The 55,949-nt window shown below is 58.8% G+C and carries 52 protein-coding genes and 11 pseudogenes (2 of these 63 cut by a window edge); 29 read left to right on the top strand and 34 right to left on the bottom strand.

From position 1 onward, the window contains the following. Window positions 1-526 carry the 3' portion of a zinc-dependent alcohol dehydrogenase gene (locus tag AC3D25_RS02490; protein ID WP_488886900.1) on the top strand. The gene continues 647 nt to the left of window position 1, outside the view, so the window shows 526 of its 1,173 coding nt (coding positions 648-1,173); the start codon falls outside the window, past its left edge; its stop codon occupies window positions 524-526. Window positions 527-566: 40 nt separating this feature from the next. Continuing rightward, entirely contained in the window at window positions 567-1,697 is a 1,131-nt protein-coding gene (locus AC3D25_RS02485) for an SMP-30/gluconolactonase/LRE family protein (RefSeq protein ID WP_488886899.1), read from the top strand. A gap of 533 nt (window positions 1,698-2,230) precedes the next feature. Here AC3D25_RS02485 and AC3D25_RS02480 read toward each other — a convergent pair. Then, on the bottom strand, window positions 2,231-3,079 hold the full coding sequence (locus AC3D25_RS02480; RefSeq protein ID WP_488886898.1) for an NAD(P)-dependent oxidoreductase: 849 nt from the start codon (window positions 3,077-3,079) through the stop codon (window positions 2,231-2,233). Between the two features lie 447 nt (window positions 3,080-3,526). Further along, the gene (locus AC3D25_RS02475; RefSeq protein WP_488886897.1) at window positions 3,527-3,664 is read right to left on the bottom strand and encodes an EthD domain-containing protein; all 138 of its coding nucleotides are present in this window, start codon (window positions 3,662-3,664) and stop codon (window positions 3,527-3,529) included. Window positions 3,665-4,012: 348 nt separating this feature from the next. Between AC3D25_RS02475 and AC3D25_RS02470 the strand changes: the two are divergent. Continuing rightward, window positions 4,013-4,872, top strand: a pseudogene (locus tag AC3D25_RS02470) (LysR family transcriptional regulator). 290 nt (window positions 4,873-5,162) lie between these two features. Here AC3D25_RS02470 and AC3D25_RS02465 read toward each other — a convergent pair. After that, window positions 5,163-5,993 carry an SDR family NAD(P)-dependent oxidoreductase gene (locus tag AC3D25_RS02465; RefSeq protein ID WP_488886896.1) on the bottom strand — a complete coding sequence of 277 codons (831 nt, stop codon included), beginning with the start codon at window positions 5,991-5,993 and terminating at the stop codon, window positions 5,163-5,165. Between the two features lie 62 nt (window positions 5,994-6,055). Continuing rightward, a complete protein-coding gene (locus tag AC3D25_RS02460; RefSeq protein ID WP_488886895.1) occupies window positions 6,056-6,805 on the bottom strand; it encodes an SDR family oxidoreductase in 750 nt (249 codons plus the stop codon). A gap of 103 nt (window positions 6,806-6,908) precedes the next feature. Here AC3D25_RS02460 and AC3D25_RS02455 point away from each other — a divergent pair, with 103 nt between their 5' ends. From AC3D25_RS02455 to AC3D25_RS02440, 4 genes and pseudogenes are all read left to right on the top strand, one after another. After that, the gene (locus AC3D25_RS02455; RefSeq protein ID WP_488886894.1) at window positions 6,909-7,826 is read left to right on the top strand and encodes an AraC family transcriptional regulator; all 918 of its coding nucleotides are present in this window, start codon (window positions 6,909-6,911) and stop codon (window positions 7,824-7,826) included. A 313-nt stretch (window positions 7,827-8,139) separates the two neighbouring features. Next, a pseudogene (locus AC3D25_RS02450) lies at window positions 8,140-9,093 on the top strand (IS30 family transposase); the annotation flags it as partial. Window positions 9,094-9,161: 68 nt separating this feature from the next. Next, a protein-coding gene (locus tag AC3D25_RS02445) for an IS3 family transposase (RefSeq protein WP_488886893.1) occupies window positions 9,162-10,339 on the top strand; the annotation gives its coding sequence in 2 pieces (ribosomal slippage) (window positions 9,162-9,429 and window positions 9,429-10,339; 1,179 coding nt in all). Between the two features lie 9 nt (window positions 10,340-10,348). Beyond that, window positions 10,349-10,558, top strand: a pseudogene (locus AC3D25_RS02440) (transposase); the annotation flags it as partial. Window positions 10,559-10,871: 313 nt separating this feature from the next. On the opposite strand, the gene AC3D25_RS02435 reads toward AC3D25_RS02440, so the two are convergent. Further along, entirely contained in the window at window positions 10,872-11,870 is a 999-nt protein-coding gene (locus tag AC3D25_RS02435; RefSeq protein WP_488886892.1) for an NAD-dependent epimerase/dehydratase family protein, read from the bottom strand. 93 nt (window positions 11,871-11,963) lie between these two features. On the opposite strand from AC3D25_RS02435, the gene AC3D25_RS02430 reads away from it, so the two are divergent. Beyond that, entirely contained in the window at window positions 11,964-12,860 is an 897-nt protein-coding gene (locus tag AC3D25_RS02430) for a LysR family transcriptional regulator (RefSeq protein ID WP_488886891.1), read from the top strand. Between the two features lie 529 nt (window positions 12,861-13,389). Here the strand turns inward: AC3D25_RS02430 and AC3D25_RS02425 are convergent. Next, window positions 13,390-14,163, bottom strand: a complete 774-nt coding sequence (locus AC3D25_RS02425; protein ID WP_488886890.1) for a tyrosine-type recombinase/integrase — start codon at window positions 14,161-14,163, stop codon at window positions 13,390-13,392. Between the two features lie 128 nt (window positions 14,164-14,291). Further along, window positions 14,292-14,612, bottom strand: a complete 321-nt coding sequence (locus AC3D25_RS02420; RefSeq protein ID WP_488886889.1) for a hypothetical protein — start codon at window positions 14,610-14,612, stop codon at window positions 14,292-14,294. Window positions 14,613-15,572: 960 nt separating this feature from the next. On the opposite strand from AC3D25_RS02420, the gene AC3D25_RS02415 reads away from it, so the two are divergent. The 5 genes from AC3D25_RS02415 (at window position 15,573) to AC3D25_RS02395 (ending at window position 22,754) form a co-directional block, all read left to right on the top strand. Then, window positions 15,573-17,444, top strand: coding sequence for a TonB-dependent receptor plug domain-containing protein (locus AC3D25_RS02415; RefSeq protein ID WP_488886888.1), 1,872 nt, complete (start codon window positions 15,573-15,575; stop codon window positions 17,442-17,444). Window positions 17,445-17,467: 23 nt separating this feature from the next. Then, window positions 17,468-17,965, top strand: coding sequence for a YfiR family protein (locus AC3D25_RS02410; protein WP_488886887.1), 498 nt, complete (start codon window positions 17,468-17,470; stop codon window positions 17,963-17,965). Then, complete coding sequence (locus AC3D25_RS02405; RefSeq protein ID WP_488886993.1) at window positions 17,965-19,950, top strand: putative bifunctional diguanylate cyclase/phosphodiesterase; 1,986 nt, start codon at window positions 17,965-17,967, stop codon at window positions 19,948-19,950. Before AC3D25_RS02410 ends, AC3D25_RS02405 begins: the two co-directional genes overlap by 1 nt. 653 nt (window positions 19,951-20,603) lie before the next feature. Next, entirely contained in the window at window positions 20,604-22,331 is a 1,728-nt protein-coding gene (locus AC3D25_RS02400) for a methyl-accepting chemotaxis protein (RefSeq protein ID WP_488886886.1), read from the top strand. Window positions 22,332-22,442: 111 nt separating this feature from the next. Beyond that, window positions 22,443-22,754 (top strand): hypothetical protein, encoded by a 312-nt coding sequence (locus tag AC3D25_RS02395; protein ID WP_488886885.1) that lies wholly within the window; start codon window positions 22,443-22,445, stop codon window positions 22,752-22,754. Window positions 22,755-23,255: 501 nt separating this feature from the next. On the opposite strand, the gene AC3D25_RS02390 is transcribed toward AC3D25_RS02395, so the two are convergent. From AC3D25_RS02390 to AC3D25_RS02340, 11 genes and pseudogenes are all read right to left on the bottom strand, one after another. Continuing rightward, window positions 23,256-24,035: a hybrid sensor histidine kinase/response regulator gene (locus AC3D25_RS02390; RefSeq protein ID WP_488886884.1), complete on the bottom strand. Its 780-nt coding sequence runs from the start codon at window positions 24,033-24,035 to the stop codon at window positions 23,256-23,258. A gap of 47 nt (window positions 24,036-24,082) precedes the next feature. After that, window positions 24,083-24,460: a histidine kinase dimerization/phospho-acceptor domain-containing protein gene (locus AC3D25_RS02385; RefSeq protein ID WP_488886883.1), complete on the bottom strand. Its 378-nt coding sequence runs from the start codon at window positions 24,458-24,460 to the stop codon at window positions 24,083-24,085. Between the two features lie 684 nt (window positions 24,461-25,144). After that, a complete protein-coding gene (locus AC3D25_RS02380; protein WP_488886882.1) occupies window positions 25,145-25,444 on the bottom strand; it encodes a type II toxin-antitoxin system RelE/ParE family toxin in 300 nt (99 codons plus the stop codon). Further along, window positions 25,441-25,696: pseudogene (locus AC3D25_RS02375) on the bottom strand (type II toxin-antitoxin system ParD family antitoxin). The gene AC3D25_RS02380 and the pseudogene AC3D25_RS02375 overlap by 4 nt, the downstream one beginning before the upstream one ends. Before the next feature lie 362 nt (window positions 25,697-26,058). Then, window positions 26,059-26,370: a hypothetical protein gene (locus AC3D25_RS02370; protein ID WP_488886881.1), complete on the bottom strand. Its 312-nt coding sequence runs from the start codon at window positions 26,368-26,370 to the stop codon at window positions 26,059-26,061. Continuing rightward, window positions 26,367-26,741: a phage holin family protein gene (locus AC3D25_RS02365; RefSeq protein ID WP_488886880.1), complete on the bottom strand. Its 375-nt coding sequence runs from the start codon at window positions 26,739-26,741 to the stop codon at window positions 26,367-26,369. Before AC3D25_RS02365 ends, AC3D25_RS02370 begins: the two co-directional genes overlap by 4 nt. A 50-nt stretch (window positions 26,742-26,791) precedes the next feature. Then, on the bottom strand, window positions 26,792-27,097 hold the full coding sequence (locus AC3D25_RS02360; RefSeq protein WP_488886879.1) for a CsbD family protein: 306 nt from the start codon (window positions 27,095-27,097) through the stop codon (window positions 26,792-26,794). 1,010 nt (window positions 27,098-28,107) lie between these two features. Then, window positions 28,108-28,602, bottom strand: coding sequence for a DUF421 domain-containing protein (locus AC3D25_RS02355; protein ID WP_488886878.1), 495 nt, complete (start codon window positions 28,600-28,602; stop codon window positions 28,108-28,110). A 114-nt stretch (window positions 28,603-28,716) separates the two neighbouring features. Then, window positions 28,717-29,307, bottom strand: a complete 591-nt coding sequence (locus AC3D25_RS02350) for a ParB-like protein (protein ID WP_488886877.1) — start codon at window positions 29,305-29,307, stop codon at window positions 28,717-28,719. A gap of 426 nt (window positions 29,308-29,733) precedes the next feature. Continuing rightward, window positions 29,734-30,537 (bottom strand): OBAP family protein, encoded by an 804-nt coding sequence (locus tag AC3D25_RS02345; RefSeq protein WP_488886876.1) that lies wholly within the window; start codon window positions 30,535-30,537, stop codon window positions 29,734-29,736. An 88-nt stretch (window positions 30,538-30,625) separates the two neighbouring features. Further along, on the bottom strand, window positions 30,626-31,744 hold the full coding sequence (locus AC3D25_RS02340; protein ID WP_488886875.1) for a YihY/virulence factor BrkB family protein: 1,119 nt from the start codon (window positions 31,742-31,744) through the stop codon (window positions 30,626-30,628). A 139-nt stretch (window positions 31,745-31,883) separates the two neighbouring features. On the opposite strand from AC3D25_RS02340, the gene AC3D25_RS02335 reads away from it, so the two are divergent. The 4 genes from AC3D25_RS02335 (at window position 31,884) to AC3D25_RS02320 (ending at window position 34,456) form a co-directional block, all read left to right on the top strand. After that, window positions 31,884-32,609 carry a YrzE family protein gene (locus AC3D25_RS02335; protein WP_488886874.1) on the top strand — a complete coding sequence of 242 codons (726 nt, stop codon included), beginning with the start codon at window positions 31,884-31,886 and terminating at the stop codon, window positions 32,607-32,609. 32 nt (window positions 32,610-32,641) lie between these two features. Continuing rightward, window positions 32,642-33,106 (top strand): YsnF/AvaK domain-containing protein, encoded by a 465-nt coding sequence (locus AC3D25_RS02330; protein ID WP_488886873.1) that lies wholly within the window; start codon window positions 32,642-32,644, stop codon window positions 33,104-33,106. A 116-nt stretch (window positions 33,107-33,222) separates the two neighbouring features. Then, window positions 33,223-34,083, top strand: a complete 861-nt coding sequence (locus tag AC3D25_RS02325) for a YsnF/AvaK domain-containing protein (RefSeq protein ID WP_488886872.1) — start codon at window positions 33,223-33,225, stop codon at window positions 34,081-34,083. A 55-nt stretch (window positions 34,084-34,138) separates the two neighbouring features. Further along, window positions 34,139-34,456 (top strand): hypothetical protein, encoded by a 318-nt coding sequence (locus AC3D25_RS02320; RefSeq protein WP_488886871.1) that lies wholly within the window; start codon window positions 34,139-34,141, stop codon window positions 34,454-34,456. 82 nt (window positions 34,457-34,538) lie between these two features. Here AC3D25_RS02320 and AC3D25_RS02315 read toward each other — a convergent pair whose 3' ends face one another. Beyond that, the gene (locus AC3D25_RS02315) at window positions 34,539-34,709 is read right to left on the bottom strand and encodes a hypothetical protein (RefSeq protein WP_488886992.1); all 171 of its coding nucleotides are present in this window, start codon (window positions 34,707-34,709) and stop codon (window positions 34,539-34,541) included. Window positions 34,710-35,119: 410 nt separating this feature from the next. On the opposite strand from AC3D25_RS02315, the gene AC3D25_RS02310 reads away from it, so the two are divergent. Next, window positions 35,120-35,344, top strand: coding sequence for a hypothetical protein (locus AC3D25_RS02310; protein ID WP_488886870.1), 225 nt, complete (start codon window positions 35,120-35,122; stop codon window positions 35,342-35,344). A gap of 86 nt (window positions 35,345-35,430) precedes the next feature. Here the strand turns inward: AC3D25_RS02310 and AC3D25_RS02305 are convergent, their stop codons facing one another. Beyond that, complete coding sequence (locus AC3D25_RS02305) at window positions 35,431-37,185, bottom strand: hybrid sensor histidine kinase/response regulator (RefSeq protein ID WP_488886869.1); 1,755 nt, start codon at window positions 37,183-37,185, stop codon at window positions 35,431-35,433. Continuing rightward, a complete protein-coding gene (locus tag AC3D25_RS02300) occupies window positions 37,182-37,352 on the bottom strand; it encodes a hypothetical protein (protein WP_488886868.1) in 171 nt (56 codons plus the stop codon). Before AC3D25_RS02300 ends, AC3D25_RS02305 begins: the two co-directional genes overlap by 4 nt. Before the next feature lie 754 nt (window positions 37,353-38,106). Between AC3D25_RS02300 and AC3D25_RS02295 the strand changes: the two genes are divergently transcribed. Next, window positions 38,107-38,460 carry a response regulator gene (locus AC3D25_RS02295; RefSeq protein ID WP_488886867.1) on the top strand — a complete coding sequence of 118 codons (354 nt, stop codon included), beginning with the start codon at window positions 38,107-38,109 and terminating at the stop codon, window positions 38,458-38,460. A 43-nt stretch (window positions 38,461-38,503) separates the two neighbouring features. Here AC3D25_RS02295 and AC3D25_RS02290 read toward each other — a convergent pair whose 3' ends face one another. Next, entirely contained in the window at window positions 38,504-38,809 is a 306-nt protein-coding gene (locus tag AC3D25_RS02290; RefSeq protein WP_488886866.1) for a hypothetical protein, read from the bottom strand. A gap of 309 nt (window positions 38,810-39,118) precedes the next feature. Here AC3D25_RS02290 and AC3D25_RS02285 point away from each other — a divergent pair. The 3 genes and pseudogenes from AC3D25_RS02285 (at window position 39,119) to AC3D25_RS02275 (ending at window position 41,163) form a co-directional block, all read left to right on the top strand. Then, a pseudogene (locus AC3D25_RS02285) lies at window positions 39,119-39,949 on the top strand (manganese catalase family protein). A gap of 374 nt (window positions 39,950-40,323) precedes the next feature. Next, window positions 40,324-40,623 carry an alpha/beta fold hydrolase gene (locus AC3D25_RS02280; RefSeq protein ID WP_488886865.1) on the top strand — a complete coding sequence of 100 codons (300 nt, stop codon included), beginning with the start codon at window positions 40,324-40,326 and terminating at the stop codon, window positions 40,621-40,623. A gap of 30 nt (window positions 40,624-40,653) precedes the next feature. After that, entirely contained in the window at window positions 40,654-41,163 is a 510-nt protein-coding gene (locus AC3D25_RS02275) for an alpha/beta fold hydrolase (RefSeq protein ID WP_488886864.1), read from the top strand. Between the two features lie 211 nt (window positions 41,164-41,374). Here AC3D25_RS02275 and AC3D25_RS02270 read toward each other — a convergent pair whose 3' ends face one another. The 3 genes and pseudogenes from AC3D25_RS02270 to AC3D25_RS02260 all read right to left on the bottom strand — a co-directional run bounded on the left by AC3D25_RS02270 (window position 41,375) and on the right by AC3D25_RS02260 (window position 42,890). Beyond that, a complete protein-coding gene (locus tag AC3D25_RS02270) occupies window positions 41,375-41,674 on the bottom strand; it encodes a DUF6723 family protein (protein WP_488886863.1) in 300 nt (99 codons plus the stop codon). A 129-nt stretch (window positions 41,675-41,803) separates the two neighbouring features. Further along, a pseudogene (locus AC3D25_RS02265) lies at window positions 41,804-42,421 on the bottom strand (divalent metal cation transporter). After that, the gene (locus tag AC3D25_RS02260; RefSeq protein WP_488886862.1) at window positions 42,342-42,890 is read right to left on the bottom strand and encodes an Nramp family divalent metal transporter; all 549 of its coding nucleotides are present in this window, start codon (window positions 42,888-42,890) and stop codon (window positions 42,342-42,344) included. The pseudogene AC3D25_RS02265 and the gene AC3D25_RS02260 overlap by 80 nt, the downstream one beginning before the upstream one ends. Before the next feature lie 427 nt (window positions 42,891-43,317). On the opposite strand from AC3D25_RS02260, the gene AC3D25_RS02255 reads away from it, so the two are divergent. The 4 genes and pseudogenes from AC3D25_RS02255 (at window position 43,318) to nadE (ending at window position 45,952) form a co-directional block, all read left to right on the top strand. After that, entirely contained in the window at window positions 43,318-43,857 is a 540-nt protein-coding gene (locus AC3D25_RS02255; RefSeq protein WP_488886861.1) for a DUF4142 domain-containing protein, read from the top strand. Between the two features lie 55 nt (window positions 43,858-43,912). Beyond that, window positions 43,913-44,404: pseudogene (locus AC3D25_RS02250) on the top strand (YciE/YciF ferroxidase family protein). A gap of 173 nt (window positions 44,405-44,577) precedes the next feature. Next, on the top strand, window positions 44,578-45,117 hold the full coding sequence (locus tag AC3D25_RS02245) for a CinA family protein (RefSeq protein ID WP_488886860.1): 540 nt from the start codon (window positions 44,578-44,580) through the stop codon (window positions 45,115-45,117). After that, window positions 45,104-45,952 (top strand): NAD(+) synthase, encoded by an 849-nt coding sequence (gene nadE, locus AC3D25_RS02240; RefSeq protein WP_488886859.1) that lies wholly within the window; start codon window positions 45,104-45,106, stop codon window positions 45,950-45,952. The genes AC3D25_RS02245 and nadE overlap by 14 nt, the downstream gene beginning before the upstream one ends. Window positions 45,953-46,002: 50 nt before the next feature. Here nadE and AC3D25_RS02235 read toward each other — a convergent pair. The 4 genes and pseudogenes from AC3D25_RS02235 to AC3D25_RS02220 form a co-directional block, all read right to left on the bottom strand. Beyond that, window positions 46,003-46,399: pseudogene (locus tag AC3D25_RS02235) on the bottom strand (manganese catalase family protein); the annotation flags it as partial. 15 nt (window positions 46,400-46,414) lie between these two features. After that, a complete protein-coding gene (locus tag AC3D25_RS02230; RefSeq protein WP_488886858.1) occupies window positions 46,415-46,765 on the bottom strand; it encodes a transposase in 351 nt (116 codons plus the stop codon). A 480-nt stretch (window positions 46,766-47,245) separates the two neighbouring features. Beyond that, on the bottom strand, window positions 47,246-48,184 hold the full coding sequence (locus AC3D25_RS02225) for a glycosyltransferase family 2 protein (protein ID WP_488886857.1): 939 nt from the start codon (window positions 48,182-48,184) through the stop codon (window positions 47,246-47,248). Window positions 48,185-49,100: 916 nt separating this feature from the next. Next, window positions 49,101-49,649, bottom strand: coding sequence for a hemerythrin domain-containing protein (locus AC3D25_RS02220; RefSeq protein WP_488886991.1), 549 nt, complete (start codon window positions 49,647-49,649; stop codon window positions 49,101-49,103). A gap of 674 nt (window positions 49,650-50,323) precedes the next feature. Between AC3D25_RS02220 and AC3D25_RS02215 the strand changes: the two genes are divergently transcribed. Further along, entirely contained in the window at window positions 50,324-50,653 is a 330-nt protein-coding gene (locus AC3D25_RS02215; RefSeq protein ID WP_488886856.1) for an FmdB family zinc ribbon protein, read from the top strand. Window positions 50,654-51,050: 397 nt separating this feature from the next. Here the strand turns inward: AC3D25_RS02215 and AC3D25_RS02210 are convergent, their stop codons facing one another. Beyond that, the gene (locus AC3D25_RS02210; protein ID WP_488886855.1) at window positions 51,051-51,251 is read right to left on the bottom strand and encodes a nucleoside 2-deoxyribosyltransferase; all 201 of its coding nucleotides are present in this window, start codon (window positions 51,249-51,251) and stop codon (window positions 51,051-51,053) included. Between the two features lie 262 nt (window positions 51,252-51,513). Here AC3D25_RS02210 and AC3D25_RS02205 point away from each other — a divergent pair. After that, window positions 51,514-52,749: pseudogene (locus tag AC3D25_RS02205) on the top strand (IS3 family transposase). A 47-nt stretch (window positions 52,750-52,796) separates the two neighbouring features. On the opposite strand, the pseudogene AC3D25_RS02200 reads toward AC3D25_RS02205, so the two are convergent. The 3 genes and pseudogenes from AC3D25_RS02200 to AC3D25_RS02190 all read right to left on the bottom strand — a co-directional run bounded on the left by AC3D25_RS02200 (window position 52,797) and on the right by AC3D25_RS02190 (window position 54,248). Further along, window positions 52,797-53,254, bottom strand: a pseudogene (locus AC3D25_RS02200) (RES family NAD+ phosphorylase). Then, a pseudogene (locus AC3D25_RS02195) lies at window positions 53,251-53,538 on the bottom strand (antitoxin Xre/MbcA/ParS toxin-binding domain-containing protein); the annotation flags it as partial. The pseudogenes AC3D25_RS02200 and AC3D25_RS02195, both read right to left, overlap by 4 nt. A 326-nt stretch (window positions 53,539-53,864) precedes the next feature. Then, entirely contained in the window at window positions 53,865-54,248 is a 384-nt protein-coding gene (locus AC3D25_RS02190; protein ID WP_488886854.1) for a hypothetical protein, read from the bottom strand. 90 nt (window positions 54,249-54,338) lie between these two features. On the opposite strand from AC3D25_RS02190, the gene AC3D25_RS02185 reads away from it, so the two are divergent. Further along, window positions 54,339-54,695 carry a hypothetical protein gene (locus tag AC3D25_RS02185; RefSeq protein ID WP_488886853.1) on the top strand — a complete coding sequence of 119 codons (357 nt, stop codon included), beginning with the start codon at window positions 54,339-54,341 and terminating at the stop codon, window positions 54,693-54,695. Between the two features lie 190 nt (window positions 54,696-54,885). On the opposite strand, the gene AC3D25_RS02180 is transcribed toward AC3D25_RS02185, so the two are convergent. Next, window positions 54,886-55,949: the end of a CheR family methyltransferase gene (locus AC3D25_RS02180; protein WP_488886852.1), read on the bottom strand. It continues 3,070 nt past the right edge of the window; only the last 1,064 of its 4,134 coding nucleotides appear in the window; its start codon lies beyond the right edge, outside the window — the gene reads right to left on this strand; the stop codon is at window positions 54,886-54,888.

Here is a 55,949-nt window from a genome sequence, read left to right as displayed (position 1 = left end):
CATTGACCGCTTCCCCGAGCGGTTACGAATGGCGCGTGAGCACGCCGGCTCGGAAACGATCGACTACACCGAGGTCGACAGCGTTCCGGATACGCTCAGGGAGATGACGGGTGGACGCGGCCCTGACTCGTGCATCGATGCCGTTGGGATGGAGGCGCACGGCACCGGGCCGCAGTATGCGTATGACCGCGTCAAGCAGGCCCTGCGCCTCGAGACAGACCGGGGCCAGGCGCTGCGTGAGGCCGTGATGGCGTGCCGCAAAGGCGGCACGCTGTCAGTGCTCGGCGTCTATGGGCTGATCGACAAGTTTCCGATGGGCGCCATCATGAACAAAGGCATGACCGTGCGCAGTGCGCAGCAGCATGGGCAAGCTTATATGGACCGTCTGCTCGCGCACGCACAAAAAGGCGAGCTGAACCCGGCCTACCTCGCCACTCACCGCTTTTCACTGGAAGAGGCGCCACGCGGCTACGACATGTTCAAGCACAAGACCGATGGCTGCGTGCGTGCCGTGTTCGCGCCGTGAGTTTGCCGTAGATCGCAAATGCCGCACCAGGAGATAAATCATGCCCCGATTGACAGCCGCGTCCGCTGTCGTAGCGATGACACTTCTAGCGCATGCATCGTTCGCGCAGGAGCAACCCAGTCCTTCGCCTGACCCGGCGCGACTGCAACAGGTCGCCAGCTTCGAGCACCAGGTCACCGGAGTAACCGTCTCGGCGGATGGGCGAATCTTCGTCAATTTCCCGCGTTGGACAGAAGATGCGCCGATCTCGGTTGCCGAAGTGACCCGCGACGGCCAGATCAAACCTTATCCGGACGAAGAGTGGAATGCCTGGCGCAACGAAAAGAAAAACCAGCTGTCCGCCACAGATCATTTTGTGTGCGTCCAGAGCGTCGTGGCCGATGCGCACGGCGGCCTTTGGGTGGTTGATCCAGCCGCGCCCGCCACAGCATCGATTGTGGCGGGCGGCCCCAAGCTGGTGAAAATCGACCTCAAGACGAACAAGGTTGCGCGGGTCATTCATTTCGACGAGACAGCGGCCCCGCAGGGAAGCTATCTGAATGATGTGCGGTTCTCGCCAGACGGTCAATATGCCTATCTGACCGATGCTGGGGTCAAGGGCGCGCTACTTGTTGTGAACCTGCAGACGGGCAAGGCCCGACGCGTGCTCAGCGGCCATCCGAGCACGCAGCCGGAAAAGGACGTGGTGGTCAAGACCGACGGACAGGCGTTGCGCCGACCCGATGGTCGTGGGGTCGAATTCGCCGCAGACAGCCTCGCGCTTTCCGCCGATGGTCGGACGCTCTATTGGAAAGCGCTGACCGGCCGCACGCTCTATCGAATCGCGACGAGCGCATTACAGGACCTGCGTCTGTCGGAGAAGGGCCTCGAGGGTCGTGTAGAGCGTGTCGCCCAGACCGAGCCAACGGACGGTCTTTGGATCGACAAGCGTGGGCGGCTCTATCTGAGTGCTATCGAGCAGGACGCAGTTAAGGTCCGGGACGGAAATCGCATCACTACTCTCATAGAGGACAAGGGGCTGCGCTGGCCAGATACGTTTTCGGAGGGACCCGATGGGACCATCTATGTCACCAACTCCCGCATCCAGGACATGAGCTGGTTCAAGCCCGAGAATGGCCCACGCCTTGAGACACATCTGTGGCGCATTGAAACGGCGCGCGCGCCACAGTGACTCGCAGGACGAGACTTGAGCGCCGCCTCCTTGAATCCAATGTACCTTGAAGTGGCAGTAAGCGATAGGCGCCGCCTGCACGGCGGTCTTTTCGGCAAGGGCCAGGGGATCCCGACTACTCGCTCCGGCCATCGTGTGGTCAACAAAGGTAGCTTCTGGCCAGACCCAGCCCGATCGCGAACGGCGAGAGTCAATCTTGAACGATGCCGTCATCGTCCAAAAGCAAAACCGGAAGTACAACCCGGACGGCTCGCTCACGCTGCATTTCCAAAGGCCCAAATGTCTTTGTGGAGGTCGTGACGAAAGTCTCTTATTGGCCGGTTTCCGAAGCTCGCGGTTCGAGCGCCGACCAAAGCGCTGCGACCGCGAGGCGAATTCGCTACCGGACCCAAAGCTGCCGTTGGGTCTTCTCCAAAGCGGCCGATCAACACGCGTCACCCAGCATCAGGGTGACGGATTTACACCGAATTCCTCGAACCAACTTGCGCTTGAGCGGTTTTTTGCGGCCACTCTTGATTGCACGTAGTAGCCTGTTAGCCGTGCTCTATTGTGAACTTCGCAATTGCGGACCAGTCACGATCACTGAAACCCGCGTCTACGGCGTCACGCATGCGGCCGTGAACGACATCAAGCATCGGCAGTTCGCGAGCCGCATCGGCGGCGGCCTCCTTGGCCAGACGAAGATCCTTGAGGCCAAGCGTTGCCTTGAAGCCGGGTTGATATTCATTCCGGATGATATTGCCGGAATAGGTCTGATAGGGGCGACTGCCGAACAGCGTACCCAGGATCAATTCGAAGAAGCGCGCTCGCGAAAGTCCGTTCGCCTCCGTTAGAACTACGGCTTCCGCCATTGCCTCAATCGCCATCGTGATCATCATGTTGCAGGCGATCTTGGCAGCTTGGGCCATGGGCGGCTCATCGCCCATGTTCCAAACCTGTTTGCTAATGACTTCCAGCGCCGGCTTCACTTTTTCCAGGGCAGCCGGCGCACCGGCAGCGAGGATGTTGAGTTCGCCCTTAGCGGCGACGTCCGGCCGCCCCAGCACTGGAGCCGCCACATAGGCGATACCTGCCTCGCGATGGATCGCCACTAGTTCCTGTGCGAACGCCACGGAGATTGTCGATGCCACGACATGCACCAGGCCCGACCGCACCTGAGACAGCAACTTCGCGTCAACCAGGATCTCGCGAATCGCCGAGTCGTCGGACAGCATCGTCAAGGCCATGTCGGCCTGCAACGCTTGCACAGGCGTATCCACCATGCGCACACCATCGACATGGCCGCCTGAACGATTCCAGGCTGTGACGGTATGACCGCCAGCAACCAGGTTGCGGGCGATTTCCCGGCCCATCGCCCCTAAACCAATGATTCCAATTTGCATAAGAGTGCCCTGCCAATAGGCATGGCGCCGTCCAACCGGTGCCTGCCGGGTTTCAATCAAAGTCGGTGCCGATGAAGGCCTGACACCATGCGTTAACGTCCTCGCGGAACGCGACCAGTTTGCAAACGGCGATGCCGCAGGCAAATGGTCCCAAGCACAGGTGGAAGGGCGGTTCTTCGGCCTGTTTGCCATCATTGCTATCGCGATCGACGCGTCGCTGGCCAGCTGCCTGTTCGTAGTCGCTGATCTAGTGCTTCGCCTTAGCCCAGCGCTCGCAGGGCCTCCGGGTTGCGAGCCCCCGCCACTGGGCAGTCGCCTCGCGCAGCGACCGCCTGGGCGAGGTGTTGAGACGCTCGGTGCGGGGGGCAGCATTTTTCCAGAAGGCCAAGATCTTTCTCCATTTTTGCGAGTGAGAGGCGCGAAGCGCCGATATGGAATTGACGCCGCTCAGAGCGGCGTGAGGCGCCAGCGTGCGGGCGCAAGGTCCGTGAAACCCGGAACGTCGGCCATGACCTCCTGGGCTTCCGGAGATCGGAAGGCCGTTTCGATCGCCGCGATGGTCCGAAAACGGCATTCACAAATCACAAGGGTGCCGGCATGCTCAACGGCGGGAAGAAAGCCGCGTTGCTCTCAAGGCCGTAGCGCTGCCATGCCTGCATCACCAGCGGCAAGTGACGCTCGATGTAGTAGCTCCGATTGAAACGGTCGCCTGGCGCACCCTCGTAGGTGACGTACACAGTCGGCAATGCAGGTGTGACATGAGAATTCCCCTTTGCAAATGTCTCCCGAGCTGTCCCGGCCCGGCAGCTGGATCCCCGATCAGGCTAGCCGCGAGGTCGTTTCGACATGGACGGAGCGAAGTTTCGCGCATTCACTATTGTTCGGCAATTCAATATAATGAACACTGTCCGTTCATTTTTGTGGGTGGTGAATATGGAGTGGAGCGATGTGCGGATCTTCCTTGCAATAGCGCGCACTGGAACATTGGGCGCGGCTGCGCGACTGCTGCATCTTAGCCATCCGACTATTGGACGACGGCTCCGCGCGCTGGAAGATGCCACCGGGCAAGTGCTGTTTCAGCGAACAGCCGAGGGTTTTGTGCTGACGGAGGAAGGCACCGCCATCCTGCCTCTCGCCGAGCAGATGGAAGACAGCGCGCTAACCATGGAGCGGCGGCTGGCCGGTGAACAACAACAGCTGGAAGGAAAGCTCCGGGTGTCATCGGCCGACTGGTTTGGCACCTATGTCCTGCCACCAATGATCGTGGAATACTCGCGCGAGTATCCGCATGTTGAGATCGAGGTCCTTACGGGAACGCGCCTGTTCAACCTCGCTCAGCGCGAAGAGTACGTTGCTTTTCGTATAGTTCCATTCGACGGGCCCGACATCGTGCAGAGACGGTTGACCCAGATGCGATATGGCGTCTACGTGGATCGCGCGAGCGCCGATCCGACGGAAGGTGACGGCACGGGGAACCGCTTAATCGCGATGGATACGTCCACGGGTAGCTTTCCTGATATCGAATGGCTAAAAAATCGTTTCCAAACGCTGGTGTCGTATTGCAGTCGAACAACCGTAATGTGCAAGCCCAGATGTGTGGCATCGGTTTGGGAATTGCTGTACTGCCGCGACCTGTCGGAGATCAGGTCGGGACCATTCGCAGGCTCGAACTGAATGAAGATCCACCGCATCGCGAGATGTGGATGGGCTATCACCGCGATCTCCGGCGGCTACGTCGTCTGCGCGCGTTCGTGGATCTCGTCGCAAACACCTGGCCAGTTAGTCGCACTTAGGTTCTCAGACGCTTCAGCATCGCCATGAGTCGCGGTGTTGGCCGCGTGTTTTTGCAAACGGCTCGGACAGCGACAGCTCCGTGCCGATCACGGTCCGATGCCGATCGCAAGCGGCTCTCGCCAGCGTTCGACTCGCGTCGGACCGTAGGCGACCCTGAGCCGCCGTCCAATTCGCGCGACTTGAGCGGCTCCTTCGGAAGTGCACCTGCCGTCCGCTCGTCGGATATGCCGAGCGAACGCTCTGCCGCGGTCAGTTCAACAACAGCGGAATTTAACGCTGAGACCGAGTCTCATGCAAACAGCCCGGTTTCATGGCGCTCCGACCCAATCCATCGCTCCTTCCGAACGCGCGTCAGACTTAATTTCCATGGGATCGTTTCCCCTCCAGCGAGTGAACGTCCCTGTGAGGCCGTCCGGACCCAGCAGTGCAACGCGCGCCGCCTCGCAAGCGCCTTCCTCCACCGTTTCGGTGCCCGCATATCCGTTGAAGTTCGTCCTGGTAAAGCCGGGGAGACGGCATTGACCTTGATACCTTCCGGCTCAAGTTCGACGACCATGGCGACCGTCAAAGCGTTGAGAGCCGTCTTGGACGCCGGGTAGATGGGGCGAAGATCGCGCGGTAGGGGAAGGCCGAGTTCGAGTTCGAGTTCGTCGTAAGCGACCCAACGCCCACTCCACACGTTAGCGATGCGGAGCCCGGCGTCTTGCGCAAGAGTGGCGGCATCGCCTGTACACAGCCAGCACGCCAAACACATTGATGTTCCACACCGCGCGCTTTCATCGAGGTCCACGTTGCTGGGGCGCGTCGTCTTCGCATATCCCTCAGCGGACTGACCGGCCTGCTTCGTCGTATTCGAAATGGCCGCGTTCTGGAAAAGCACGTCAAGGCGGCCGATTCCGTTTCGAATGCGCTCTGCCGCAGATGTGACCGAAGTTTGATCCGTCACTGCGAGTTGGAGCGCGACGGCACCCAGCCCGACTTCCGTGGCCGCAGCCTCGCCGCGTCCGAAGCTGCGACACCCGACGAGCACAGTCAAGCCGCGTGCCGCGAGACCCTTCGCAACCTGAAGACCGATTCCTTGATTCGCCCCGGTTACGACAGCAACGGGTTTGTCGTGCATAGCAATCTTCTAATGTAGTGCGCTCGCGCGCGTACAAGGCATCTTCAATCCGTGCCGCCTGGTCAGCGAACCTCGGCCGCCAACGCTTCGGCATCTGCGCCGGCCGGCACGCGCATGGGCGATGACGGGTCTGTCGCTGCGCGCCACACGGCCTCGGCGACATCCTGCGCGCGGGTGATCGGCAAGGAGGTATCCTGCAGTCCTGCGATAACTTTGCTGGCGAGATCAGCGTAGGCCTCATGGTCGAGACCATGCATCCGGGCGCGGGCGTTCTCGCCGAACCGGGTATCGGGCGCGCGGCCCGGCAACACCAGGCGCACCTGCACGCCAAACTGCTCCAGTTCCACCGCCATTGAGGCGGTAAATGCGTTCACCGCTGCCTTGCTCGCGCTGTACGCGGCAATTAGAGGTAGCGCCTTCAGCGTGACGCTCGACGTGACATTCACGACGACGCCGGCTTTGCGCTGCCGGAACTGGGGCAGCACGGCCTGCGTTACCGCGATCGTGCCAAAGGTGTTGGTCTCGAAGATGTCGCGTACCGTCTCCAGTGCGACTAGTTCCGCCGGCGAAGCCGCGCCGAAGCCAGCGTTGTTGACGAGCACGTCGATCGGGCCGGCCGCCTGAACCGCTTTGCTGATACTTTCTGAATCTGTGACGTCGAGCGCCAGCACGCGTAAGCGCTCTGAATGCGGCAGCAAATCGGTGCGGGGCGTGCGCATCGTCGCGACGACCTGCCAGTCGTGGGCCAAAAAATAGCGGGCGATCTCGAGGCCGAATCCGGACGAGCAGCCGGTGATCAATACGCTTTTCATGAAAACTCCTGTGTGAGGTGGTTTGCGTCTGCACGTACGATAGACCGCCACGGCCGTACTCACTACAATCGAAAATCCGAATTTCATTTGCAGGAGTCCGGCGATGACTGATCCGTTGGCTGAAGTCGTGACGCTGCTGCAGCCGGGCGCGCGGTTTTCCAAACTGGTTCTGGGCGCGGGCCCATGGCGCATTCGCCGCTCCGATAGCGGTCAGCCGCTCTACTGCGTAATCCTCGATGGCACGTGCCGCATGGCGATCGACGGACGCGAGCCCATCGAGCTCGTCTCGGGAGATTTTGTGCTGATTCCGGCGGCCTACGGCGTGGCGATGTCCAGCCTCGTGCCGCCACCGTCGGGTGTCGAAACGCTCGCGCCAATCGCGCTTGGCAACAATGAATTCCGAATCGGGGAGCCGGATGGCCCCGCCGATTTGCGAATGATGGTCGGCCATTGCAGCTTCGGTTCACCCGATGCTTCGCTGCTGGTCTCTTTGCTACCGCAAATCGTGCACGTCCGCGGCGTAGAACGGCTGGCCACTCTCGTGCAACTCGTACGAGACGAATCACGCGCGCTGCGGCCTGCGCGCGAAGTCGTGCTTTCACGACTGCTGGAAGTGCTGCTCATTGAGGCGCTGCGGTCCACGGCGGAAACGACTGCGTCGCCGGGACTGGTTCGCGGGTTGTCCGATGCCCGCCTCTCGGCCGCGATTCGCGTGATGCACGAACACCCTACGCGCGCGTGGACGGTTGCCGAACTCGCGAAGGAGGCGGCACTGTCGCGCTCAACCTTCTTTGAACGCTTCAACCGCGCGGTCGGGGTGGCGCCCATGGCGTACTTGCTCACCTGGCGCATGGCGCTCGCGAAGGACCTGCTACGCCGTAATGAAGGCGGCGTCACCGAGGTTGCACAGCGTGTTGGCTACAGCTCCGCCAGCACCTTCAGCGTCGCCTTCACGCGGCACGTTGGGCGGCCACCTTCTCAATACGCGCGCGAGGAGCAGGTGACCACCGAAGACACGTAAGCCATCGGAAGCTCGCTGTTTCCGGTGGCCGTAAGGCCAAGGAGCTCGGTGGTTCAAAGCCGATTCACCAGTGACGGCTGTTAGAGCAAAGCCATCCGAACGTCCGAGCGAGGGGATAAACGAGTGACGCTTCCTGGCCGGTTGCCGAAGTTCGCAGTTCGAATGCGGGGCATGCGCCGCGACCGCGGGGCGAGTTCGGTACGCGACCCACATCGGACAGCGAAAGTGAACGGAATAAGTGGCCGCTTCCAATGGCGGATTCAACCGGTCGATGCAACACCTAGAATCAGCGTGAGCAGCCGAGGTGTTGCAAATGAAGCAGCGACCGAGAATCTATTACTCTGAGACCCAGAAAGCGCTGATGTGGGATCGATGGCGCAAGGGCGATACGATTCATCAGATTGCCAAACTGTTCGATCGAGGCCATTCTTCGATTCAGGGAATACTATCGGAGACTGGCGGCATCCAGCCGCTGCCAAGACGCCGCGCGCCACGGGCATTGACGCTTGCGGAGCGCGAGGAGATCTCCCGCTCCGTGGTGTCCGGTTTATCGATTCGGTCGATCGCAGCCAGGCTGGGACGCGCTGCTTCCACGATAAGTCGCGAGTTGCAGCGCAACGGAGGCAGTCAAGGCTATCGAGCGAGCCAAGCCGATGCGATCGCCTGGGAGCGGGCACGTCGGCCGAAGGTATGCAAGCTGGTGCGAAACCAGACGCTGGCGCGAGTCGTGGCTGCAAAGCTTAAGCTGCAGTGGTCCCCTGAGCAGATTGCTGGTTGGCTAAAACATGCTTATGCGGTCAACAAGGAATATCTGGTGTCGCACGAGACAATCTATCGGAGCCTCTATATACAAGCCAGTGGTGCGTTGAAAAAGGAATTGCTCGAGCACCTGCGACACTCTCGAATCATGCGCCGGTCCCGTCACCACACAATGAAAACTGAGGGGCGCACGAACATTCGCGACGCCGTGTCGATCAGTGAACGTCCTGCTACGGCGGAAGATCGCGCCATACCCGGGCACTGGGAAGGTGACTTGATGTATGGCAACGCTACGAGTCAGATCGCAATTCTCGTCGAACGTCAAAGTCGATTCGTGATGCTGGTCAAAGTCGCCAGCAAGGATTCTGAGGCTGTGGTTGACGCGCTGATACGACACGCCAGCAAGTTACCTCGGGAACTATATAAGTCGCTGACGTGGGACAGGGGTTCGGAAATGGCCGATCACAACCGCTTTACTGTTGCTACCGACATCGAGGTCTATTTCTGTGTAGTGGTCTAATTTCCTCGGACAGGTCGATAGGAGGACAATCCTGAATCGACGAGGAAAAACAATAGATGACAAGAGGGCGCCGACAATTTGACGCCAGCTTCAAGCTGGAAGTGGTACGGATGGTACGAGACCAGGGGTTATCGGTCAGCGAGGTTTGCCGGTCGATGGACCTTGTTGAGACAGCCGTGCGGCGCTGGGTGGCCCAGTACGATGCGGAACGTGCTGGTGGCCCCGGCGAGGGCAAGCCGCTGACAGCGGAACAGCAGCGCATCCGGCAACTTGAAGCTGAGAACCGGCAATTGCGAGAGGGCAGCGCGCTGCTAAAAAAAGCGTCGGCCTTCTTTGCCCGGGAACTGAAGTGATTTACCGCGTGGTAACTCATTTGCAACAGGAGGCCGTATCGGTCAGTGACGCGTGCCGCGTTTTGCAGGTGAGCCGCTCTGGCTACTACGCACACCGGGGCGCAAAGCCGAGCACAAAGAGTCTGCAGGAACAGACCCACGTCAAGGCAGCGTTGGCGGCCAGCGGCGCGAGCTATGGCAGCCGGCGTGTGATGCATGCGCTACGGGAGCAAGGGCTACATATTGGTCGTTATCGGGTACGTACGCTGATGCGCGAAGCGGGCCTGCGCACGAGCTGGAAGCGCAAGTTCGTCTCGACGACCGACAGCAGGCATACGCTACCTGTGGCCGCGAACGTGCTCGACCGTCAGTTTGACGTGGCCGAGCCCAATCGCGCGTGGGTTTCAGACATCACGTATATCCGCACGGCACAGGGCTGGTTGTATCTCGCAGTCGTGTTGGAGCTGAACTCCCGCAAGGTGGTCGGCTGGTCGATGGCGCCGACCATGCCGGCCGGGCTGGTCATGTCGGCACTGACCATGGCGCTGCAGCAGCGTCGGCCAGCGCCGGGACTGGTTCTGCATTCGGACCGGGGCAGCCAGTATGCGAGTGACGAGTATCAGGCCTTGTTGAAGCAGCATCACGTGGTTTGCAGCATGAGCCGCAAAGGTAATTGTTGGGACAATTCAGTGATGGAGAGGTTCTTCCTGAACCTGAAAATGGAGCGCGTGTGGCAGCGTCAATACGCCAACCACGATGAGGCTCGGCGCGACATCACCCAGTACATCGTCGGTTTCTACAATGCAGTACGCTTGCATTCGACTTTGGGCTATCTGTCGCCCGCTGCCTACGAGGCGAAAACGACAGTGAAAAAACCTATTTGCCTGTCCGAAATAACTTGACCACCACACTGCGACCCACAGCATCCCTGGCAACGCGGTTCGAACGAAAACACGAATGGGCTTCTAGGGCAGTACTTCCCTAGGGGTACCGATCTATCTGCCTACTCACAAACCAAGCTCGACGCTGTAGCCAGGCGGCTCAACGAACGTCCTAGAAAAACACTTAACCTCGATACCCCAGCCGAGCGATTTAACCAAATCGTTGCATCGACCGGTTGAATCCGCCATGTACAACGGTCGTTCGATCTATTACTAATGGGCACCTTGGTCTGCTGCCGACATTTTCAACATCCGAGCGACCGGAGGTACGAGTGACGCTTCTTAGCCGGCAAACTCCGCTCGCCGCCCGTGGGTCAGTCAGACTTCAGTTTGCTCAGCCATCTCAAGCGCGTCGTCCACCTACCTCTGGGCACTCGGGAGGCGGCGAAGAGCTTAAACCCATGGAAGGCAAATTCCATTTCCCGCCGACGCTGCCAATGTTAAGGGCTTTGGTGCAGGGAGTGACTGGCTCGGAACCGAACGGCCACACGCTCTACGAAGTGCAGCTCGATTTCGAAGCGTGAAGGTCAGTCGTGAGACATCCGAGGCCGATGAGCGTCTTTTCGATGGCCACGTCCAGCGGCGTATGCGGCTCGTGCCCGAGCGTCTGCACAAGCCGCGCGTTATTTAGATGCACCGGCGTCGCCCATAGATAGCGCATTTCCTGAAGCTCCCTGAACGTTACATTGAACGGCGCGGCGAGCGCGAGCAGCCACCACGGAAAGCCGCCAACGGATGGCTCGTGCCCGGTGCGGTGCGCCACCACGCGACGAATCGCATCGACGAAGCGCGTGCCGTCTTCGTCCCAATGGCCGCCCATGTGGAAGCGTGCGAAAGCATCGAACGAATGGCGGTGCGCAAGCAGTTCGACCATAGTGCGCGCCACATCGGGCAGATACGCCCACTGATGCCCGATGCCGCGCGCCCCCGGATTGCTGGTCTTCGTGACCGGCTTTCCGGGCTTCACGAGTCCTTGCGCGAGCCAGTTATTGCCCGCTTTTGGCCCGAAAAAATCGCCCGCGCGCACAATCAGCACGCGCGTGCCTTCCATGCTCGCGTGTTGCAGGCGCGCTTCCATTTCCACGCGAATCGCGCCTTTTCTCGTGACGGGATGCTGCGGTGCGTCTTCGTCGATGAACGGAAACGCGTCCGGCCCGAAGTTGTAGACCGTACCCGGCAACACGATGGTCGCGCCCTGCGCCTTCGCCGCCGCGATGGTGTTGTCGATCATCGGCAGCACGAGTTCCGCCCAGCGCTTGTAGCCAGGCGGATTTACCGCGTGCACGGCCACGGACGCACCCCGCGCCGCGCGCATCACGTCGGCCGCGTTCATGGCATCGCCCTGAATCCATTCGATGCCGTCGCCTTTCGATGCCCCCGCGCCACGCCGCAGCCCGCGCACGCCCCAGCCGGCATCGCGCAGTTGCCGCGCGACTTCCCCGCCGATGCCGCCCGTCGCCCCGAGTACCAGAACCGTTTCGCCTTGCGCCATGTCACGCCCCGTAAGTTGTCGATGGAGCCATTCTCCGCGCTTCTCGAGCACATTAAAATTGGCGAACATCGCTGATCGGGGATACAAAAACGTATGGAAAACGACATTGGCTGGGAGCTTTACCGGACATTTCTCGCGGTGCTGCGCGAAGGGTCGCTGTCGGGTGCGGCGCGCGCGCTTGGCATCACGCAGCCGACGGTGGGGCGTCACGTCGAAGCGCTCGAACGGGCGCTTGCGGTGGGTCTCTTCACGCGCTCGCAGAACGGGCTTCAGCCAACCGACGTCGCGCTTGCGTTGCAGTCGCACGCCGAAGCAATGCAGAGCACGGCGGCATCGCTCAAGCGCGCCGCGAGCGGCCACGCGGGCGGCGATGGCGCGGGCGTGCAGGGTGTCGTGCGCGTATCCGCGAGCGAAGTGGTCGGCGTCGAGGTGCTCCCGCCGGTCATAGCGGCGCTGCGCGAGCGGCATCCACGATTAATTGTCGAACTCGTACTGTCGAACCGCGTGCAGGACCTGCTGAGGCGCGAAGTGGATATCGCCGTGCGCATGGTGCGTCCGCGCCAGACGCAACTCGTCGCGCGGCGCGTCGGCGTGATCGACGTCGGGCTTCATGCACGGCCCGACTATCTCGATCGTCACGGCACGCCGCGGAGCATGGCGGCGCTCGCCGAACACGCGGTCATCGGCTACGACCAGCCCAACGCGTTCATTCGCGATGTGAGCCGCACGTTGCCGGGTTTTCGTCACGCGACGTTTTCAATGCGCGCCGATAGCGATCTCGCGCAACTGGCGCTGGTCCGCGCGGGCGCGGGCATCGGCGGATGTCACGTCGCCATTGCGCGCCGCGATGGCCTTGTACGCGTGCTGTCGAAGGCGTTCGCGCTCCAACTCGAAACCTGGGTGACGATGCACGAAGATCTGCGCGCGAGCCCGCGCTGCCGCGTTACCTTCGATGCCCTCGCTGATGCGCTCGAGCAGTACGCGCGATAACGCCGCGACTGCCAAGTAGCGGATCCGGTTAGCGGGCGCGGCGTGCTTGAAGCGGTTTCGAAGCTGGACCGCTTTGGACTGGCTCTGCCTAAAGCACGGCGCCATTATCTTGCCTCGCGTCTCGCAGACGAGGTCAGGGGCGACGTGCGCCCGGCGCGACCGCCGGTGTCGAACGTCAAATCGACGTGCTCATTAGTCGGGACGAGTTGGCGCATGCCTGCCGACTGCCGTCACGCCCCGATACGGCGTGCAGAGGTCGACCCGCACAATCGCCGTTCTGCGTCGGCATGACGTCCAAGGTCGCTTTCCGGTTGGAGCAGACAGCTGAATGTCCGTCACGCCGGGCGGTTGGATGGTCTAAGTTGGCGCAGAGCGTGTCAAAACCCACGCCGTTTCGGCTCAGCGCAAAATCCGGCTTGTCAGAACGCTCTATATCGGTCTCCGGCTGCTCGGGAGGGCTAAAGCGACCCCTGAAATCTAGCGATTTTGAGTTTTGACGCGGCCTCGGCCGAACGCGGACGTGATCGTCTCATGTTGAACTGACGTCGATCGTCTGCCGCAAGCGAGTGGCTGTACGGTGACTCGACAAGCCAAGCAGGTTGCTAACTTGTTCGTTGGTCTTTCCCGTATTGAGGTGCCGGCGAGCATAGGTGTTACGCAGCAATCGTGGACTTTCGTCGGCGGCCGAGATATCGGCGCTGTGAAGCGCCGCTCGGACGCAGATTCCCAGCGTGTCAGGCTTCATCGGTTTCCCGCCAGCGGTCGCTACAAAAAGCCAGCTGGTCGGACATTGCATTTCTTGCCGGGCGCTGTGAAACGCGCGCAGTGTTGCTCCTGCGAAGTCGTCGATCGGAACCCTGCGCGCAATGCGTGGCCCATGCTTTTGCACGTGTATGGTCGGGCGGTCGTCGCCGACATCGAGGTCATCGACCTGCGCGGTCCGGAGTTCGGCCGCCGTAATGCCTGACGCCAGAAAGAGGGCGACGATCGCGGCGTTTCGCAACGCCTTGAACGACTCGTACTTGGTCGCGCGCAACGAGTCCTGCAGACGCAAGTCGTCGGCCTCGGACAGATACACCGGTATCGGTTCATCCTCCGGCCAGCTTTCTCGCACCAGCATCTGCTCGGCGGGATTGTCCTTCCGCAGATTTAGCGCGATCAAATGTCGCGTGAGTCGATCGATCAACTTGAGGTAGCGCAGACGGGTCGTCGTTCCAGTCGCCCAGTCTCGTCCCGACGTTGCGAAGAAACCCTCGACGTGGTCTGCACCAAAGGTGGCCACGGTCAACCGGTGGGCGATCAAGTAATCGTTGAAACGGGAAAACATAGCGCAGTGCTGGGAAAAGCGTGTGTCAAGGCTGGCGGCCGTCTACTCATCGTCGCCCGCGCGCGAGGTGTTAGAGCGGCAGCTCACCTTGCGAGAGCGCGAGGTTAAGCGCTTCGTTTTGCTCCGAGGTGGTCTCCAGCTCGCGCGATGAAGTTCGCGCTTGCTTCCTCGAGTGCCTTTTCATAATCCCTTTCTTCGTTGAAGGCGGCGTCTACCTCATTGGCCTGCGGACGGGGCGGCTGGCCTTGCCACCCAGCTATTTGGCAGCCGAGTTCAAACGCCTCCTGAAGTTCGGCGACGTGGCCTGGTACGCGACTGAATAGCTGCGTCAACTCGAGTTTGATTTGATCCCGCGCTTTCCAGACGGTCAAAAAGCCGTCGAAGTCGGTGGATGACGTGACTGTTTCGGTTGTATCTTGTTCCATATCCGGGCGGCGAATTCGAACGATCCCCCTTGTCGCGAGTGGTAAGCCAATGCCACGTGGACGTCCGCAGAGTTAAGGCGGTTCGGCGTAATAACGGCATTTAATTGGAATACTTGATTAAAAGACGGGCGCTGTAACTCCGCCATGAAAGTGGCAGACCGATTTCTTCCGACTAACCGAGTCGTGATTCGCCACGGCCGGTGCAAAATAGTATCCGACGGACGGAACCGGTCAACGGGGATTGACATAGACAATAGCTTGACATTGCGGTTTCGTAATCTATATTGAGGTTGCGTGTTCTTGGGGAATACGCACTGCAAAAGCGAATTTCCCCGCCGGGTATCGGCCCGGTCGGGGATTTTTTTGCGCATGCACATTTTCGGATCGGAGCGGCCGGACCTATAGGTCAAATGCATGCTCGGATGGCGCGCAAACACCTCCAACCCGGTAAGGGTGGTTTTCAGGGCCCGTCCTACACGCGGCCCTCTTTAGCTTGCAAGTTACCGCCTTTCGGCAGCGGAACACTATTCGGCCCGACGGTTTGGCGCTGGAGCGTAGCGACACTCCCTGCTCTCGGCGATTGGACGGCCGGACACTTCGCAAGATCGGGGAGCGGTACGAAGCTTCGAGCCGACGCAAGCGCAGAACAGGCCTGGGGCTTTCCGTTGCCGATTCCCGGTCGCTGAGCAGCGGGGCGGCTTCGGCTCAAGTGTGTCGGTACTTTGCCGATAAATAGGCATCGCATGAATGCCTACATAAGCCGTTGTGATGTTTACTTTTGGGGACAGGTCCAGCAGACGCTTTGCGTTTTGGCCTTTACAAGTCGCAGCGCTCGCATTGAGCGCTCTGGGCGCGCACGCGTTGCCGGCTTTTGCCGCTGACGCCCCGGGATCGAGCTCATTCGTGTCTGTGGTTGAATCCGGATCCAAGGATCTGGCTTCCCTCCCGCTCGAGACTCTCATGGACATGACAGTAAGCGGCGTCACGCGGATTCCGCAGTCGTTGTCAAGCGCGCCCGCTGCCGTCATGGTCCTGACTGCGGAGGACATTCGCGACTACGGCTGGCGAACGCTTGCCGATGCTCTAGCCACGGTGCCAGGGTTGTATAAAACTTCCGATCGGATGTATTCCTATTTGGGCGCCCGCGGTTTCGAGCGTCCTGGCGACTACAACGGTCGCTTCCTCCTGCTGATTGACGGTATGCGTGTGAACGACGCGGTCTATGACCAGGCACCAGTGGGCGTCGATTTTCCCCTCGACTTAGATCTTGTTCAGCGCATCGAATACGTATCCGGGCCCGGTTCCGCTGTGTATGGATCAAACGCGCTCTTTGGCGTCGTCAACGTCGTTACCAAGAAAGGCAGCGATTTCGACGGGGCGCAGATCGCCGGCACGATCGGCAGCTTTGGAGAAAAGCAGGCACGCGCTACATACGGATGGCATGGCGCGCGCGGGGCTGACCTGGTGCTCTCGGCGTCCGCGTACGAGCGCAATGGCCAAGATCTGTACTTTTCCGAGTTTGACACGCCGGAGCAGAACAACGGCGTTGCGCAACAACTCGATGGTGAGCGTGCGGAAAAGTTTTTTGCAAAGCTCTCCTTTGACGACTTGCGCATCAGTGCGGGCTATGGAAACCGTACCAAAGGCGTGCCCGGCGCGCCGTACGACGCGGTGTTCAACACACCGTATAGGTTGACCGATACGCATTCATTCGTTGATGCGACCTACACGCAAGCGTTGCGCGACGCTATCACACTCGACTACGAGCTGTACTGGGGCCGCTATGATTACGCGAGCCGCGAGATCGTAGCGCCAGCGCCGGGTATCGCAAACGTCGACGGCGACCACGCTGCATGGTACGGAGGCGACATGCACGCCACCGTGCGTACACTGCCGCGCAATCGCATTGTGATCGGCGTTGACTTCAAACGCGACGTAGCCCGCGATCAGTGGAATTACAACGTTGCGCCGTATGATTTACTTCTCAATGATCATCGCACTGGTAGCCACCTAGGTTTCTACGTCGACGATGAGATCAAACTCATCGAATCGCTCACTCTGGATCTCGGTGGCCGCTATGACACGGAATCAACCATTGGCGGGAGTTTCAGTCCGCGAATCGGGTTAATCTGGCGTCCTAGCGTGACCGACACGCTCAAAGTGCTCTATGGCACCGCGTACCGCGCACCAAACGCTTATGAAATGTATTATGCGGTTCCCGGTGAAGGCGGCCAACTCGGAAATCCGTCCCTGACTTCCGAGCATATCGACACGCAGGAGATCGTCTACGAACGTGCAATTGGAGGAAGCGGCCGGGTGACGACGTCGCTGTTTCGTTACGCGCTACGCGACCTAATTTCCGAGGCCGTTGACCCGGCAACGGGTCTCTATGTGTTTCGCAACATCGATCGCGCACAGGCGCGCGGTGCGGAGCTTGCGTGGGAGCAGCAGTTCGCGGGAGGATTACGCCTGCGCGCGAGTTATTCATTCCAAATCTCGAGGGATTCGAGCTCCGGCGATCGCTTGCTAAATTCGCCACGTCACATGGGCAAGCTTAACGTGAGTGCGCCGCTTCTCGCGGCGAACGCCCGGGCGGGTGGCGAATTCCAATGTCTTTCATCGCGCTTGGCACAAGGCGGCACTGCGAGCGGATACTGCGTTGTCAACTTGACGATGCATACCGCAAAGCTTTTGGCGCACACGGACGTGTCGTTCTCTGTTTACAACGTAACCGATCGTCGATACTCGGATCCGACCGGACCCGGATTCTTGCAGAGTGTGATCGCGCAACAAAGCCGTACCTTTGTTGCAAAAGCGGTGTACGGGTTCTGACGATGATAAGGCAATGTTTCGTCTTGGCTCTCTGCGCGGCATTTTCGGTTACGGCTTGGCGCACATATGCGCAAGAAAATGTGGTCGCGCTTGAGACTGCGTACATCTTCAATTTTACGCAATTTACTCAGTGGCCGGCCGAGCGTATGCGCAAGGGAGATCTACGCGTTTGTGCGAGCGCACGGAGTCCGCTTCGCCAAGCGCTCGCCGCGTTAAAGGGGAGAGCTGTCGGCGCCCGGATTTGGAATTTTGTGAGCTTTAGCGACAGCCGCCCCGCAGATTGCGACGTAATCTTCTTCGGAAAGGGCGATGAGGCGAGTGGCGACCTGCGTACAGCGTTCGCATCGGACGAGGCCGTGCTTATCATCTCCGAAGACGGCCCCAACTTGCCCGGCGAAGCGGTAATCAAGCTGATCCAGGATGACGATCATTTGCGCTTCGACATCAATAATGGCGAAGCCGTGCGTCGCAAACTCGTGCTGAGCTCCAAACTGCTACGCCTCGCGAGGAGAACACGGTGATGGTCCCGAAAAAACCACTTAATCGAAGCCCGACGCGCTTAACCGTACGTGCAAACCTGGTGAGCGTTGCCATCGCCTTGTTTGTCGCAAGCGTTGTGTTATTGCTGTACCAGGCCGTAGCATTTCGACGTACGCTTTCTGATGACGCTTTACTTCAGGCCTCTATGGTTGCGGAGAATGTGAGCGCGTCGCTCATGTTCGACGACGAGCCAGCGGCAAGAGACGTCCTGCGTTCGCTTCGACGCGTGCCATATGTCGAAAGCCTGAGTGTCTATCGCAACGATGGAGAACTGTTCTCGCGTTACGCCCTCAACGGTATCAGTCGCGAAGAAGAGGAAGAGGGTACGCTTTCCGCATCGGCCCGCCGCGCAACGCTCTCGCTCGCCGACGTCTTCGTGCGAGTGCCGATCGAACATGATGGCCGGAAGCTCGGCGACATCGTGCTTGTCGCCACGACCGACTTCGTCAGCCGCCAGTTGCTGCAATATGCATGCTTTCTTGGCGCGGCATGTTTTGGAGCGTTGTGGATCTCCGCGCTTGTCATGAACCGCATGGGACGCCGTGTAAGCGAAGCCGAAAGAGAGCTGGAATATTTCGCCCGCACGGATCCGCTTACGGGCTTACCCAATCGGAGATCATTTTATGAGTCGCTTGAGGGGCGGCTGAGGCTTGCAAGCGAACCGCGCCGGTATCTCGGGCTATTGCTCATCGATCTCGATGATTTCAAGACGGTAAACGACACCCTTGGACATGGAGCAGGAGACGAGTTGCTAAAACATGTCGCGCGGGTCTTAAGCGCTGTAGCCGGGGAATCCGCGCTAGTGAGCCGGATGGGTGGAGACGAATTTGCAGTCACCCTGGCTGGTAGCCCGCGGCGGGGGGAGGCTGGAGAAATGGCGAGCGCGATCATTGGATCCCTTTGCGGGGCCGCGACGATAGGCGGTCGTGAAGTCAATGTGACGGCGAGTGTGGGATATGCACTGTTTCCCGAAGCGGGCGACGATGTAGCGACACTTGTGACCAGCGCGGACATTGCGCTTTACGAAGCGAAGGGCCGCGGTAAAAACATAGTTGTCGGTTTCTCGTCCGAGATGATGAAGGCGGCGCATCGCCGCGCTTATATAGAAGCAGAACTTCGCAAGGCTATTCACAGCAACAGGCTGGATCTCGCCTTTCAGCCCCAATTCAAATGCTGTACCGGAGCACTGATTGGTGCGGAAACGCTCGTGCGCTGGAACCACGAGGAAGAGGGCACTGTGACTCCGGGCGAGTTTATTCCGATTGCGGAACAGAGCGATCTCATCGTCCTTCTCGGTCGTTGGGTTTTGCGGCGAGCTTGCATCGTCGCCGCAGCCTGGAGCGCCGCGCGTCCGGATCTCGCAATTCGAATCGCCGTCAATGTCTCCGCTCGCCAGCTACGCCATCCCGAATTTATCGACGACGTAATGGCGGCGCTGCAACTAAGCGGCCTGTCGCCATCACTCCTTGAACTCGAGGTGACGGAAAGCGACGTGATCGCCAATCGCGAAATCGGCGTGGAAGTAATGAACCGCTTGCGGCAAGCGGGTGTCGCGCTATCACTCGACGATTTCGGCACGGGCTATTCGTCCCTGTCGTATCTCCACGCATTTCCAGTCAACTCGCTTAAGATCGATCGGGCCTTTGTTGAACGCCTGCCGGAGGACGGACAGCCAATCGTTACTGCGATCATTGCGATGGCGCGCACCTTCGGTCTGGAGATTGTGGCCGAGGGCGTCGAACATCCTGCTCAACTCGCCTGGCTCGTGGACGCCGGATGCGATGTTGTGCAGGGTTACCTCACGGGGCGGCCAATGTCGCTCGCCCAGTTCCTAACCGTAGTGGGGGACGAGCGCGGTTCAGGAAGGAAGGGGGCTGAGTTGGAAGCGCGTACGGCACGACCGGCCCGCTCGGTTCGCGAGGCAACGAAGCGCGGACGGAAAAGCATGCGGCACTCGCGCTCTTAAAAGGTGGTGAGCGTTACGTCCTACTTGTCCATGGCGACAAGGGCGCAGAGCTTGCGGCAGTGCATGGCGTGACGCCCAACGATCGCGTCAGCGGAATAAATGGGGCATTGCTTTACCATTTCCCCGAAACCGAAACGATGGTGTTGCATTGCCGGTTGGCTTTTGAAGCGATCCGCAACCGGCGCGGGCGCCGCGCAGATGCGATATGCATGGCGCAAAATGGTCTTTATCACTCTGTCCCTGACTCAGAGAGGGCACGGTCTTCTGGCTCTTTCATATGTACGAAAAGTCGAGGCGGACCTTTCGCTGAGATGGAACGGGGTGAAAAAGACAGCTACAACTTTCCGGCGGAGCTTTGTCAGCCGCTGCTCGATGTAATCAACGAACACAACCGGCAACTGAAGGGGCACGCTTCGGAGCAGTGCTTGAGGCCAGCAAGGAGCTGAACGGGGTGGTCCAAGGGTTGCAAAAGAGACAGTAAAGGCAACAGGGCGGCGCTCCCCGCCATCGTCTCTTCGTTCAAGAATATGCGGATATGGCCGATAAACATGGCGCACCGCGACAGATTTCGATCTGTCGTGCTTTAAGACGCGTCCTATTTTGCCTGCCCGTCAGGCTACGTCCCCTCATTACAGAAAATGCTAATACGCCGTATGTCATCTCTAGCGCTTTGCCTTCTGGCCGCGCTGTTTCTCTTTGGAACACTTACCAGCACGTACGTCCTGCGCCAAAGCAATCGTTCCCTCGACGACGTGAATCGCGAAATCCGCGTGGTGCTATCGATCGTCGATTCGATCAATCACAGTCGCACCGTCCGAGTCAGACTCGCTGAATATATGGCACAGCGCGACGAGAATCGCGCCGCACCGGCCGATGCGGCGATGCAGGCGGCTGACAGGGTTCTCGGGCTTTCGAACAGTGCTTTCACCGCGTATATGAGCTTGCCGAAGGCCGGCAATGAAGTTGCACTCGCTCAGGCGTTCGCCGAAAAATACAAAGCGTACATGCGCGATGCGCTTCAACCTTTGGTGAGTGCGGCGCGGGCGGGCGACAAGGCTCGCTTCCAGCAGCTCGTGACAACGACTGTGCCGGCGTTGGATCGCCAGTTCGAGATTTCACTCGACGATTTGCTGTCGTTCCGCGAACAATATGCTCGGAACCTCAACGAACAGGCACAAGGCCGCTTTACCGCCAGCCTTTGGGCGTTGGCGATACTTGCCGCGCTGTTCCTCGCGACCATCGGCGCGATCCTGGTTTGGGTGCGTGGACAACTCCTGGCGTCGCTCGATCAAGCGGCGATGCACTGCACCGCGATCGCGCGCGGCGATCTGATCACACCGGTCCAAAGCAACTCACGCAACGAGATCGGCACGATGATGACGGCCGTGGAGTCGATGCGTGAATCGCTCGCGTCGACCATCACGCAGGTGCGTCTATCGAGCGACACGGTCGCGCACGGATCGCGTGAGATCGCGGCCGGCAACATCGACCTTTCTTCGCGCACGGAAGAACAAGCGGCGTCGTTGCAGCAAACGGCGGCGAGCATGGAAGAGCTGACCTCGACGGTCAAACAGAACTCGGAGAACGCCGAGCAGGCGAGCGGTCTAGCCGAAACCGCGAGCGCGGTGGCGACAGAAGGCACCCTCATCGTCGGTCAGGTGATCGAGACAATGGCGGGGATAGAACAAAGCTCGGGAAAGATCGGCGAGATCATCGGCATTATTGAAAGCATCGCTTTCCAGACGAACATTCTCGCGTTGAATGCGGCGGTTGAAGCTGCCCGTGCAGGCGAACAGGGCCGTGGTTTCGCGGTTGTTGCGACCGAAGTGCGCAGCCTCGCGCAACGCTCGTCGGGCGCGGCAAAAGAGATCAAAGAGCTGATCGAAACGTCAGGCGACCGCGTGCAGGCCGGAGCAGCATTAGTGGGCCACGCCGGCGAGACGATGCAAAAGGTGAGCACAGCAATCAAGCGTGTAACCGACATCATGGGCGAGATCGCTGCGGCCTCCCACGAGCAGAGCCGTGGTATCGAACAGGTCAATCGGGCGATCACGCAAATGGACGAGGTCACGCAGCAAAACGCAGCACTTGTTGAGGAGGCAGCGGCGGCGGCCGGATCGCTGGAAGAACAAGCCGAAAAGTTGCGTGGGGCCGTAGCCGTGTTTCGGACTGCACAGGCGGATGTGACTGCGATTGGTCGCCCGCGCAATAAGCGGGAACAGGCGCCCCCGCCCTTCCCCAGTACGCCGCCTGCCAGCCGACCCGCGACACCTGCGGCGTATGGGTTCCGCAGAGCACCGCCTGCGGCCGTTGGGGGGGCACGTGTAGCTGCACGTGTCGAAACCACGTCGGTCGCTAGCGGCGAATGGGAAACGTTTTGAGCGAAAGCTTCGCTTCAGGTGCTCGTCCCTACCCGTCATGCACGCGCGGATTTGTTTCGTGCGTTGCCGATCGGGCAGCACCCTCCAATGTAACTAATCAAAAGCACGACCATGACTAAGCAGATTCCTTTCCCTCGCGCGCTTGGCGGGACAACCTCGTTTGCTTTACCGAACGCCGTAAATATGACGCTATTCATGGTCGACCCTGTCATGCCGCTATTCAATGTGGTCGTCGGTGGGGTGAAGTTCTTCGCGACCGAATGCCAGGTGCGGGAATACGTCGCGGAAGTCGTGAGCGGCGAACGGACGGCCAGCGCACCAGCGTGGCGATGGGTGTTTGAGACCGGTTTCGATAAATCGGTCGATGGACAGCACAAGAAAAGCTGGATTTTGGAGGACGGAGGCGGGGCGAATGTCGCTTAGAGAAACACTGCGGAAGAAGCAATATACAACGAGCGAAACGCAATTTTTAGCGGATGCTGCAAGGGGTCGTCATGATGCGTTGGGGCGTTTCTGGTGCGCCGCACGCCTCAACACTGTGGACGAGTGCATGACCGTACTTGAACTTCGAATGAAGGACCTATTTTCGGACAACCGGGTCCACGATAGTGCGGAGGCCATGCGGTGCCTTGGCTTGCTGCGCCAACTCCATGAGGAGTATGCAAAATTGCTTGGCGCATCGTACTGTGGAGTGCCGGGGAAGTCTGGCGACCCTGAATTACCGGATTCTTCACTCGGCTAGACGACGACTAATTTCGCCGAGTATTCTTTTCTTTGACCACGAAGCGAGGCGGCCGTCGGATAGCGAACCGTACGTCAATTGCTGGAAGCGACCGACTTACTGCATTCGTGATGTGAGCGGTTGTAAATCGCTTTCGTTGTTCCGTCGTTGTGATCGGGCACTTCCGCTGCCCGCCCGCTGCCCTATGCAACCGCAAAGGCGCTGGCTATCGCCTCGATAAGCATCTCGACATCGACAGGCTTTGTGAAGTGAAAGTCGAAGCCGGCCTGAGCCGTACGCGCTCTATCCTGAGGCTGGCCCCATCCCGTTATTGCGATGAGCGTGACGTCCTTCGTTGAGCGCGTTTCGCGGATCTGCCGAGCGACATCAATTCCACTGATGCCAGGCAAGCCCAGATCGAGCAGTATGACCTCGGGGCTGTAATGGTTGAGTATTTCAAGTGTTTCTTCGCCCGAGTAGACGGTACGCACTTCATGCCCTTCAAGTTGCGACAGCGCCGACAGCGCATCGCCTGCATCGACGTTGTCGTCAACAACCAGGATCCGGTGCATCGAAGTCGCTTCGGCGGCTGCGGGCACATTGCGCTTCAAGATTGGAGGTTCCAATACCTTGCAGTTCACTGGGAGATGGATCGCGAAGCAGCTTCCTTTATCTTTGCCGGCACTTGACGCAGTAATTCGACCACTGTGCAGTTCGATGAGCGACTTCGACAGCGCAAGTCCGATACCAAGGCCGCCTTCGCGGTGGTGGTCTCGATTAACCTGCGAGAACATTAAAAAGATGGCGGACAATTTGTCCGGTTCGATTCCGATCCCGTTGTCAGCGACTGCAAGAATGATCTCCGGTCCATCGTCCGCTGCGCTCAGTTCAATGCGCCCGCCCGGAGGCGTGTATTTCGCTGCGTTTGTCAAAAGGTTGGCCAGTACCTGCGCCAGCCGGAGCCGATCGACCTCGATATGCACCGGTCGCTCCGGAAGATCAAGAATCAACTCGTGACCCTTGCCATCAATTATCGGCCTTGCAATCTCGATGGCGTCGTCAACAACTCAACAACGTCGCGGACGGCCACAGCCGCGCAGCGTAACGTGAGCGCGCCGCGCGTGATGCGCGAGACATCGAGCAGATCGTCCAGTAAAAGTGCCATGGCGGTAGATTGTCGACGCAGGACGTTAATGCACCAGTGTCTGCGTTCCTCTGTCAGCCTAGGCTGATCGAGAATCTCCGCAACTTGTCTAACCGGTGCTAGCGGATTGCGCAGTTCATGTGCCAGCGTGGCAAGGAATTCATCTTTACGGCGGTCGGCTTCTGATAGCGCCTGTTCTGCGCGCACGCGCGGAGTAATGTCGCCAAACCACGCGACGATCGAGCCTTCCAGCGACGCTGCCACGACGTGAAACCACTGAACCCCTTCGTTCCCTTCGACGCGCAGATCAAAGACGTCCCGGCCGGCTTGGCGAGCACCGTGAAGCTCAGTACAGGCTCGATGCTCTTGTCCTTTCGCACTACGTAAGCGATCGTGCGACCGTTGGAATTGCTTTCGTTACGGACATCGATGATCGTAAAGCCGATCGCGATGAGATCATAGAGCGATGCCGAGTTGGTGGAACCTTACGTCCGTTAACCGAAATGCCGGCGCGTAAGAGGAGGGAGAAACTTCCTTTTTCCTTTAGCGCCCCCATGGCTCGGGAAGGAGCACTTATATGCGAATTGTCAATGCATCACAAACCGCGACCGCGCTCATCGCAATGATCTCCGGACGTTCAACAGCGGAGCCGAATCGCCGAACGAACGGGAATAGTGAGTACTTAATTGGCCGCGGTGCGGCGACCGGATGGGACGTTCGTTACCACCGGGCCAACGAAATATGTCCATCGGGATACGAAACACTGTCCGAGGAAGCTGGCTTTAATAGGAAAGAGCTAAGAATCACTTGTCCGTCGCCACCAAAAGCTAAGTGACTGCGAGCGGACGAAAAAATCTCGAGCCCCGTTTCCATAGAGTCTATCTTTTGCAAGATGCCGGGCACTGCCGGTCCGGAGCTGACTTTACACGACTTGAAGCAGCCGTCGGGCTACGGAAAAAGGATGGCGGCAATGTCTCGCCCGCTATGCAGAACGTGGATTACGTCGATGCGCTCGGGCTGGCCGGTGACGCGATAGAAGATGTGGTAGCTGCCGTGAACACGGTGCCGCACGCCGCGATCTTCGTAGCGAGGCACGGGTGGGTAGGCGCGGGGCATGTCCGCAAGGCTCATGCGCTTGTCATGCAGCTCGCGAACGAAGCTCAGGGCCCGGCGTGGATTATCGCGGGCCATGTAGTCGCCAATGGCCTCAAGCTCGGCCTCGGCGCCAGGCAGGATGCGAACAATCATGCCTTGCTGTTCACCATCGCCTGATACTTGGCTTCGAGGCGATCGAATACGTCTTGGCCGGGCTTTCCTCGACCCGCATCTGAATCGGCTATACCTCGCTCGACCACAGTCTAGCGCGGCAAGCTGCATCTCACGGTCCTGAACCAATCGCACTCCTTCGCGGAGTACCTCGCTCTTTCAGCCGTAGCGTCCGGTCTCGACCAGCTTCGTAACGTACCCCTCGAGCTGTTGTCCAAGGTCTGCACTGATCATGGTTTTAGCCTCCCAAAAAGGCATCCTCATATTAGGGTCAGTTCGCGCTACTTGCGGGTGCCCACTTTGCGCTCCTTCGGCCGGGGCGCTTCGCCCTGATTGATTCTCGACGGCGAGCCCGACGCCCGCCGGTCATCGCGCTGCGCCTGAATAAGCTGCCGATGGCCCGAGGTTCACAGCGCGGCGGGCGTCGAGCGTGAGCGATGCGCCGCCGGTCCATCCCAGCGTCGATAGCTCGTCATGCGGATTTGAATGTTTGTGAGCAAAACTGGCGCTCCGTCTTTCGGTTATTCCGGGACGATGATGGCATAACAAAGTTGCTGAAGGTTCTGTGCGCCTTCCAGACGGGGGATGGCAGCTTGTCACGTCCACTCGATTACTTTCCAATCGGCGATGGTGCCGACTGTTCGGGATATCCACGCGCTTAGCGCGGTTCGAATTGCGGTGCTCAGCAACCGACGCGGGCCGATGATGACGGCACCGACCATAAGCGCGGCTATTAGCGCCGCATTTGGTGTGCGTAGGATCAATGGTCCAACGTCTTCGGTTACCGGCACCGGCGAGCGACGTTCTAGTCGCAATTTTTGGTTAGCACCGATCAGTTCCGCTCGACTTGTCGCCAAGCGGGCAATGACCGTACCCTGTGCGTTGTCATGATCATCCATGCGGGTCATTTGCTTGCCTCTTTAATCGCTTTGATGTCGCGGCTCAGTTCGAGATGCAGCGCCGCGAATGGTTGCGTCACGCTGCGCGCCCGCATGGCGAGGAAGGCAATCACCGTAATTGCGAGCCACGTGCCTGCCACCGCCCACACGACGGCGAGAAAGTACGGAGTACCGGCAGCGGACGCAATAATGGCGATGCACAGAAAAGACAACGTGAAAAGGGCGCCGACCGCCAAGGCGACCGCGGCGACAACTTCGCGAAGCAAGCGGGCTTTCGTTTCGGCAAGTTCAATGCGAAACAGTTCTCCGTAGTCGGCGAACCGCTGCGCGCAGAATCGACTGATGTTTCGCCACTGCGCAACTCTCGATCGGACAGACATGTTCCGCTCTCCACGTTTTTGAGCGTTAAATTGAAGAACGGCATCTCGCTTTAGTAATTCTGACCGTCGTTCCGGTACCGACGCGGGTGAGCGCGCCTGTCTTGGCCGCCCGATGACCAGATAACTCCGACGAAAAAGCCGATCAGTGCAGCAACGCCAAGCGCAGCGAGCGGGTTGGCGACGGTTTGGTCTCGCAACACCTCTGTGCCGTCTGCGTAAAGCTTTTGAGCCTTGCCGCTAAGTTCGCGCGCCTTCCCAGACAGCTGTGTCGATGCGTCACCGACGAGACCCCCAACAGCGTCCTGCACCTTGCCGGTTGTTTCCTCAGCCGCGCCCTTGATCTTGTCCGTGTCCATTTTGTTCTCCGTCGATAAGAGTGAGAGTTTCTTACAGCAGTCGTCGTGCCATCTGAACGACGGCACGTTATTTCGCGCGGTCGCTCCTCATTCCAGGCTTCAACAGCTAGGGCATGAGCAATGCTGGGACTCGTATCTATTACTCTGGAGATAATGATGAAACGAGCGCTTTTGATTACAGCAGTTCTTCTCGCCGCCGCGGCACCCAGCGCTTTCGCTCAAAATAACGGGAGCAAGACGCCTGAAACCCCCGCTCAAGGCGCGGGGATGGGCCACGCGGGCAAGACCAACCCAGGCGCGGGCGCGGCGGCGGCGGGTTCGAATAGTGACGGCGGGACGTCGACGTCAAAGCGCGGAGCGGGCATGTCGCCAGGCGCCGCTTCCGGCACACAGGAGGGCGGAGCGACGGCCAAGATGACTCAGTAACTTCCAAAGATGAGCGTTTGGCCGTTTAAGGAAATAGGCGTCCGGGACGAACGAGCCGGGTCGGGGCACCGCGCTTCTTACTCCAGCTTCTTACCGAGTGAGCCCGGGTCAACGAGGAATCGGGCGCCGTCCGAGCTTTCTTCTGGCCTGAACACGATTCTCGTCATGACGGCAGAAAAGAACGCCTCAAGGCTCTCCGATAAGGCTGGGCTAGAAGATGACATGGGAGGATGCAATGCGGATGCCCCAGTTGTCGGGCGTGAAATAAAGGTAAGCGGCAGAATTCGCGAGCACTTTTGAGGTCGACTTCATGCTGAAGACTGTGACGATACAGCAGCTTGGCATTGCGTACGACGAGCGAGGGGATTCGTCGGGATGGTCGGTGGTACTGCTTCATGGTTTTCCCTGCGACATTCACGCGTTTAACCAGTGGCCCAACGCCTGGTTCTCGGAGGCGTCGCGTGTATCGCCCTATCGACGCGGCTACGGCGCGACCCGGTTTTGCGGCATTGGTTACCGGGCCGGTTGTCTTGAACGCGGCGGATAGCAAGGTGTACCACTAGGCCATTTCGCCCGCATCTCCGTCATCTGCCTTTTCCGCGGATTATGCTAATTTCTCCATTGCGCTCGAGAATTGCGCTCTGCACCTGGTCCATGGCCTCGCTGCCGAGTTCCTGGCGCACGGTCTCTAAGACATCGGTTCGCGACACTAAGGCCGCCAACATTTGTCGTTCGTCGAACTTCCCATCGTGGTACAACCGGCGCTCCACGCCTCCCACAAGCGATTCCAGCGCGCGAGAGCGGACACACGCCCATCCTAACGCGCGATGCATGAGGACGATGACGAGAGAAGCGAAAATCGTAGGGACAGCCGGCGAAGCACCGACGATGGCACGACTCAGTGTTGCGCCCAGCAGTATCGCGACGACATAGTCAAATGGTGACCGTTGACCAAAAGAACGCCGCCCCGATATACGAATCAAAACGAGTGCGGCAAGAAATGCTGCGGCTGCCCGCGTTCCCATCTGGAGCACTGACATATCCTTGCCTTCTCCGAAGATTGCGATGAGCGCCCGCATGGTTATCTCCTTTTTGATGCGCACCGAGCGGACAACATTTCACACCGGTGGCGCTGCGCGAGCCAACGGCCCGCGTTTCTACCAGAAAAAGTTGTTCCGTCTTGTTGGCCGCCATTACTCTTTACCGATATACCCGGGTAATCCTGCCGCTGCTTCGCTTTTCGCGAGAACGAGCGCCCGCTCCTCGGCGAAAGCATATTCCTTGTCGTTTTTGGGATACGGAAGGTAACCGCGAAAAAGGTCCGCCCATCGAAATTCAGCTAGCGGTACGGCAGTCTTTTCATAGCCGTCCGCATCACGTACGGACGCTGCAAGACTGCGAAACTCGTCATCAGCCAGTTCCCAAACGTGATCCGGCAAATCGATGAAGCTCTTACGCCGTCCTTGAGCATCGTAAGGATATGTCCATCGGCGATTTTCCATTGCGAGCCAAAACTCATCTCGCAAAAGAGAGGACAAGTCGGCGACAAGCACGGAGGGAACCGTCTTTATACCAATGTCTCGTAGAGCCGTCGCAACGTGATGATGGTCAATCGCAAACGGGAGATCCTTCGGTCCAAGCACTACCGGAATGGGCTTCTCAGCGATGACCTTTTTGAGGTCATGCCCGGAAAGGGACCGGTAGAACTGAGCTTTCGCGCGTATCTCGCGCGCACCATGTGTCAATTGCGTTGGGCGCAGGTCTTCGATAGCGACTGTCCTCACGACTCTCTCCTTTCGATGGGCGTCTGACACGCCGCCGTAGAAACGTGCCGGAATCGCCGCCTTGCTAAACGGAACCCCCTGATGCCCGCCGATCTGAGCCTCGTAGCATGACAGTCGGCTTGGAGCGCCATACGGAGTGCTGAGCTCCCGGCGACGGGATCAGCGTGCTTGACGTATAACAGCTTTCGCGCGAGGCAAGCTTGACCTTGTCCGGTGCAAGTTCTCCGGTCGCCCTACGCGGGCAATCGGCACTTGACGTGCCGAACGCGCTGACACCTATCTCGTTCATCGCCGATGATATGAGCGGGCCCAAACGCAGTGCTTTCCGATCGCGCTCCCTAACGATCGGTTCGTTTGCACGTGAGGACACTTATCCTTGCCGCCACACCAGGTCGCGCGAGGACTGACGTTCTAACCTCATAACGATTATCCCCGTCGGTTCTTGACAGGAAGGGTGTCGAGGACCAACTGGGACGACTTGCCTGACTCCCACGCATCCGCTCCAGGCTGTACCGGTCCCGCTGTGTTTGCCAGCCCATCACGGTTGTCTCGCTTTCTCGCCGTCGACACTCCAAGTTTTTCATCTCGTGTTCGAATGCGTTCCGCGTCCAGCTGCCCATCTCGCGTGAAACCCATCATAAGTTGCGGAATGCCGAGCGGTAGCGCAGCGTCCTTATCGATCTGCCAGGTGTGCCACGTCTTCCCATATGTATTCACAAGGGTCGCAATTGCCGCGTGCTCAACGTGCATCGGAATTCCGGGCATCACCAGTTCACCGGACGTTGTCTCGTGCCGGTGACTGTGCCACAACGACTTCTCATCTTCGGGAAGCGAATGGAAGAGTTTCTCGGACACGATGTACTCGATACCGATGAGCCGTGAATTCGCTTTGTTGCCGTCGTAAATGACGCATTGGAAAAATTCTTCAGTTACGTGGTGACAGTAGTGGTGCGCCTCAATCTGCCGTCCCATATCGTCCGCATAAAAGTGAAACCCATTGAGGTACATGTTCAATGCGTTGACCGGGGCATGGCTCTGCAACGCAGCGGCGCCCATCGCCAGCGTTCGGCTCTGAGCCGATTTATCGCCTCCAGGTATCGTCCGCTCTTCCCCAGGAGTCCGTCCAAAAGCTTTAGATAATCCACCGAAACAACACGTTGTAAGGGATATCGCGGTACCGGCGAAGCTCATGAATCCGCGGCGGCTTTGACGTGAGGGTAGCAAGCCCATACTTGTCTCCTTGATATGTTTTAACCGCCGGGAACGTGCGCCCGCGTAGCCGCACCACAATCGTATCGTCGCACCCCGCATCTTTGAATTAGATTTCGTTCGAATGGTTCGCGGTCTTAGGATGGCGGGTGCCCCGCACGAAAATGAACAAGCCCGCGCCTGCCGCCGCGAGCGCCATACGGGCGGGATTGGTCTTCGCCAGGACAAGGAAGCGTGCGAGAGCGCCGTCCTCGCGATTCTTAATCGAAGCAGGTCTCGCCAATTGCGCAGTTGTCGGAGCGGCGGGAAAAGCTGCTTGCCCCCTTACCTGCGGGGCGGGCAATGCACGGTCCCGCGCGGCATCGCCACTTTGATGTTGTGGGTCGCCACGCTTCTCAACGCGCGAGGCCGCGACTTCAGCACCCAGTAGCAGGACCGCGGCTGCGAAATAAAGCCACATCAGTAAAACCGCGAGCGAACCGGCCGCACCGAACGCATTGGCCGTCCCGGCGTGTGTCAGGTAGAGCGCGAAGAGCTTTTTCCCGATCGAGAAAAGTACAGCAGCAGTAAATCCGCCGACAAGCGCATCTCGCCATTCGACGTGGCCATCCGGCAGAAACTTCAAAAGCGCCGCAAACGCGCAAGAAAGAATCGCGAGGCCAATCACGAACTGGGCGATGTCGCTCACGATTACCAGCGGAGAGCTACCAAACGCCCACTTCCCGGCTGCCTGCACTGCGGTGTCTAGGACCAAGGACACGACGAGCAGGAACGCGACGCCCATCACCAGGCCGAAGGAAATTAGTCTGACCTTCACAAGTGTCGTCACGGTTGATTTTGGTTGGTCGCCGGCGGGCCAAATGATCGACAGCGCTGTATTCAACGATGAAAACGTGGCCGACGCTCCGACTGCGAGGAGCACAAACGATACTGTTGCGGCCAAGCCTCCGCCGCTGCTTTGATGCGCATGCTCGACGATCGCCTGAACGCTGGCAGCAGCGTCTTTACCGAGCATCCCGCTGATCTGACCGAACAACTGGCCGCGCGCCGCTTCCGCTCCGAATACAAGCCCCGCAACTGCGATAACAAGAACAAGGGTGGGCGCAAGCGAAAACGCCGAGTAGAACGCAATGCTTGCGGCCATCGGCGCGCATCTATCGGCGCTGAAACGTTTCATTGTGCGAAGCGACACCTCCTTGGCGCGGCTGCCGGATGTGGTCAAGTTCATTTGCTTTCTCCGTGGACTTCCGAGCAACCGAGCATTAAAAGTGCCCGCCGACGCCTTTATCGAATCTCGGGGGTAGGTAAGTGGCATGCGGGTTGCGCAAATAAGGGGCGCTTGTGCGCTTAAACCCGAGGAGACGATTATGAGATTACTTACAACACAGGACGGCCTGCCGCGCCTAGCATGGGGACCCGTCATCGCTGGCGTCATTCTTTCGATGATCGTCTATCTCTTGATGAGCGTGCTAGGGACGGCGATCGGCGCGTCTCTGTTGTCGCCTTTGTCCAAACCCGACCCGCTGCACGGCTTCGGGTTGGGCTCGGGCATTTGGGTCATCGTCACGACGGTGGTCGCGGTGTTCGTCGGCTCGTATTTCGCGGGTCGTTGCGCGCCGGTTCTCGGGTGGCTGCATGGGCTGCTTTCGTGGGCAGTCATGATTCTTCTTGTGGCATACGGGATGACTTCCCTTGTGGGTAGTGCAGTCAGCACCGCCGGTAGTGTTGCCGCGACCGGCGCGCAGGTCGGTGCCGCAGTGGCGAATCAAGGTGGCGCTAATAACTCCCCGTCGCTCATGGCTTCGGCAACGCAGCAGCTTCAAGCGGCGGTTGCATCCGCCGCTTCTGCGGCATCCAGTCCCGAAGCGCAGCAGGACGCTCGGCAGGCTGCGGACACTGCGGCAAAGAGCGTGGCACGCGCGAGTTGGTATTCATTCGCGGCGCTGATCGTCGGAGCGATTATCGCCATCGTCTCCGGGGCGACCGGGTTCCGTCAACAACCGCCGTTTGAGGAGGGCGGCGGCGCATCGCAAGACGACGTTCATTCCTCGAAAGCTCGCGTCACGCTGCCGAGTGGTTCGGTTCGTCGCTAACGCCGGACGCGATAGCGCTCCAGGAGCAACAAGTGAAAGAAGATCCCGCTTCAAAAGGTTCGCCGCGTGACGTTTCAACGAAGTTCGTTGATGAGGGAAAGACCAGGTTTTCGGCAGTTCAGGAGGAAATGCGTGTTGACGCAATTGAGGTCGAGACAGGGGCGGTCAGGGTTCGAAAGCTCGTCCGCGAAGACATTGTCCCGGTGCCTGTCAGGCTCCGCAGCAAGGACGTGGAAGTCCGACGCGTTTCAATCAACCGTCCTGTGGACGAGCGAGAAGAACCAAGGCAAGAGGGCGACACTTTGATTGTCCCTGTCTATGAGTTCGTTCCCATCGTGACGACGCAACTGACGCTCAAAGAAGAGGTCCACATCACGACGCGATTGTCAGAAGAGCAACGAGTAGAACGCGTGACGGTAGCAAGCGAAGAAATTGTCGTCGAACGACGGGAAGGCGTGAGTGGCGATTGGGTGCCGGATCCGTCGCTCAAAGATTAACGGAACGGTGGAGCGCCCACACGATTCGGGAACGACGCTTGCGATTGCCCTCAAATCGGATTCAACGCTCGTCCGTATCGCCTGCGAAGCCACTCACAAATACTTTGGAGAACGACATGGCCCAAACATTGGTAGGAGTATTCGACTCTTTCAGCGACGCAGAAGCGGCGGCTCAACGCCTTGAGGCAGATGGCATCGCCTCTTCCGACCTGCGAGTTCACGCTCGCGATGATTTGGCGTCTTCGGATCCGTCCGTATCTGGCGGCTCGACGCGACCGGTCGTTGCGGATCGCTCCGCTGAAGAAGAAGGCGGCACGATGGAACGGATTGAGCATTTCTTCAAGAATCTATTCGGCTCGGACGACGCGCCGGAGGAAGCTGGGCATTACCGCGAGGCCGTACGACGCGGCGGCGCATTGCTCACGGTCGACGTGGCGGACGAATCGATGGTCGATACGGTTCGATCCAGTTTGACCGGCGCAGGTGCGATCGATATCGACGAACGTGTCACGCAGTGGAAAAGTAGCGGCTATGCCGGATATGACCCGACCGCGACGGCCTACACGGCGGACGAGATCGCGGCCGACCGGCAGCGCTTCAACGTGGTGAAGGAAGAGTTGGAAGTTGGAAAACGCGAAGTTCAGACCGGCGGAGTACGCGTGTACTCCCGTGTTACGGAAACGCCGGTCAGTGAATCCGTCAATTTGCGCGAAGAGCATGCCACGATCGAGCGCAGGGCGGTTGATCGTCCGGCAACGGCGGCTGACCTCAAGGAAGGATTCGTCGAGATTCGCGAAACGGCGGAACAACCGGTGGTCGCCAAGACCGCCCGTGTCGTTGAAGAGGTGGTGGTTGGAAAAGCCGCCAGTGAACGTACAGAAACCGTGCATGACACGGTTCGCGGGACTGAAGTCGACGTCGAACGTGTGGAGGGACGCGACGATACGCTCCCTGGCTTGGCGAAAAAGCCGGTCTAAGAGAAATCGAGCTTACGCGGCGGCCGATGGTCGCCGCTTTTTTTTGGGAGGCCCGATGCGGGCGAAGCAAGCATTCGACACCCTAGAACAGGCGATCGAACATGCGTGCGCCGTTGGCAACTGGTCCCACGCGGTCGACGTTGCGGTTGGCATCGGGATGATTGGCGGGGCCCAAAAATCTGACGCCGCTTTTGAATATCGATTTACGATCATAGACGCCGATGGATTAATCGCGATCTTCTCGCTGACCGTTCACGATCGGAGTCGGCCGTTCGCGAAAACGCCTAACGCGCGCTACCGTAATCGCTTTTCCCTCGCGTTACTTCGGAATGGGCAAGAACTTAATGTCGTGGAACGGCACTACGAGGACTAGTAGCAGCGACCGTTGTCCTCTTCGAGACGAACTCCCTCAGCGGCGGTGTTTGCTTCGTTGACCAACGCGTCGATCAAGTCAATCAATAAGGTCGGGGCATGCCCTTTTGACAATAGCCGTCGAAATCTCCCGGCAATGAAGCTTTTCGCACTTCCGCCTCATCAAGTGCTGTGTACGCAATGATGATCGCAGGCGACGTACTCGGCTCAGCACGGAGCGCCCGAGCCGCCTCATACCCATTGCACTCCGGCATTGAGATGTCCATCAGAATGATCCGGCGTCAACTCCAAACCAACGGAGACGCCCTCCCGCCCGCCGAACGCGCCTTGGCAGTCCCACCCAAAATGGTCGAGGAAGGCCAACAGTGCCTCCGCGCCAGCACGATTATCGTCGACGACGAGCACCCGCACGCGCTCTCGCTTTCGGACGATCGGCCGGGCCGACCATTGTCTGACGAAATGATTTCCGGGTATATTCACGTACAGTTCCAGTGAAACAATGTAGTACGACGAATACTACATAAGCGTTTTACTATTCGTGCGAAGACCGGTCAACTAGGGCGGGCTGCTTCCCAATCCTGCGTGTGGGGTTTAGAGCAGAATTGCAAAAATTGCCAGTGCCTTTCGGCAATTCATTCGTCGCGCAATCAAGGAGCGAATCTGCGTGAAGGGAAAAATTACTGCGTTCGCGGAGGGCGCCAACCGGTTTGGCTACCTCCTTTCGGGAGATGATGGGCTGTCGCACGAAGACGTCGTGTGCGCAGAGACCGCACGGGTGTTCGCCGCCGAACTACACGGATCGAACGCATTTACATCGCTGATGAACGCAATTGCAACGGCGAAACCTGAGGACTACCGATCCCTGATCGGTCGCACGTTCGACGGATAGTCGCGGCTGCGGCACCCGCGCCCTCGGACGAGCGTGCGAGGTCTTTTTCCTTGCGCACGCTGTTCGATGGGGATCGCGCTTTAACGTCAGGCGCGTAATGCCTTGGCAACGTCGGAAAGGCGGTACGGCTTATGCAAGAACATAAACTCATCCAAGGCGCCGTGATCTAGACGCAACGCGGAAAGCGGGTAGCCGGACGTGAGCACAATCTTGATGCCGGGAAAGCGCTCACGCACCTGCCGTGCGAGTTCTATCCCGTTTGCCCCGTTCGGCATCACGATGTCGCTAAACAAGATATCAATCGCGGCCCCAGTTTCCAGGATTGCGATGGCCTGCGTTGCATTGCTCGCGCTTTCGACCGCGTAGGCAATGCTCCGGAAGAGTTCGGCAGCCCCATTTAGCAAATCTGGGTTATGCTCGACCAGTAGGACGGTTTCAACCCGTACCTCGGTCGCTCTGCTCTTGTCATCCGAGCCCGTCGCGTCGCACGCTGGCAAATAGAGATCGATCGTTGTGCCCTTTCCCTCTTCGCTCGCGATTTTGACGTCGCCGCCGGATTGGGTGATGAAACCGTAGACCTGACTCAGACCGAGGCCTGTACCTTTGCCCGGTTCCTTTGTCGTGTAAAACGGCTCAAATACCCGCGATACGACATCAAACGACATACCGGTGCCCGAATCGGCTACGCGCACGCGAATGAATCGTCCCGCTGTGAGCGTTCCAATTTCTCCGGACGCAAGGTCGACTTGCTCTGTGGTAATTTTTAGCAGCCCGCCTTCCGGCATCGCATCACAGGCATTGACGATTAGATTCAGTAACGCAGCTTCGAACCGCGCCGCGTCCACCAGAGACGTTGCCGGCGCGGAGCTCATTGCCAGTTCCATTCTGACCGACGAGTTGCCGGCGCGCCGGAGCATCGGTTCAAAGTCATGAATTAACTTACTCAGGTCGTGTGCCTCCGGCTTTAGTGGCTGCTCGCGAGCAAAAGAAAGAAGCTGCTGCGTGAGCGACGCGCCGCGTTCGATGGCGCGCTGCATACTGTGGATCATTTTGGAGTCGAGGTAATTCTGAGACTGAGTCGACAGGACCTGCAATCCATTCGAAATCACCGCGAGCAAATTATTAAAGTCGTGCGCGATGCCGCCTGTTAATTGCCCAATCGCCTCGAGCTTCTGTGATTGGAAGAGAGCAAGATTCGCTTGTTCAAGCGACGCAGCCGCTTCCTTTCGCTCAGTGATATCGCGGGTGATCTTCGCGAATCCGACGAGCGCTTTATCGTCGTTGTAGATGGCATCGACCACCACATGGGCCCAAAATCGCGAGCCGTCCTTGCGTATGCGCCAACCCTCCCGTTCAACGCGTCCGTCCCTCGCGGCGATCGCCAAAGTTTGCGTTGGCACGTTCGCCACCTGAACTTCAGCGCTGTAAAAACAAGAGAAGTGCTTACCGACAACTTCCTCCCGCTCATATCCTTTAATCCGGGCCGCACCGGCGTTCCAGCTTGAGATTGTGCCGTCGGGCGCGAGCATGAAGATTGCGTAGTCGGTGACGCCTTGAACCAGCAGCCTGAACTGCTCTTCGCTTCTACGCAAGGCCTCTTGCGCAATCTTGCGTTCCGTGACGTCGCGGGTAAGCTTCGCGTATCCGATCACCCGTCCGTCATGCTCGTTAAGGATCGGATCGATGACCACGTGAGCCCAGAAGCGCGAGCCGTCTTTTCTTACTCGCCAATTTTCAGCCTCGAACTTTCCTTCCGCGGCGGCAATCTGCAATGCGCGATCCGGCACGCCCGCCTGCCGGTCCGCATCAGTGTAGAAAACCGAGAAATGCTCGCCGATCACTTTTCGCGCGAGTAGCCCTTAAAACGCTGCGCGCCGGCGTTCCAGCTAACGATTGTTCCCAAGGGATCAAGCATATAAATTGCATAGTCCCTGACGCTGGTGACAAGGAGCTCCAGGCGTTGGGCGTCACTCAGGCCGACCAGACCCGGTGAATTGTTGGCAGTCATCGTGGCAAAATCCTGTGCAAGTTCTCTGGGAATTCGGCGTGGCCCTGCGGTCGCGCAGACTGTGCCATCGCGTAGGTTCATTAGCGCCGTTGGTCTTCGCAGTGGGATTCTATCGAATGCAACAGCGCGGGTAGCTTAACGGGAATTTCGCGGGTTCTGATTTGACCACAGCCACCCCGAGGAGTCGCTGCCCCGGGGCGGGGGACCCATCAACGCATGCGCGCCAGCATCCCTGTCGTGCAGTGCGGAGCGAGTGGGCGATTTTGTGCACGTCGGTGCCGACGCGCGGCATGTATTGGAATGATTGCATGATGAACATCGGATTAGCTGTTTTCTGGATAGGTGCAACGACCGTCTTGCACTGCCTCGGACTCTCCCGTCAGTTGCCGGACTGCTGCCCCTCTGTTTAATTTCGAGCGTACTGGTGATTACTGATTTTATTTCAGTCTCGCTTCTAGTGAAGCTTATCAAGGGCCAACACACGCACGAATTACCGGAATACGAAACGTCCTATTGAGATACTTGAGAAGAAGCAGGGCTTGGCACTCTGTTCGGCGTCCGGGAACGGCGCAGCGCAGCTCTGAGGTAAACAGGAACGAGTCCTCCTGCCAGAAGACTTCTCGCAGGCGTGGGCCGAGGCGCCAAACCCTGCGCGTGATTCTTTGTCCCGTCCATGCCCGATGCAACGTCGGCAATTTCTGTGAAACGAGCAGTGCTAGGACGCTTAGACATGTTCGGACGTTGCAGAGCAGGTATGACTACGATATTGGTTGTTGATGACACGCCCGATATTCTGTTGCTGGTGGGAAGCTTGCTGGAAGAGACGGGGTATGTGGTCGACACCGCGACCAATGGGACGGAAGGACTTGCTTTGGCGATAGAGCACCGTCCGCAATTGATCATCACTGACTGGATGATGCCTGAGATGGACGGTGTGGCGTTGTTCCACGCCGTGCGGAGTACGAGGGAGATCGGTCTTACTCCGGTGATCCTCATGACTGCGGGGTGGCCAATCCCCAATGTCCAAGTTCAAGCAATACTAAGAAAGCCTTTTGCGATATCGGATCTTTTTAGCTTCATCGAACGCTTCGCATTGGTCGAAGGATAGGCGCCCGAGCGAGGCGTCGCCCTCGATAATGTGCACGATCTCGTTAGAGCTGGAGTCGGCCGTGGCGACGCGCGCGCCATTGGGCGAGCCCCGCGCCGCGCACCCCGAATACCGGTGAATCGAGCCACGCATCGAGTTCCGGGCTCCAATTCAGCCAAACGTTTTCATCAAGAGCGAACTCTTCGTCGAGATCACCGCTGCCGTCTTGCGCAAGAAAGACCCCCACCAAGCCATCAACGTCTAAATAGGCGACCGCGACGTCAGTCAATTCAGCCGTAGTGCCGCTCGGTTGCTCGCGAAGTAGGAACTTTAGCCTGGCAAAGAAAAAAGCGGCTGAGGGTGAGTGCACCGTGCCTCCGAAGTTACGCATTGGGGGAAATATATCGATGCGGCCGAACGTGCTACGCGGGCTAGAGCAGGTATGGTTACTGCGCCACGTTCACGGTCCTCACCGGCGGTGCCCATCCGCCAATAAACCAGAGCCGCTTGCTCTGAGACCCGGGCGCCCATAGGGTGCAACGTGGCCCGTCGTGGTCGCGTCGCTGTTCAGGGAACCGAGACGTTCGTCCGATGATTTTTTAAGTCGCCGCGACACTTCTCCGCTAAAAAAGGAGCTTCACATGTTCGTCCATACAAGCGCCTCCAATAGACCGTACGCATCGCGGGCCCCATCCCGGCCGCGCGAATCTTTTACTTGAGCAATTCGGCGGCCCGCAGGGAGAACTTGCTGCCACGTGTCGTTATTTCACTCAGGCTGTCTCGGAGGACGACCCGGTACGAAAAGATCTCTTATTAGCTATTGCGACTGAGGCGCTGAGCTATTTAGAAATTATCGGCTCGATTGTCGCCATGTTGAATAAAGGGGCGAACGGCCAACTCGCCGAGGCAGTCGAATCGCAGGCTGAGTTGTACCGGTCGATGACGAGCGGGGGAAACGACTCGCATACCGCTGCGCTCCTTTACGGGGGCGGACCCGCGCTTACCAACTCGGCAGGCGTCCCGTGGACAGCGGCATACGTCGACACGATAAGAGAGCCCACGGCGGACCTTCGGTCGAACATCGCGGCGGAAGCGCGGGCGAAAATCGTGTACGGCCGGCTCATTAACGTAACGGACGATCCAGGAATTAAGGAAACGCTCGGATTTTTAATGACGCGAGAAATTCCCATCAAAAGTCGTTTGAGAAGGCTTCGCACTCGATCCCGCCAAACTTCCCACAAGGGAAGCTGCCGGGCGTTCCTCCCTTCACGAGCGTGTATTACAACATGTCGAAGGGCGCTGACGTGCGAGGTCCATGGAATGAAGGCGGCGATTTGCAATTTGTCAACGATCCTGAACCGGCAGTGGACGGCGGAGACGGCCTTGCCACAGTTGACGTATCGGCCGGCGACGTCAATGTACTCAAACGATGGCGTCGGGGACGGCATCCGACACCAGCGCTGATCCGGTCACGGGAGCCGATCTCGGCGCAGGCGCTACATTGAGGTAATTTAGACGCGGCCCCGGCGGGGGCCTCACTCGCCGGTTACGAGGTACTTCCATGAACCTCATCCTGACGTTTTTCTGGCAGTGGGCGCACTTCAGTCCGTTTCTCTCTCTTCAGTCGTCGGAAGCCGGCAAGCGGAGCACATGGCCTGTCGCCATGCGGGATCGTCAACACCGCCGTTGATGCCCGTGCAAGATCAGCCGCCCGTCGTCCCATCCGCCGAACGGTCAATTACCCGTATGTTCGCTCTTCTACTTGAATGTAAGCGGCTAACGGTTCGCACGTTAACCCGCAATCCAGCAAAAAATCGCAGGTGCGTTGAGCTTGCGGCGAACCGACATCCTGCAGACGTCGAGCGCTGAGAGGGGCACCCCGTCGTGCTTCTGCACGGGAATGCCGTTCTGCCGCAGGATTTTGAGGGAAGTGGACTAATTGATGGCCTCTCGCCCCGACACCGCGTCATTGCGTTCGATCGACCGGGATTTGGCTACACCGAGCGTCCCCGTGGGCGGCTTTGGACTGCGGACGCGCAGGCCCGCTTGTTCGAGAAGGCGCTCGCCCAGCTTAAGGTGGCGCAGCCAGTTGTAGTCGGTCATTCTTGGGGCGCGCTGGCCGCACTGGAATTGGCGGTCCGATCACCCGGTAAGCTGCGCGGTCTTGTCCTGCTCGGAGGATAATACTACCCCACCGTCCGAATCGACGTTGCCGTGAACGCACCGCTCGCCGTCCCTCTTCTCGGCGACGCGATGCGATACACGATGTCACCTATAGGAGGACGATTGTTGATCAAGCGGTTGGTGAGGACAATGTTTTCGCCGGCTTCGGTGCCGCAAAGCTTTGAAGAGGCGGTGCCTCGCGAAATGGTCTTGTGGCCTTCCCAGCTTCGAGCCGAGGCGCAGGACGGGCTTCTAATGATGCCATCAGCAGCGCATCTCAAGAATCACTACGGCGAGCTGCGCCTGCCAGTTGACATCCTCGCCGGGGCGGGCGACAAGGTCGTGGACGTCACTGCGCATTCGCGACGCCTGCATGCCAAAATTTTCCATAGCAGCCTGACTGTGGTGGCTAACGCGGGCCACATGGTTCACTATGCGGCCGTCACAGACATTGTTGCCGCCGTAGAAGCGATGGTTGCACATCCCCTTATACCTTCTGGTCGTCGTCCCCAGTCACTGTCCCAACAATCGAGTTGGCCCAGCCTTTCACCTGGTTCTTAACGCCGTCTTTCTGGAACTGAGTTCATGTGAGCCTCCCGAGAGTTTCCCATTCGTAGTGCAATCGCCGTACCGTCGTGACTCGGCGCGAGTCGCTCCGAGGTTAAGCGCTCGTCGACCTAAAATTCATGTGTATGGTCCAAGGTTTTCCCTCGCTCAGGAGGGAGTAGTCAGTCATTGCGCTGGAGCGACACTGCGGGCTTCGGCGTGCATCTCAGCCCTCGGGCGTGAGCAGATCGGCCTGGACAATTTTTTCACCGGTTTCCTGGGCTGCGCGTATGGCCTCCTCTTTGGTCCAAAAGGGCCCGATGCTTTCGGCGCCTTCGAAAGGGAAGAGCAAACGGCTGTCCGTTTGCCGTACAACTTTTAGCGTGCCGATATATCCGCCTCCTGCCCCAATCCGATACGATGCGTATATTTCAAAATCGTCGCGCGATTCCCCACGGGTTGCGGGAATCTCTCTGCGAGCCGGGTAAAGTACTAATTTGGGTTTTTTTCCGTGAGTCGATTTCATGTCGGCCATCCTCAATCAAGTGCGACGCCCGATGCAAACGCTATGCCGCGCTCGGTCTGGCGGATACCGTGCACGAGAAAGGTGGCGCAAAGGTCGGCGGCAATACTCGCCTCGTCGCGCGGTTAGCCGTTAAATGTCTCGGCAATTAGAGCGACGCCCAATACTGTAACGACAATCGCGGCAATCACAGCACTCGCAAGAGTTGCCCAATGGCATCCATATTCGCCTCAGTTCGTGTCGCGTTGCGAACCAGATAGGCGCCGCCATCGGGACGGGGACGGCGAGTCTTAGAACGACTTGGCTCCAGATCAACGCGTGCGTCGCATCCACACCTGCCCCGACCACGAAGAAGCTGGTCAGAAGTCGTCGAACCCGCAACGGTACCCGGTATCCTATGAATCCACGCATGATCGTCTGGAGGGCCATGGTGCCTACTACCGAACTGGAAATGCCCGAAGCAAGTAAGGCGACGGGAAAACCGCCGCGGCGGCCTCCCCAGAACCGGAGCGAGCGTCTTATAAGCGGATCCGATCAAGGCAACGCCTGGGTGGCCTGCGTGGAAAGCGCCCGCAGGTTTATCACCATTGCCATATTAATGATCCCAGCAACGCTGAGCGCCGCAACGACCTCGATATTCGGAAAGCGGATCAACTTAGTTCTTTCCGCGTCATTGCACGCCGTCACGCGCTCGCCAGCGAGGTCCGAATGCAAGAAGAGGGCGTGCGGCAGGAAAGTGGCGCCAATCATGGCAACAGCTAACGATAAGCTCCCTCGTCCGGACGTGTCGGAACGATGGCCCCATGAACAACGACGATCCATTGAGTCCCGACATTGGCAATTGGATGACGTACGAAACACCGATCACTGCAATGAGCGCCCCGATCGCCCGCTCTATTGGGCGAAACCCGGCTGTTTGAAGCAATAGCAGGCCGTAAGTTACTGCCGCTGTAACCAACATAGCGACGGTGAGCGACAGATGCGCGAGCGGCGAGAACCCGATCGCGCCGCCTAAAAACTCGGCGAGGTCGGTTGCCATGGCAGCTACTTCGCTGACGATCCACATGCACCAAGCTAGCGGCTTTGGGAAACGATCGCGGGAGAGTTCTGAAATGCTCTTTCCCGACAGGATACCGACTCGTGCGGAAAGCGATTGGCATAACATCGCAATCAGGTTTGCGCCCAATACCACCCAGCGTAGGCTGTAATCGTACTTCACGCCGGCTTCGATGTTTGTCGCGAAGTTTCCCGGGTCCATGTAGGCAACGGAGACTACGACAGGGAGCCCCGAAAACGTCATGAGCGCGCGTAGGCCGCGCCTGCGTCCGCGCAGAGCTTCCCGACACGCGCGAGCCGCACTGATGTTTGCGTTCCTTTGTCCAACATCTCGGCTTTTACACGGCTCAACGCAGCTTCGCTCCGGGCTAACTCGGCGGCACCGGCAAAAAAAGCCGCTCGAGCGCGGGTGAAGACTCCTCAAATGACACGTCATCCCCGTCGGGGACCTATTTTCAGCAACTAGCGTGCCACTCCCCCTTCGGCCTCTCGCTGGCGGCGCTTGCTGCGCCGCGCGTCATAGGGGAGCGGTGCGGAGAGTTTGGAATGCCGTTTGCTGCTAACCGGTGAGTCTATTAATGGGAGTAATCATGAAAATCAACAAACTGTTCCTGTCCGCCGTACTGATGGCGGGTATTCCCGCAGTCGCCCTCGCGCAGGCTACAGAGGCAGCGAGTACGACATTGGCGAACGATCTTCCCAGTCCAGACAAAGAATTTGTACAGGCTGCCAGCATGTCGAGCTCAACAGAGATCGACGCCAGTAAGCTCGCTTCTGAGCAGTCGCAAGACAAGGATGTGAAGGCGTTCGCGCATCAGATGATGTTGGATCACACCAAGCTCACGGTTCAGCTCAAGATGGCGGCTCCCCATGGCATAGCAGTCCCCAAAGACAACTCGGACAGAGCAGTTCTCGATTCTTTGAAGGGCTTACACGGGACGGAGTTTGACAAAGCATACATTCAGAATGTCGGTGTAGAGGGACATGAGAAAGCGGTCCAAGCTTTCCAGAAAGAAGCTGACGGCGGTCAGAACGCCGACCTGAAGAAAGCCGCCTCTAAAGCGTTGCCGACGATTCAAGAGCATCTGAAGATGGCGCAGGGCTTGGCTGTCAAAAAAGGTGCGCAATAAAGCGTTAAACTTCTTCCGGACCGCGGAAGCCGAACACCATGAACGGAGACTCGCCATGGCTGTGAAAACACTGAACGACCTTTTTATTCACGCGCTCTCGGATGTCTACAGTGCTGAAAAGCAGTTGACACGAGCGCTGCCGAAGATGGCGCGGGCCGCCACAAACGTGGACTTGAGAATGGCGTTCGAGACACACCTGGAGGAGACGCACGGGCAGATCGAACGGATCGACAACGCGGTGGAGTCCGCCGGGCTGAAGCTTAAGCGCATCAAGTGCGCAGCGATGGAAGGGTTGGTCGAGGAGGGGCAGGAGCAGATCGAGGAAATTGAAAAAGGACCCGTCCTCGACGCCGCCCTAATCGGCGCCGCGCAGAAGGTCGAGCACTTGAAATCGCGACCTACGGAACGCTCTGCGCGCTAGCGAAAAAACTAGGCTACACAGAGGCGATGACTGCTGCTTGAGACGCTCGAAGAAGAAAAGGCCACGGACCAAAAGCTTACTCTTCTCGCCGAACAAGAAGTAACTGAAGAGGCGGCAGGCAAGTAGTGACAGTCGGCGCGGTTGAATGCTGCTGAGCGCCCGGCACCGCCACCGCTCGTCCGTCTGCGCGGGACAACTTTTTTAGCTTCGTATCTCTACCTATAAGGGTAGGCAAACCCTAAGTTGAATATTGCTTTAGGAACTGTAAAGATTTTGTATTCCTAAATACGGAGCGTCGTATGAATATCGCCCGTCAGATCGTTGGCTTCTTAACTTCTCGGGGCCTGGTGTTGTCCACCGCCGAGTCTTGCACCGCAGGGCTGATTGCCTCGACGTTAGCAGAGATTCCTGGCAGCGGGGCGTGTTTAGACGTCGGGTTTGTCGTGTATTCGCCCACCGGAAAATGTGCCTTTCTCGGTGTCAGACCGGAAACCATCGAACAACACGGACTCACGAGCGAGGCAGTGGCGAAAGAAATGGCAATAGGCGCGCTCGAGCTCGAAGCCTGCCAAGCGAACGTAACGGTCGCGAATACTGGCGTTGCCGACGAGCCTCCAGATGGAAGCAATCTTGCGCCCGGGACCCAGTGTTTCGCGTGGTGTTACCAAATTCGTGATGAGCGATTTGTCTTTAGCGAAACCAAAGTATTCGACGGTGATCGCAACGCGGTCCGTCGCCGCGCGGCGCTCTACGCGATCGAGGGCATTGAACACTACTACGACGCCATTGCGGCCGCACGGCGGGTGAACAAAGATGGAGCCAAAGATGGTGAACGGTGAAGGCGGACGATTTGAGGCTCGGCAGCGCAACATCATCGACACGCTTTGTGTCGCGGCCGAGTTCAATGCACCTGACGAACGTGTTCAGCGCGTTAATTTCTTGGCGAATTACCTTGCTCGAGCGGGTCTTCAGACCTACGTACTTGGAATCAGTGGAGGTGTTGACTCCACCACGGCGGGGCGCCTCGCGCAATTGGCGGTCGAGAAGCTACGTGCAGGCGGGGCAAACGCACGGTTTGTAGCGGTCCGATTGCCGTACGGGAACCAGCGCGACGAGGACGATGCGCAGCGTGCAGTCGAGTTCATCCGCCCAGACGAAGTCGTGGTCGCGAATGTTGCACCGGGAGCCGATGGCGCACTCGCATCGCTTCACGCGGCGGGCGTCATGTTCGTCGATGATCAACAGCAGGACTTCATCCTCGGCAACATCAAGGCGAGACAGCGCATGGTTCTGCAATACGCTTTGGCCAGTGCGCGGCGCGGGCTTGTCATTGGCACCGATCACGCTGCGGAATCATTAATGGGCTTTTTTACTAAGTACGGAGACGGGGGAGCAGACATCCTGCCGCTGTACGGGCTCACGAAGCGGCGCGTGCGGGCTCTGGCTGCAGAGATGGGCGCGGGTGAGCGCTTGTTCGAAAAAGTTCCGACCGCTGACCTTGAGACGCTGACGCCTCAACGTCCGGACGAAGACAGCTACGGAATCTCTTACGACGACATCGACAACTTTCTTGAAGGGAAGACTGTATCGGAGAACGTCTACCAAACAATCTTCCGGTTTTTCGACACGACAGCGCACAAACGTGCGCTCCCAATTACGCCGTTCGACCCCTGATTATTGCGGGTGCAGTATTCCAGCCTTTCGGTCTCTGCACCCGGGAAAGTCTATTCCCTTTCCGTCGCCTGCCCAGACCCGAGGTCAGCCCCGGTGGTCGGATTTGATGTCGTATCGGACGCTGTACGCGCGACCATCGCGACCATCGCGACCATCGCGCTCAGGACCTCCACATCCTTGCTCGAGACGCTCACGCTAGCGAGGCCGTCGCCGCCGTCTACCGCAGGCTGCGAGTCGTCGACAAACTGCCAGTCGCCGCTTTGATTCCACGGGGCCCCGAACACCCTCACCTTTCGACATGTTGAAATAGACGCTGGTGAACTCCGGCACGCCGGGTAATTTGCCCTGAGGAACATTGGGTTGGATCGAATGCAGTGCTTTTTCGAACGACTTCTAATGTGCTATCTCACACGTCATGAGAAAGCCAAGCGCGTCGTTAATGCCCGGGGGGTTTGCTTTGCACTAACATAATAATCCTCCGGTTTTTGTTGTCGTGCAGGATGAAATTTTTTGCACCGAGATCTGCGTATGCAACGCCATTGCGAAGCATGTGCCACGCTGCGGTGAGCATCGACGCAGCCACTGCGATGATTGTTTTCTTTGAACCGCGCCGCGCCTTGATGCTAGTGACTGGGCGAACAGGTAGCTGTCCTTCGTACGTACTGCGGCCCATCCGGCAGACGCGAGTGCCGCCTTGAGCCATGGGCCGTTGTTGCGGACACTCGTACTGCGGCGCTTACCGGCGCTCTCATCATTGCTGGGACACAGCCCGGCCCACCATATGAGGTGACCGGAATCGGGAAAGCGCGCCATGTCGACCCCCGATCTCGGCCACCACTTGGCTTCCATGGCAACGTGGGAACAGCTATGGACGGACAGCCAGTCTGACAGCGCTAGCAATCCCTTGGTGGTACTGCAGAAGCTCTGCGCTTTACGGTGCCCCGGCGTAGACACACAACGGACGCGGGCGACGATGATGTCTTTATGTGTGTCCCGCCCGGTACGGCGCGGATGGAGTACCTGCATGCTACCCTATTGCAAGATAGAGAACGGCAACGGCGACAACTCTTGTTATGGGGATTCTGGTAAGCGCGCTCCGGCAGGGCGACATTTTCCCTCGGTCACAATTCGGGGCGCTCGCAGGGTTGCGGGCCAACTCTCATACGGCCTCAGTGCACCAGATAATAGGCCGACCTCGACCACTGCTGCCTCGTAATCGTATTCCTTCCGAGGTCCGCCTGCAGCAGTCGTGCGCTTCATCCTTCGGGGCCGGGCATACCCGATGAATCACTCTCAGGTATCCACGCTCTTCCTGTCTCGGGGTTTGCACCTCGCATCGACAACGGCCGCGCGCCGTTCCGCGTCCCGTACACAATGGAGCATCTTCCTCACCCGCAGCGGGATGGGCTTGCGGCGTGCCAGCGCCCACGCGGCTCCGCAAATGAAGTCGGCGCTGTCTCGTGCAAAGGCACCCTCTCGCCAAAAGGTGGCGAGGGCCCGCACCGTCGTCTGCAGGACCGATGACCACGGCAAGCGCAGGCACGCGATCCACGCCGCATTGCGTGCCAACATTCGGCGTCGTAGTCGGCTGTCGCGATGTTTGGAAGGGTGGTGGTGCACGGTCAACCGGTCGCAGTAGACGATTGAGTGATCGGATGTCAATACGTCTAGCGCGACGAGTTCTTCTTCCCCGCCGATGAAGATCTTTGGATCGTAGCCGCCGACCTCGCGGAACAGCGCCGTGCGAAAAACGCAAGCGCACGCCAGGAAGCCGGTTAACGCTGGGCCGGGCAAGCCACCGCTGTCGAGTGGACTCTCGGACATCAAAGTGCACGTCGGATCGGTGGTACGCTCTGGGCCGACGACTACCCGCGCGCAGAGGACACCGACCGTTGGCCAGGTGTCCAAGATTTCCACAGCGCGCGCCAGCGAGCCCGGTACCCACCATGTGTCGTCGTCGGCAAAGGCGACATACTCGGTGTCCACATGCGCGACGGCACGGTTTCTCCCTGAGGCGCCGAGATTCGCGCCGCATTCGACGACGCCGACGCTTGGAAAACGCAAACGGACAAACGTGACGGTGTTGTCGCTGGAGCCGTTGTCGGACAACCAAACAGGTGGCCGCTCCGGGAGTGCCAGAAGACGCTCGAGCGTCGCCGCGAGCTCGTCGACGCGGTTGTAGGTCAGGACGACGATTGAAATGCGCTGTGAAAGTGGCAAGTCATTCTTCATGGGGCACGGTGCTCACTGACTTAAAAAACGCATTCGGCAAAGGCCGCGTTCATTTGGCCGTAGCCAAGTCGGGTGCTCAATCGCCCGAGCGCTCCCTACTGAACAACCCTTTCTTCGTTTGGCGGACACGTTCGGACCTAACTTCAACACCATCGCCTTGCGCTTCACACTTATGAAGCGGTCCCTCTCACCGGCGTGTCGGTTAGAAGGGGCATCGGAAACACTATCATGTCCTGTCAGCAAACGCTGAAAGGCGGTCCTCACAATCCTTGGTGCGCGTCCGGTAAGGGAGGTTTCGCGGGTGAGAACGCATGACCCAGCGCGGAGGCGGACGAGGAAAGGCGCGCTTTGAGACGCGTACAGCCGAAATTGAATGCGATGATGGTTCTTCATCGACGGAAACTTGCCTCCAGTCCTAGCTACGTATGGCGCGCCGCCCGCTGTTGCATAGCCCAGCGGAAACACTGCGCAAAGCGCATCATTCTTCGTCGGCCACCAGACTGAGTCTCGGCACGAGCTTGCGGTGTGTCAGCTTGCCAATACCACGGATGACCTACAGGTAGAGGTAACTAGTCACGCAGAGGTACGAGCCAAAACCCCGTTGTGCCCTTCGGTCCTTTGCGAGTACCGGCGCGGGTGGGACCGGTTCGTCACTTGCATTCGGTCTCGCGGCTCTTTCGGTCTGCGAGTTTTCTTAGTAACGGAAGACAAGCCCAGACCTACAATCTAAACCGTCTGGCGCAGACGCACAAGGCAGCGCGCGCACCGGTTTAGCGATCGCGTCGCCTTCGTTCGGGAACGATGGCAAAACGGGCGAACTCCTGGGACACCGATCTGACGGTCGAGAAGAAGTCAGCGTCCCTTACCAGCCAGACTTCCTCTGGATGAAGATTATTGCGCTTCGCCGGTTGGAGCATTAGGCCTTATTTGGCTCCGCTCGCCGCCATAAACGGAAGCAATGCCTCAGCGCCAGTGCCCCGATCGAAACGGCTGCGAGCGACGCGATCGGAAACGTTCCCGCGGTCGTCACTGCGATCTGGCCGGGACGCACAGCGACAAGTTCGAATCTGCGCTTGTTCATGCGCTGCCCCAGCGTCGAAAGCTGGGAGGCCAGTGCGCGTTCAGCATTCGGCAGTAGCACGGTCTCCTCGTCTGCGATGTGGTGAATCACCTCGCGCATGAGTTGCATAAAGCGCGCGTCGTACGCAGCGTTGTCTGGCCCCATCGCGCGCAGTTTTCGAATGTCTTCCCGCATCCTCTCGTGTTCGGGACGGCTTTTCGCAAGCGTATCGTCACAGGGAATGACCGTCGCCAATGCAGGATAGAAAATCTCTTCTTCGAGCTGCGCGTGTATTTCCAATGCCGTACACGTCAGGTTGACAATCGCGCGCTTGCGCCACCACGGGAGTGTCGGACGGTAACGATGAAATGCCGCAATCACGTGCGTGTGATCCAAGCGGATCATCGTGGTGATCGAAGGGAAGATCGATTGTTCCACTTGATTACTCCTTTGAGAATCAGAAGAAACGTTGCTGTGCGTTTTCCCATTAGCAGAGCAATAGCTGTTCCGGTTTGGTGTGGAATACGGCACCGCGACTGCTGGACACGAGACGTAGGCCGATGCGTCATTCGAACCTCAACGTCCGTTTGAGCCGAACAATTCGAGTAACAGTCGCGGACAAATCTGTTGCTCTGGAACGCAGCGGGAGCAACGCCGGTCGCGCTTCGTGGATGGCAATACGGCAGGTCATTCGTTACCGCCTTACGCGGTCGACAGCACCCGACGCACAGGCGACAATCAGGATCCCCGAGAGGGTGCACTGCGCGCTTGCAGTGTTGTCGACGTGGCAGTCGCGCAAGTTTGATTCCTGGCGGCTGTGTGGTCGCTCGGATTTGAGATATCGCGACCTTAGCGGAACGGTGCGCGCGTTCGCGTTTTGCCCCTGTGGGTGAATCTCCGCGGGCTTTCCGCATCTGCCGTTACGCGAGGTGTGGTGGTCGCGCAGGCAGAAGGGTTTTTCGTGGCTACCGTCGCTCTCTTTCCGTTCGCGGACAACTGGGCCCGCGCAGTGCGGTCGCCGCGTTATGCGATTTGGGCGGCAGTTTCCGTGTCGATTTGTTGTCGTCTGTTACGCTTGAATGGCGACAATGAAGGTGCGGCGGCCTTCGCGCGAGCAGTGGAACGGAAAATGCGCGCCATTGGTTGGATTGAGCGGATCAGCGATCTTCTTTGGTGGAAACGTCATGCCTGTCTACGATTATGAATGCGCGGACTGCGGTGTATTCGAAGTCGTTCGTCGCATTGCGGACCGCGACGCTTCCGCGGCGTGTCCGCAATGCGGCGAGCTCGCCGCGCGCGTGACGGTTGCGGCGCCCCGCGTCGGCAGCGCTAGCTCATCCGCCGACGGCTCGGGTGACGGCGGCAGCTACGGCATGTCGCATAGAGGCGGTTGCCTCTGTTGCCGTTAACCCTCTTTTACTGCGGGCTCGGTACGACCAACATCGCGTAACGTTTCTTCCGGCTGCGGTCGCCCGAAGGCTCTTTACTACGCCCCGCAAACTCAAGTTGTAATGCCGAGCCTGGCGGCTTCGGTCGACGCGCACGCGCATTCCGATGACGTAACTGACGTGCCGACAGTTTCGTTTTGTCGGGTTAAGATTTTTTAGATTTGTCCCTTTTAGCGTTGAGAAATCTCTATGTTTAAGGGCTTTTAAGCACCGAGTCGCGTTCGGGCCGTCGCCAGAATCGCTTCATTCGACTCTTCGCGGGCCTGTTCGCGCTACTTGCGATCGCGCATTTTGCGCTCCTTCGACCGGGGCGCTTCGACCTGATTGGTTCTCGACGGCGAGCCCAATGCCCCGCAGGTCATCGCGCTGCGCCTGAATACGTTGCGCCGTCTGCAACGCGTGACCGGTCGCCGACGGCGCGATAGATCGAACGAGCCGCGCCTTCAAATGGGAGCGAAGCGGGCACGTCACTATCAAGCGGGTAGAGACCAACGAAACCGCGTTCCCGACAGAGCTGTTTCAAGTGCTCGCCGTGCTTCTTTGCGTCCGTACGAAACACGTCGAAGCCTTTGAGGTGATTTCGCGGCTCGCGTGCAACTCGCTCAATGGGAAGGGGCGAGGGAGCGAGTTTTTCTAATAATTTCGCCTGTGATTAAGCCAGCCGCCGCATCTGCTTTTCGAGTGGCGGTTTCAAGGGTTAAGCGCTTCGGTCTTAGTTGCTGGCGTTCGCCACATTGCGCGTGAGTTGGCGCTACGGTGGAACAGCCCCGTCGAAAACCGGACACGAGGTAACGCTTAAAATTTAAGGTAGTCTTCCGCCTATGTTTAAGCCTAAGTCCAATGTAGAACCCATTGAGGTTCTGACCCAGCCGGAACAGCGCCGGCGCCGCTCTGTCGGGGAGAAACTCGCGATAGTGCGCGAGACCTTCGAACCCGGGGCAAGCGTTTCCGGAGCAGCTCGTCGCCATCAGGTGAATGCGAACCAGGTGTTTGCCTGGCGCAAGCTGTATCGAGATGGAAGCCTGTCAGCCGTGAGTGCCGGAGAACAGGTGGTGCCAGCCTCCGACCTTGCCGAAGCGGTGAAGCAGATTCGCGAACTCCAGCGGCTGCTGGGCAAGAAGACGATGGAGGTGGAAATCCTTCGCGAAGCAGTGGAGTACGGCCGGGCAAAAAAATTGATTGCGCGCTCACCATTGCTGCCGGGGGACGACCGTTGAAGACGGTCTGTGAAGTCCTGGGTGTGTCGCGCTCTAATCTTGCGGTCAAATCGAAGCGCCCCGCTGAGTGGGTTGACCAGCGCAGGATGCCGGTTCTGGACGACATGCCGCTGGTCAGCGAGCTTCGAGGACTGGTCACCGACCTGCCCACCTACGGTTACCGGCGTGTGTGGGCACTGTTGCGACGAAACCGGGAGACGCAGGCTCAACCTCGCGTTAATGCAAAGCGGGGTTTATCGGGTCATGCGCACGCACGGTCTGCTGCTGGAGCGCCGGCCTCGTCATCCCCAGTCAGGGCGCCGGCACGAGGGCAAGGTCGCGGTGGAGCGAAGCAACGCGCGCTGGTGCTCGGATGGCTTTGAATTCCGTTGCGATGACGGCTCGCCATTGCGCGTCGTATTTGCCTTGGACTGCTGCGACCGCGAGGCCATGAGTTGGGTGGCAAGCACCGGGGGCTACACCGGTGACATGGTGCGTGACGTGATGCTTCAGGCCGTCGAGAGCCGCTTCCACGGAGCGCTAAAAACCGATAGCGAAATCGAGTGGCTTAGCGACAACGGTTCCTGCTACATTGCCGACGAGACGCTGACGTTCTCGCGGGCAATCGGCCTGAAACCCATCACGACACCTGTCCGAAGTACGCAGAGCAACGGAATGGCCGAGAGCTTTGTCAAAACGATGAAGCGCGATTACGTTTCGTGGATGCCCAAGCCTGACGCGACGACGGCGCTGCAGAACCTGGCCATCGCGTTCGGCCACTACAATGAATTGCATCCGCACAGCGCCCTGAAATACCGCTCGCCACGCGAATTCCGCCAGCAAGCAAACTCACCAACCTAAGCGTGACCACGTGTCCGGTTATGCAGGGGCAAGTCCATACGGTCGAGTCAGCAGGCGCCGATACGAGGGTCGTGACGCACGTCTATAACCATCCCGACTGCAATGTCGGCAGCGTTGCGATGTGATGGATTCAAGATGTAGTTAAATGCGAACGGCATTACCACGCTCGGCACCTTGAGCAGCGGGGTGTTACCCGTTTCGAGCCATTCGCTCCCAGCTGCCTGCGTCGCCGTCACATTCTCACGCCAGTCGTCGGGGAGCGCGCTTTCGTCAAGCTCGGCGACGAAAACTTCGTCGCTCACCTCCACCCTCAATAAACGATAGCTGTCGGGTGGTCGGCGGCCGAACGGATCTCCTGATGGACGAGCGTCTCTAAGAGTGCGCCTGGAGGGGGTTCAGCGAGATAGACGACTGGACGTCCTGCGAAGTGCCAACGCCCGGGCGCTCGCAATCCGCCTATCCCCTTGAGACCTGCGAAGTTACTGATCCTCCATAGCACCATCAGGCGAAGTACCCTTCGTCGATTTGAACCAGCGCGTCTTCAACCAGGCGTGCGCCATGCTCCGTATTTGCCATCTCTAGGGCGCTACGATCGGCGAATCGGTTCTGCGGATTACTCAGCCAATTTATTGCCTTGGCGCTACTTCCGAACGCTGCATTTGCTTGTGCAGCAATTCTTGCCAACCTGATGGCGCGGTCAGATTCCTAAGTCGACAGGCGTTCATGCTGCTGTCGACGATGGGTAAGCGTGCGTCGCGGAATGATAAAAGCCAGCTCATTAGCCTTCAGGTGACCGCCTGGACCCCAGGGTAGGCAGTACGTCGTCGCTTTTCTCGCCGGTGCGGGATGAAAAAATCGTTGGCCCTGCCAGCCGCATGAACGGCGACGCTTGGATGAGCCGGATGATGTATGTCGAGGCTAATACAAATGTCGTAGCTGGAATTAAATTGAAATGTCGTACCTCAGTGCTTCGTCGTATCGTGAGTCAAGTGGGATCGCTAGCGCCTGCATAGGGGGCTACCTTTCTGAGCTCGCGCTCGCGTCGCAATCCGCCGACGTTCGGCTCACTTGCTCGTCACATGCGTCGGCGCCCGCTCGCAGAATTTCGTCCAATCTCAGAAAACTTCGCTCGCTCGCGGCTCATCGCTGACGCGCAGTTTTCGAAGTTCGGCGCAGCCCGCATTGACATCTTTCGAAAAAAGTGCCGGATTTTCAATTCGCATCATCTCGTAACCGCGTACCGTCTTTTGCTCCCGCGCCCAGCCGTCCTCCCAACTGGATTCGAAGTTGGTGACCTCGGCCGAGCGATCGCGCGTCATCGATTTGTAGGCAGCCAGCTTTGCCGGTGATAATCCGCAGAAGGTGCTGGCAAACCGCGCATTCGCCGCGGCCGCTTCGATAGTCGCTGCTCGAACGCCGGCGCGGTTGTCGAGGTTTTCTGCAGAGGCAGTGTTTGTCACCCAGCAACAGTAAAATAAGCAGAACCAGCATTTTTTCATGACGCCTTTCCTCGTTTATCCGATGCGGTAGAAGCGCCGCGAACTAAGCGACATTTTTTAGCGTATTCGGTTTGAATTCAAGAGATTATTGTGAGTCAAGTGCCGCACAATCTGGACGGCGAGGCGCGAGCCGAGATTCTCTGCTATTTGGTCGTGTCTCAACTCACTGCACGGGCACTCACCGGCGAGTGGCTGTCTGCGTCCAATGTAATTGAGTCTTTACAAATCTGGCTGCGGACCAACGGCGCATCGACAAATTGGGAGGAACGACTTGCTTTGGCCGGTGCTGCCGAAGAACTGGCTCGCTCACTGTCCATCCATTTCCCAGTCGACGAGCACTCTCTCGTACAACTATTCCACGTCGACCGCTGGCACTTGGACCACCGCTCGCCCACCGTTCAGTCAGTGTATCAAGCGTGCGTTGAGCATCTCGACACGTCCGAATGAATGAAGCTCGGCGACAGCCAACGATTCCCGCGACCGGCAGTCGACCCGTGTCTGCCGTTCCCCGGCCGGTAGCCCGGATGCCCCTTTTGTTCGTTCGAGCGGTCATTCGGCGGGCCCGTCAGTTCAACTGGTATTCGAGATAGATAGAGTTTGAATAGCACTCTGTCGAACCACCCAGCTGCGATAACAGCTACATGATCGCGCCGATAACATGCAATAACGCATTCAAGGTTACCGGTTTGCCGAGATGCGCATCGAACCCAGCGCGCAGCGCCCGCGCAGCGTCCTGATCACGTCCGAACCCTGTCAACGCTATGGCAGGAACTTTGGCCGTACTCGGTTGCTTGCGCACCGCCTCGATCAGTTCATACCCGCTCATGCCCGGCATGGCGATGTCCGACAGGATCAGATCGAATTGACGATCCTTGGTCAGAGCAAGTGCCTTTTGCGCGCTGGACTCGGCCGTGACTTCAGCGCCTTCGATTTCGAGCAGTGCGCCAAACGCCTCAAGGCTTTCGATGGAATCGTCGACCAGCAGGACCTTTAATTCCTTAAGGATGGCGGCATCCGCAACACTCGGCGAGTTCGAGCGCGTGGCAAGAGGCGAATGTTTGGGTAACCGCAAACGAAAGCACGCTCCCCGACCGATCCCGGCAGATTCCGCTTCAAGTCTTCCGCCATGCATTTCCGCCAGTTGCTTGGTGAGCGACAGGCCAATCCCGAGTCCGCTGCTATCGCGGTTGACGCTTCCCTCCGCCTGACTAAACATGTCGAAGACTTTGGGCAGGAATTCTGGCGTAATGCCCTTGCCCGAGTCTCTCACTTCGATGCAGGCGAAGCGATTATCTTCCGACAGGGCAATGCTGATACTGCCCCCACGAGGAGTGAATTTGAGCGCGTTGCGGAGAAGATTCCATAGCATTTGTTCGACCCGCACTGAATCGGCCTGAATGACAAGTGCAGTGTCGGTCCGGGCTGTGCTCAACGCGATGCCGCTGTTTTCGGCATCCGTGGCGCAGGCGTCCGCTACGGACCGGACTACGGCCGCGAGGTCGACGTCGGCGAAATTCAGGGCGAGCTTTCCCGTGCGCACCCGCGAGAGATCGAGGAGATCGTCGATAATCTTTGCCTGACTGATTACGGAGCGTTGAATGGCCTGCGCCGCGTCCCGAACCAGAGGAATGTGCCGTGCGTCAGGAGCGCGATCGAGCAGCTCGGCCTTCACGTGAATGAGGTTCAGCGGATTCTTGAGTT

This window comes from Caballeronia sp. SL1002, assembly GCF_057814995.1.
The sequence above is the reverse complement of the archived record's forward strand: the minus strand, read 5'-3'. Positions and strand labels throughout refer to the sequence as shown.

Bases quoted from the DNA above. Each gene is read 5' to 3' on its own strand.
- AC3D25_RS02485 (WP_488886899.1), top strand. From the start codon at position 567: ATGCCCCGATTGACAGCCGCGTCCGCTGTCGTAGCGATGACACTTCTA.
- AC3D25_RS02480 (WP_488886898.1), bottom strand. From the start codon at position 3,079: ATGCAAATTGGAATCATTGGTTTAGGGGCGATGGGCCGGGAAATCGCC.
- AC3D25_RS02465 (WP_488886896.1), bottom strand. From the start codon at position 5,993: ATGCACGACAAACCCGTTGCTGTCGTAACCGGGGCGAATCAAGGAATC.
- AC3D25_RS02460 (WP_488886895.1), bottom strand. From the start codon at position 6,805: ATGAAAAGCGTATTGATCACCGGCTGCTCGTCCGGATTCGGCCTCGAG.
- AC3D25_RS02455 (WP_488886894.1), top strand. From the start codon at position 6,909: ATGACTGATCCGTTGGCTGAAGTCGTGACGCTGCTGCAGCCGGGCGCG.
- AC3D25_RS02435 (WP_488886892.1), bottom strand. From the start codon at position 11,870: ATGGCGCAAGGCGAAACGGTTCTGGTACTCGGGGCGACGGGCGGCATC.
- AC3D25_RS02430 (WP_488886891.1), top strand. From the start codon at position 11,964: ATGGAAAACGACATTGGCTGGGAGCTTTACCGGACATTTCTCGCGGTG.
- AC3D25_RS02420 (WP_488886889.1), bottom strand. From the start codon at position 14,612: ATGGAACAAGATACAACCGAAACAGTCACGTCATCCACCGACTTCGAC.
- AC3D25_RS02415 (WP_488886888.1), top strand. From the start codon at position 15,573: ATGGACATGACAGTAAGCGGCGTCACGCGGATTCCGCAGTCGTTGTCA.
- AC3D25_RS02405 (WP_488886993.1), top strand. From the start codon at position 17,965: ATGGTCCCGAAAAAACCACTTAATCGAAGCCCGACGCGCTTAACCGTA.
- AC3D25_RS02400 (WP_488886886.1), top strand. From the start codon at position 20,604: ATGTCATCTCTAGCGCTTTGCCTTCTGGCCGCGCTGTTTCTCTTTGGA.
- AC3D25_RS02395 (WP_488886885.1), top strand. From the start codon at position 22,443: ATGACTAAGCAGATTCCTTTCCCTCGCGCGCTTGGCGGGACAACCTCG.
- AC3D25_RS02380 (WP_488886882.1), bottom strand. From the start codon at position 25,444: ATGATTGTTCGCATCCTGCCTGGCGCCGAGGCCGAGCTTGAGGCCATT.
- AC3D25_RS02370 (WP_488886881.1), bottom strand. From the start codon at position 26,370: ATGACCCGCATGGATGATCATGACAACGCACAGGGTACGGTCATTGCC.
- AC3D25_RS02365 (WP_488886880.1), bottom strand. From the start codon at position 26,741: ATGTCTGTCCGATCGAGAGTTGCGCAGTGGCGAAACATCAGTCGATTC.
- AC3D25_RS02360 (WP_488886879.1), bottom strand. From the start codon at position 27,097: ATGGACACGGACAAGATCAAGGGCGCGGCTGAGGAAACAACCGGCAAG.
- AC3D25_RS02355 (WP_488886878.1), bottom strand. From the start codon at position 28,602: ATGCGGGCGCTCATCGCAATCTTCGGAGAAGGCAAGGATATGTCAGTG.
- AC3D25_RS02345 (WP_488886876.1), bottom strand. From the start codon at position 30,537: ATGGGCTTGCTACCCTCACGTCAAAGCCGCCGCGGATTCATGAGCTTC.
- AC3D25_RS02340 (WP_488886875.1), bottom strand. From the start codon at position 31,744: ATGAACTTGACCACATCCGGCAGCCGCGCCAAGGAGGTGTCGCTTCGC.
- AC3D25_RS02335 (WP_488886874.1), top strand. From the start codon at position 31,884: ATGAGATTACTTACAACACAGGACGGCCTGCCGCGCCTAGCATGGGGA.
- AC3D25_RS02325 (WP_488886872.1), top strand. From the start codon at position 33,223: ATGGCCCAAACATTGGTAGGAGTATTCGACTCTTTCAGCGACGCAGAA.
- AC3D25_RS02320 (WP_488886871.1), top strand. From the start codon at position 34,139: ATGCGGGCGAAGCAAGCATTCGACACCCTAGAACAGGCGATCGAACAT.
- AC3D25_RS02315 (WP_488886992.1), bottom strand. From the start codon at position 34,709: ATGCCGGAGTGCAATGGGTATGAGGCGGCTCGGGCGCTCCGTGCTGAG.
- AC3D25_RS02300 (WP_488886868.1), bottom strand. From the start codon at position 37,352: ATGACTGCCAACAATTCACCGGGTCTGGTCGGCCTGAGTGACGCCCAA.
- AC3D25_RS02295 (WP_488886867.1), top strand. From the start codon at position 38,107: ATGACTACGATATTGGTTGTTGATGACACGCCCGATATTCTGTTGCTG.
- AC3D25_RS02270 (WP_488886863.1), bottom strand. From the start codon at position 41,674: ATGAAATCGACTCACGGAAAAAAACCCAAATTAGTACTTTACCCGGCT.
- AC3D25_RS02255 (WP_488886861.1), top strand. From the start codon at position 43,318: ATGAAAATCAACAAACTGTTCCTGTCCGCCGTACTGATGGCGGGTATT.
- AC3D25_RS02245 (WP_488886860.1), top strand. From the start codon at position 44,578: ATGAATATCGCCCGTCAGATCGTTGGCTTCTTAACTTCTCGGGGCCTG.
- nadE (WP_488886859.1), top strand. From the start codon at position 45,104: ATGGTGAACGGTGAAGGCGGACGATTTGAGGCTCGGCAGCGCAACATC.
- AC3D25_RS02230 (WP_488886858.1), bottom strand. From the start codon at position 46,765: ATGGCGCGCTTTCCCGATTCCGGTCACCTCATATGGTGGGCCGGGCTG.
- AC3D25_RS02225 (WP_488886857.1), bottom strand. From the start codon at position 48,184: ATGAAGAATGACTTGCCACTTTCACAGCGCATTTCAATCGTCGTCCTG.
- AC3D25_RS02220 (WP_488886991.1), bottom strand. From the start codon at position 49,649: ATGATCCGCTTGGATCACACGCACGTGATTGCGGCATTTCATCGTTAC.
- AC3D25_RS02215 (WP_488886856.1), top strand. From the start codon at position 50,324: ATGGCGACAATGAAGGTGCGGCGGCCTTCGCGCGAGCAGTGGAACGGA.
- AC3D25_RS02190 (WP_488886854.1), bottom strand. From the start codon at position 54,248: ATGAAAAAATGCTGGTTCTGCTTATTTTACTGTTGCTGGGTGACAAAC.